The sequence below is a fragment of the Pseudomonas sp. SIMBA_067 genome, from assembly GCF_046534675.1.
GTDB classification, from domain to species: Bacteria; Pseudomonadota; Gammaproteobacteria; order Pseudomonadales; family Pseudomonadaceae; genus Aquipseudomonas; species Aquipseudomonas putida.
The window spans coordinates 57,672-113,787 of record NZ_JAWRYH010000012.1 but is presented as its reverse complement, the minus strand read 5'-3'; the positions used below and the strand labels follow the sequence as shown (position 1 = coordinate 113,787).

Here is a 56,116-nt window from a genome sequence, read left to right as displayed (position 1 = left end):
AAGTATTCCTCACCACCGCCCTGCCCCGCACCATGGGCGCTGACGATGGCCAACATGCCGAGGAACGCCACGCTAAGCCATGTAAGCTTGGCCAGTGTGATCTTTTCGCCCAGAAACAGCGCTGCCAGCCCCACCAGCATGAACGGCTGCACGTTGTACACCGCTGTCCCGATGGCGATCGACGCACGGGAATACGAGGCAAACAGCAGCAGCCAGTTGCCGACAATGGCCACGCCGCTGGCGATCGCCAACAGGAACGCCGTACGGCTGATGACTCCGGCCCGCAAAAAGCCGAAAGCGGCGCAAATCACCAGCAGGGTTACGGCGCCGAAAACGCAGCGCCAGAACACCACCTCGAGCACCGGCTGCCCCGACACCAGCACGAACCAGCCGATGGTCCCGGAAATCAGCATGGCGGCGACCATTTCCAGCGAGCCACGGCGCAATGAACTGTCCATCTCACACCTCCCATTGACGATGACAACAGTATGCAAAGGTTACAGCCTTGCCTTCCAGCGGATTACCAAGGCAGATTTGCAGCCTTGCCTTTACTATCAAGGCAAATAACGCGAATTACCTGACGAGGTGACCATGACCGATGCCATCGACCAACTGCTGATCAACGCACTGATGGAAGACTCGCGCCGCTCGCTCAAAGCCTTGGCGCAAGTCAGCGGGCTGTCCGCGCCCAGCGTCAGCGAGCGCCTGCGCCGACTGGAAGAGCGTGGGGTGCTGCGCGGTTACACCGTCGAGGTCGACCCGCGCGCCTTTGGTTACCAGTTACAGGCCATCGTGCGCATCCGCCCACTGCCGGGCCAGCTGCAGGAGGTAGAACGGCAGATCATTGCCATCCCCGAGTTCACCGAGTGCGACAAGGTCACCGGGGAGGACTGTTTCATTGCCCGGTTGCATGTGCGCTCGATGGAGCAACTGGACACCCTGCTCGACCGCATCAATGTGCTGGCCGAGACCAACACCGCCATCATCAAGAAAAGCCCGGTGAAGCGGCGATTGCCGCCAATGGAATGAATTCGCCTGTTCCGGCCTCTTCGCGGGTAAACCCGCTCCCACAGGCACTGCACCAGATTTGGGCTTGTGATGAACCCTGTGGGGGCGGGTTTACCCGCGAAGAGGCCAGCGCAGGAAAACCTGACTATTTTTTGTACACATAAATGTCACCATAAGTGCCATTTTTGTGTGCACTTTCATCAGAAACGCCCCATTGCGTTACACACTCCCCGCAACTAATTTTGACCATTCGATCAACTAAATAGTCGACAGAAAATTTAAACCTGTTCATTCGGTCAATTTATACCTCACTTATTTCATTAACTTATCTTTCAACAGGATAAGTTCGAAATGTCCATCTGGTAAAACTTGCTTTCCCTTGGCATGGAACTCGCTTTTGTGTGTTCGTGTTTTGTATACAACTTAAACAAAACATAAATACACAAGAACCCGCCGCGCCGGTCCAAAGCCGGCCGCCGCGCCCAGAACCCTGTGATGCCAAGCTGCACCGACGAGATGGCGAGCCCGTGCGCATGCCCGCTCATCGCAGTCAAAGTGCATCAGGAGCCCGCCGGAATGAGTAGCAGCCTCGACCTTGCCCCTGAACTATCCGTCGCCAGCACCCACCCCGCTTCCAGCCTCGTCGGCGATGCGCCAGAACTGGCCCTGAGCCCGCGCCTGCACAACCGCGACCTTGCCCCGACACGCACCGCAGGGCGGCGCTGGGGTGGCTATAGCATCTTCGCGTTGTGGACAAACGATGTGCACAATATTGCCAACTACTCGTTCGCCATGGGCTTGTTCGCCCTTGGCCTGGGTGGCTGGCAGATTTTGCTGTCGCTGGCCATTGGCGCGGCGCTGGTGTACTTCTTCATGAACCTGTCCGGCTACATGGGGCAGAAAACCGGGGTGCCGTTCCCGGTCATCAGCCGCATTGCCTTCGGCATCCATGGCGCACAGATACCGGCGCTGATCCGCGCAGTCATTGCCATCGCCTGGTTCGGCATCCAGACCTACCTGGCCTCAGTGGTGCTGCGCGTGCTGCTTACCGCCGTGTGGCCGCAAATGGCGGCCTACGACCACGACAGCATCCTCGGCCTGTCGAGCCTGGGCTGGGTGTGCTTCGTGTCAATCTGGCTGGTACAGCTGGTGATCCTGGCCTACGGCATGGAGATGGTGCGCCGCTACGAGGCCTTCGCCGGCCCGGTGATCCTGCTGACCGTGGCCGCCCTGGCAGTGTTCATGTACTTCAAGGCCGACGCGCGCATCGCCTGGTCGGTCGCCGAGCCACTGACCGGCATCGATATGTGGCGCAACATCTTCGCCGGCGGGGCATTGTGGCTGGCCATCTACGGCACCCTGGTGCTGAATTTCTGTGATTTCGCCCGCTCCTCGCCGTGCCGCAAGACCATCCGCGTCGGCAACTTCTGGGGCCTGCCGGTGAACATCCTGGTGTTTGCCGTGATCACCGTGGTGCTGTGCGGCGCGCAGTTCCAGATCAACGGCCAGATCATCGACAGCCCGACCCAGATCGTCGCCGCCATCCCCAGCACGTTGTTCCTGGTACTGGGCTGCGTAGCCTTCCTGATTGTCACCGTGGCGGTGAACATCATGGCCAACTTCGTCGCCCCGGCCTTTGTGCTCAGCAACCTGGCGCCACGCCACCTGAACTTCCGTCGCGCGGGGCTGATCAGCGCCACCCTGGCGGTGCTGATCCTGCCGTGGAACCTGTACAACAGCCCGCTGGTGATCGTGTACTTCCTGTCCGGCCTGGGCGCCCTGCTCGGCCCGCTGTACGGGGTGATCATGTCCGACTACTGGTTGCTGCGCAAAGGCTGCATCAACGTGCCAGAGCTATACACCGAGCACCCGACCGGTGCCTACCACTACAGCAAGGGCATCAACCTGCGCGCCGTGGCCGCCTTCGTGCCTGCTGCGTTGCTGGCCATCGTGCTGGCCCTGGTACCCAATTTCCACAGTGTGGCCCCGTTCTCCTGGCTGATCGGTGCCGGCATCGCCGCCGTCCTGTACCTGCTGATCGCACCACGCAACCGCCACTACCACGACGTCAGCGGCGAATGCATCGCCGTCGACCACAGCAGCCATTAATCAGGGAGGACTGCCCATGCGTATTCTGATCGCCAACGTCAACACCACCGATGCCATCACCGAAGCCATTGCCCAGCAAGCCCGGGCCGTAGCAGCGCCCGGTACCGAAATCGTCGGCCTTACCCCTTGGTTCGGTGCCGAGTCGGTGGAAGGCAACTTCGAAAGCTACCTGGCCGCCATCGCCGTGATGGACCGGGTGCTGGCCTACGAGGGCCCCTACGACGCCGTGATCCAGGCCGGTTATGGCGAACACGGCCGCGAGGGCCTGCAGGAATTGCTGAACGTGCCCGTGGTGGACATTACCGATGCAGCCGCCAGCACCGCGATGTACCTGGGCCATGCCTATTCCGTGGTGACCACGCTGGACCGCACCGTGCCACTGATCGAAGACCGTCTGAAGCTGTCTGGCCTTTATGACCGCTGTGCGTCGGTGCGGGCCAGCGGGCTGGCGGTGCTGGAGCTGGAAGCTGACCCACAACGTGCTGTGGAGGCGATTGTCGAGCAGGCCGAACGCGCCGTGCGTGACGACAAGGCAGAGGTGATCTGCCTGGGTTGCGGTGGGATGGCCGGGCTGGACGAGCAGATCCGCCAGCGCACCGGCGTGCCGGTGGTGGATGGCGTGAGCGCGGCGGTGACCATCGCCGAATCGCTGGTGCGCATGGGCTTGAGCACCTCCAAGGTGCGCACCTATGCCACGCCGCGGGTGAAGAAAGTGGTGGGTTGGCCGATGCGCCTGGGCCGCTGATCCTTCATTGGCCTGTACTGGCCTCTTCGCGGGCTTGCCCGCGAAGAGGCCAGTGCTATCAACCCATCATTTCGACCAGGCGCTGCGCACTGCCACAGGCCAGGGTAAACCCCAATGCCCCATGCCCCAGGTTCAGCCACAGGTTGCGATACACCGTCCCCCCTATGATCGGCACCCCGGTCGGTGTCGCCGGGCGCATGCCCGCCCACTCCACCGCCTGGCCATAATCCGCAGCCATGGGCAATGTCTCCAGCGCCAACCGCCTCATGCTCTGCAACCTGCGCTTTTCCACCGACTCGTCGAAGCCGACAATGTCCACCATCGCCGCCACCCGTAGCTGCTGCCCCAGGCGGGCATAGACGATCTTGCGTTCATAGTCGGTAAGGCTCACCTCCGGCGGCCGATGCCCGGCGCTGATGGGTGCCGTCAGGCTGTAGCCCTTAAGCGGATACACCGGTATCTGCACCCCCGGCAATGCCAAGCCTGGGCCACGATGCCCGGTACACAGCACCAACTGTTCCACCACCCGTTGTTCGTTGCCCAGTTGCAGCGCTACGACCTGGTCCTGGCGCCGTACCAGCTGCGTCACTGGCCGACCAAGCAGGAAACGGCATTGCCCCGAAGCGCGCAACAGTGCCTCCAGGCGCTGGCAGAACAAGTGACAGTCGCCAACCTCTTCATCCGCTGTGAACACGCCACCCACAAACGGTGCGCCCTCCAGCGCAGGGTCCAGCGCGCGCAACTCGGAGGCCGCCAGCACCCGCTGGCTGGCCGGGTCGGTCAATTGCGCCCGGCCATGGGCAAAGGCCCGTTCGCTGCGAAAGGCCACCAGCTTGCCATTGCGCCGCCAGGCAAAATCACCAAAGTTCTGGCTGTCGCGCCACTGCGCCAGAACGGCTTGGCTGCGCAGAGCCAGCTCCAGCAGTTGCCCGGCATTTCGGCGATTGACGCTGCGCCGGCATGCCAAGGTGAATGCCAGCAGCCAGCGCCACTGCGCCGGGTCCAGACGCAAGCGCAGGCGCAGCGGCGACTCGCCCTGCAATAGCCAACCCAGTGCCTGCCAGGGCACCCCGGCATCAGCCAGCGGTGCCACATAGCGATAGGACAATTGCCCGCCATTGGCGAAGCTGGTGGCCGACGCCAGGCTGTCACGGGCCTCGATCAAATCAACCGACCACCCTTCACGAACAAGCGCGTAGGCCGTTGCCAGGCCAACCACCCCGCCACCGATTACCGTTACCCGCTGCTTCATCACCCTTCCCTGTTCCGGCTTCCTGGCCAAACAGTACCAGCGGATCAGGTCGGGCAGCTATGCGCACCGTCATTCAGGCCCTGGCGTACGTTGCGGCTGAGCAGGCTGGCCTTGCCGTCGTGCCAGGTCAGGGTCAGTACATAGAGGGTGTCGAAGTCATCGCCGCTCCAGTCCTGGGTGATCACCTGCTCTTCACCCAAGGCCTTGCCGGCCACCGTGTTGATCAGTTCAGGCAGGTAGCCGTGGGACCAAGCGGTATAGACGGTCGCATTGCGGTATTTGTCGCTCAGCAACTCATCGGCCAGTTCCTCGGTGTCGTTGGCGCCGTAGTCGATATTCACCGGCAAGCCGAGGCGGATGGCGCTGGGGGTGATGGTCATCAGCGGGCGAATGTAGCTGTAGCTCTCGTCCTTGCTGCCTTCTTCGACTTGCCGCGAAGGGTTGGCGGCAAACACGTAGTCGGCATTGCCGAAGCGCTCCGGCAGCAAGGTTGCCAGGTCCAGTGCGCGGTTGAGGCCCTGGCAGTTCAATTGGCCAAGCCCCTCACCCGGTTTCTCGGCATGGCGCAAGAACACCAGGGTCTGGGTGCCATCCACCGGTTCAGCCCGGCTTTCGACAGCCTCCAGCGCCAGCGGCACGGCGACGGCCGTGAGTACCAGGCTCAGCAGCAAATGGCGACGACGGCGGAAGAATGTTGGCAACTTCATCAAGGCAGGCTCGTGTGGCAGAGAAAATCGGGTTGACCCGCCACATCGCCCTGTCAGCTGCAGGGCGCCCTTGTAGTGAATGCCATCCTTGGCAACGAGTGAGGGTCAGAGTGCCCTGAACCCGTTTGGTTCCTCCCTGGAGGTGGATGCCGTTCCCTGGGCAAGGCCTAGGTTAGGGGATGGGTGTTGCTGAATTATGTCCAGTCTCGACTAATCACTCTGAGGAGTAGCCGTCACAGTGCTCCTGCAGCTTCGCTCGCAGGAACAGAGTCGATGATGGTGACATCAAACACCTGTTCGATGAGAGCCAAGTCTTCATCTTTGGGCTCCCGATCATGCTTTGTTTTGAAAGCCTGGATGAATTCGATTTTCTGCCGCTTGTATAACGAATAGGCAATGATACCGAGCGTATCTTGCTCATTTTCTACAAGCACAGAGTAGATGTGGTTGTAGCAGCCGTCCGCCATAAGGCTTTCACCCCTTGCGCAGGCGGAAGTACGCGGCTGTAAAGGCTGCCTTCAGTTCCGAACGGGTCTTCCGCGGGTTAGTGATCACGCTGGCCAGTTCACGCGGTAGCGAAATTTCCATACGTGCACCTGATGCAACTAGCAAAGCGTTAGCTTCGCGTACCACCCTCGAGGAAAAATGCGACTTCATGGAATTGCTCCCCTCTCGCTTGTTGAGTGGGCAAGCTTAACTGGCTGTGAATCGCCCCTCAATCAGACACACGCCGACAGCGCGTGTAGTCCTTTTCCTCAATCATCCCGCGTCAGCACTTCCAGCAATTCGATCTCAAAGGTCAGGTCCGAGCCAGGCGGTATCGCCCCCACACTGCGCTCGCCATAGCCCAGGTGTGCAGGAACCTGCAGTTTGCGCTTGCCGCCAACGCGCATGCCCATCAGGCCCTGGTCCCACCCCTTGATCACTCGACCGGTACCAATCACGCACTGGAACGGCTTGCCGCGTGACCAGGATGAATCGAACTCGCTGCCATCGGCCAGCCAGCCGGTGTACTGGGTGGTGATCAGGGCGCCTTTGACGGCGGCTTTGCCTTCACCCTCGACCAGGTCGATTATCTGCAGTTCTTGGCTCACGGGCACACTCCAACGCTGGAAACAAAGCCGCCCTTTTCTCAGGAATGCACCGGTTTGGCAAGCAGGATCGACGGCACACGATTAGCTGTTCTGCTCAAACACCTCTTGGCCGGTCAGCTCTTTGGTGTGGTTGGCAAAACAGTACCAGGCGGGCTTCTGCTCGACAAAAATCTGCAGATCGAAATCCCATTCCTGATCCCCATCCAGCAGGCCGACCGGCACTGCATGGAAGTCGTTGGCCTTCAGCCGGTAATACAGGTGCGTGCCGCATTGGCCGCAAAACCCTCGCTGGGCCCAGTCGGACGAGTCATAGACACTGGGGGCACGCCCTTCGATCACCGGTGGCTGGCTGCAATGCACCACCAGCAACGGCCCGCCGGTCCACTTGCGGCACATGCTGCAATGGCATGCGCTGATATGAGTGTTGTCGACGGTGACCTTGAGCGTGGTGGCGCCGCACAGGCAGGTACCTTGTTTTTCCATGGCCATGGCTGGTTCCTTTAGCGAGGGTTGGGCCAGCAATTATAGATGCCAGCTGCAACGCGCCTACAAAGGATCGCGTGAAGCTTCAGATGTACACAGTTCCGCGCAGGTACAACGCCGCTCGCCCGCTGATGATCACCCGGCCATTGCCCGGTACTTCACACAGCAGCTGCCCTTTGCGTGCCCCGCCCTGCTCGCAGCTCAGCACCTGCTTGCCCAGGCGGTCAGCCCACACTGGCGCCAGCGAGGTGTGTGCCGAGCCGGTGACCGGGTCTTCATTCACGCCAACCCGTGGGCCGAACCAGCGGGTGACGAAATCAAAGCCACGCCCTGCCGCCGTCACGGCAATACCACGCACGTCGAAGGCCGACAGCGCTACAAAGTCCGGCTTCAGCGTATCGAGCAACAGGGCGTCATCAATCACTACTACATAGTCATCGCTGCGGTACACCGCCTGTGCCTGGGTCAGGCCTAGCGCTTGCAGCAGGCCCACCGGGGTTTCCACGACGGCCGGCTGCTTGGCCGGGAAATCCATGGCCAGCAGCCCGTCAGTGCCACGGCTGACACGCAATTCACCACTGCGGGTGTTGAAGCGCAGTACCTGCGCCTGCTCACCCAGCTGCTCGAACAGCACATAAGCCGACGCCAGGGTGGCGTGGCCGCACAGGTCGACTTCTACGGTCGGGGTGAACCAGCGCAGGTCGAAGGTTTCGCCGTTGCGCACGAAATAGGCGGTTTCCGACAGGTTGTTTTCTTCGGCAATGCGCTGCAGCACATCGTCCGGCAGCCAGGCTTGGAGCGGGATCACCGCCGCCGGGTTGCCACCGAACGGTTCAGCGGAAAAGGCATCGACCTGGAAGATTTCGAGTTGCATGCACACACTCCTTGTTGCCCGGGATTTGCCAGGCAGATGTCTGAAAGGGTTACCGGCTCACCGGGGTCAGTACTGGTTCACCGGCAAAGAATGCCTGCAGGTTGTGCAGCACCAGGGTCACGGTATCGCGCGCGGCCTCCGGCGACTGGCCGGCCACGTGGGGTGTGAGCACCGTGTTGGCCATAGCCTTGAGAGCATCCGGCACCGCCGGTTCGTCATCGAATACGTCCAGGGCGGCGCCGGCCAGCTTGCCTTGCTCCAGGGCGGCCACCAGGGCGTCGGTGTCGACCACGCTAGCCCGGGCAATATTCACCAGATAGCCCTTACCGCCCAGCGCCTCTAGTACCTGGGCATCGACCAGATGCTGGGTATTGGCGCCACCGGGAGTGGCCACGACCATGATGTCGACAGCTTCGGCCAGGTGGAGCGGGCTGTCGTACCAGGTGTAAGGCACATCTTCGCGCGGCGTGCGGCTGTGGTAGCTGACGGGCATGTCGAAGCCCAGGTTGGCGCGCTTGGCAATGGCTTGCCCCACCGCCCCCAGGCCAAGAATGCCCAGGCGCTTGCCACTCACCGACGGGCTGATTACCCGGTTCCACTCGCCGCGGCGGGTGCTGGCGTCAGCACGGGGAATGTCGCGCAGCAGCGCCAGCAACAGCGCCAGGGTGTGGTCGGCGACCGCGCTGGCATTGGCACCCGCGCCGTTGGTAACGGTGATGCCGCGGGCGGCGGCGGCAGCCAGGTCGACTTGTTCGTAACCGGCACCGATCACGCAGATGATCTGCAACTTGGGCAATGCGTCGATTTCTGCGGCAGTCAGCCCCAGCGGGCCACGAGTGAGCACGGCATCGATTTCACTGGCGTGACGCTGGATGGCGTCGGCGCGCAGTTGCGGCGAGGGGGCGCGGATCAGGCGGTAACCGGCCTGCTCCAGCATGGGCAGGTAATCGTCGACGGTTTCTACCAGTACCAAGACTGTCTTGCGCATGCCACCTCCCAATGTTGAAGGGGCATTATGCGGAATCACCGTGCAGTACAGTCAATCGGTAATTGCGCGGAAAATTGTACTGTATTGGTGGAGTGGGAAATGAGATAGCGTAACGGCCGGGAGTCCGGCGTTAGAGATGCGGTGCATGGGAGATCGAGCGCCGCCCGCGCGGCGCTCGATCTCGAACACCCAAATAACTCAAGACGGACCCGAAAGCCCCCTACTGGGCGAACGCTCGCCCTAACCCACCGGGCACACCACTGCTGTCAGTATCTTGCCAAGGCCCATTCGGGCTCAGCGACCAGCTCCAGCCATTATCAAACCGATAGTAGGTACGCTGCCGGTAGAACGTGTTGGGCTGCTTCTCCAATACATATACACCCAGCTTGGGGTCCCAATGGCTCGCCCCGCCAGGTGGTGGCGCAAAGCTGGCCGAGGTGCGCGGCATCGGCTTGGGTATCGCCGCCGGTTTGCTCGGCTGGGTGGACGGCTGCCCACCCGGCAACGGCTTGACCACCGGCCCTTGCGGCGGCACGCGCTCGATCGGGGGTGCCGGCTGTTCATACGGCTGGTGCACCGTACACGCAGACAAACCCAGGGCCAGGGTAATCAGGGTCAGGCGGACGGTGCTATGCATGGCTTTGCTCTCTTACGGGTCTGGGCTGTCGATGGTCAGGTGCTGGGTAGCCTGGGTGGCACTGGGCAACGGCGCGCCCTGGCCAATCCACTCGCCGCGGGTAGGCTGGCCAGCGCGGGAAACACGTGCAACCAGTTGGACTTCGGCAAATTGCGACAGTTTCATCTGCGGCATCATCGCGTCAGCATCGGACAACTCCACTTCGATCGGCAACTGCGCTACCGTCACCCGCTTGGCTGCCAACGGCATGGGCGGGCCATTGCTGGCGCGAGCGAAGATGAACACCGTATCGTCCGGTTTTACCTTGTCCTTCAATGCCGCCGCCAGTTCCACCCGTACTTTCAGCCGCGCAGCCACCGGCGCGGGCTCTGCAGCCTGCCCTGCCGGGCCACCCAGGCGTTCGGCAGCGCGGTCGATGCCGCCTTGCAGGGCCGCACGCGAGGCATCGCCTTCCGGCAGTTGCGCCAGCAGGCGCTTCCAGTAGTCGATGGCTTCCTGGTAACGCTCGCCTTCGAAGGCAGCAATACCGCGCAGGCCCAGGCTGGTCACTTCGTTGGGGTCGGCCTTCAGCGCTTCATCCGTCAGTGCCTGCAACTGCGGGTTCCACTGCTTGTCGGCGGCAAAGTACAGGGCCTGGGCCCACTGGCCGAGCAGCTCGGGCTGGCGGCCAGCCAAGGCGACCGAACGCTCGAAGGTACGCGCAGCATCGGCCGGGCGCTGCTCGGCCATGTAGGCACGGCCCAGGAAGTACAGGGCCTCTGCCGACTCCGGCTGGGCCTGGACCACACGCTCCAGGCGCGTGGTCATTTCTTCCATCGACTTGGGCGCCTCGGCGAATTCCTGGGTCAGCGCCACTTTGTCTGCGGCGCCAAAATGGAGGTACAGCCCCAGCGCCATCAGCGGTACCAGCACTGCAGCCAGCAGCGGCAGGGCTTTGCCCAGATGGCCTTGGCGCGGGGCTTCGGCGCCTTCGGTATCGGCCAGCAGCTCACGGGCAGCCTCGTCACGGCCCTTGGTCAACTGCGCCGCATCGAGCACACCGGCAGCCTGCTGGGCAGCCAGTTCGGCGACGCGCTCCTGGTACAGGGCCACGTTCAGGGCGGTACGGTCTTCTTCCTGCTGGCGGCCACGGCCACGCAGGATCGGGATCAGCAAAAAGCTGAGGGCGGCGAGCAGCAGCAGGCCCGCGCTAAGCCAGAATTCAGTCATGGGTCTGTTCTTTTTCCAGCAGTTTGGCGAGTCGCTCGCGTTCTTCGACGGAAAGCTCATTGTTGCCCGGCAAAGCCGTACCACGGCGTCGGCGCACGATCACCGCCAGCACCGCAAAACCACCGACCAACAGGATGCCCGGGCCGAACCACAACAGCCAGGTACGCCCGCTGAGTGCCGGTTTGTAGCGCACAAAGTCACCATAGCGGTCGACCATGAAGTCGACGATCTGCTGGTTGCTCTTGCCTTCGCCAAGCATGCGGAAGATCTCGCGGCGCAGGTCGGCAGCAATCGGCGCGTTTGAGTCGGCAATGTCCTGGTTCTGGCACTTGGGGCAACGCAGTTCCTTGGTCAACTGCTGGTAGCGTTCGCGCTCGGCGTCGTCGCGGAACTGGTACGTGTCGATGGCCGCCTTGGCCACGCCGGCCAGGCTCATGCCCAGCACGGCAGCTGCCAGCCAGCGCCTCATGGCCTGGCCTCGTCGACCAGGCCCTGGTACAGCGGCGCCAGCTGCTCACGCCAGACAGTTGCATCGACAATGCCCACGTGCTTGTAGCGGATGATGCCCTTGGCGTCGATCAGGAAGGTTTCCGGCGCGCCGTACACCCCAAGGTCCAGGCCCAGGCTGCCCTGCTCGTCACGGATGTCCAGCTGGTACGGGTTGTGGAACTCGGCCAGCCATTTCTGCGCGGCGGCGTTGTCGTCCTTGTAGTTGACCCCGTGGATCACCACGCCCTGCTGCGCCAGCTGGTTCAGGTACGGGTGCTCGACCTTGCACGACGGGCACCAGGTGGCCCACACGTTGACCAGTGCGGGGCGACCCTGCAAGTCGGCCTGGGTCAGGGTGCGGTCGCCCTGGGTCGAAGCCAGGGAAAACACCGGGAACGGTTTGCCGATCATTGCCGACGGCAGCTCGTCGGGCTTGAGAAACAGCCCCTTGTAGAGAAACACCGCCACCAGCAGGAACACTGCCAGGGGGACTACCATGATCCAACGCTTCATGCAGCTGCTCCAGACACGCCCAGGGCATCACGCACCCGGGTCTTGACCTTGACGCGGTAGCGCCGGTCGAGTGCCGCCAGCAACCCGCCCAGGCCGGTCAGCAGACCGCCCAGCCAGATCCAGCGGACATAGGGCTTGATGTGCACACGCACCGCCCAGGCGCCGTTTTCCAGCGGCTCGCCCAGGGCAACGTAAAGGTCGCGGGTAAAGCCGGCATCGATGCCAGCTTCGGTCATCATCGACTGCTGCACGGTGTACAGGCGCTTTTCCGGGTGCAGGGTAGTCACTTCACGGCCATCACGGCTGACCACGACGGTACCTTTGTCGGAGATGAAGTTCGGCCCCTCGAAGTGCTTGGCGCCCTGGAACAGGAAGTGATACCCACCCAGCTCCACGCTTTCGCCCGGGGCCATGCGCAGGTCGCGTTCGGCGCTGTTGTTGCTCGACAGCACCACGCCCAGCGCACACACCGCCAGGCCCAGGTGTGCCAGTTGCATGCCCCAGTAGCTGCGTCCCAGGCCAGGCAGGCCCCTCAGCAGGCCTTTGTGACGGGTCTTGTCGAGGATGTCGCGCAGCCCGCCGAGTACCACCCAGGCCGCCAGGGCGAAGGCGGTCAGGGTCGGCCAGTCGAAGTCGTCAACGATAAAACCGGCAACCGGGGCAAGGATGGCACTGCCGATCAGCACAGGGGTGATCATGCTGATCAGCCATTTGCCCGGGGTGTCCTTCCAGCGCACCAGCACGCCCACGCTCATTACCACCATGAGCAGCGCCATCAGCGGCAGGAACAAGGCATCGAAATACGGCGGACCCACCGACAGCTTGGCCCCGGTCAGGGCATCAAGCACCAGCGGGTACAGCGTGCCGAGCAGAATCATCGACGCGGCCACCACCAGAACCAGGTTGTTGGCCAGCAGCAGCGTCTCGCGGGACCACAGGGCGAAGCCGACCTGGCTCTTGACCACCGGTGCGCGCAGGGCGAAGAGGGTGAGCGAACCACCGACCACGAACAACAGGAAGAACAGGATGAAAATGCCCCGCGACGGGTCGGCGGCAAACGCGTGCACCGAGGTCAGCACGCCAGAGCGCACCAGGAAGGTACCCAGCAGGCTCAGCGAGAATGCGGCAATAGCCAGCAGCACGGTCCAGCTTTTGAACACCCCACGTTTTTCGGTCACCGCCAGCGAGTGGATCAGCGCCGTGCCCACCAGCCAGGGCATGAACGAGGCGTTTTCCACCGGGTCCCAGAACCACCAGCCACCCCAGCCCAGCTCATAGTAGGCCCACCACGAGCCCAGGGTGATGCCAACCCCCAGGAAGGCCCAGGCGACGATGGTCCAAGGCCGCGACCAGCGCGCCCAGGCAGCGTCCAGGCGGCCACCGAGCAAGGCGGCAATGGCGAAGGCAAAGGCCACCGAGAAGCCCACGTAGCCCATGTACAGCATCGGCGGGTGAACGATCAGGCCGAAGTCCTGCAGCAGCGGGTTGAGGTCGCGGCCGTCGGTGGGCACTTGCGGCAGCAGGCGCTGAAACGGGTTGGAGGTGATGATCAGGAAGCTCAGGAAGCCGACGCTGATCATGCCCATCACCGCCAGCACGCGAGCCAGCATCACCTGCGGCAACTGACGCGAGAACACCGACACGGCAAAGGTCCAGCCGCCCAGGATAAACGCCCACAGCAGCAACGAACCTTCGTGGGCGCCCCATACGGCGCTGAACTTGTAGTACCACGGCAAGGCGCTGTTGGAGTTGCTGGCCACATAGGCGACGGAGAAGTTGTCGGTCATGAAGGCATGGGTCAAACAGGCGAAGGCAAAGGCCAGGAAGGCGAATTGCCCCCACGCCGCCGGGCGCGCCAGGCTCATCCACAGGCTGTCGCCACGCCAGGCGCCGAGCAGCGGCACACTGGCCTGCACGGCGGCAAAGCAGATGGCCAGAATCATCGCCAGCTGGCCGAGTTCAGGGATTACCAGTGCCGCATTCATGGCTTGGCCTCCGTACCGGTGGCGGCCTGGCCGCTTTCCTTCAGGGCCTTGCTGACCTCGGGCGGCATGTACTTCTCATCGTGCTTGGCCAGTACTTCATCGGCCACCACCACGCCTTCGGCGTTGACCTTGCCCAAGGCGACGATGCCCTGCCCTTCGCGGAACAGGTCGGGCAGGATGCCGCGGTAGGTGATTGGCACCGACTTGTTGAAGTCGGTGACCACAAAGCGCACGTCCAGCGAGTCGGACGAGCGCTGCACCGAGCCCTTCTCGACCATGCCGCCAGCACGGATGCGGGTGTCCAGCGGCGCTTCGCCGTTGGCGATCTGGGTCGGTGTGTAGAACAGGTTGATGTTCTGCTGCAATGCGCTCAAGGCAAAGCCGACGGCAACCCCGACGCCGGCCAGCAGGCCGACGATGAGCAACAGGCGTTTCTTGCGCTGCGGATTCACTGGTTGTTCTCCCGGCGCAAACGGCGCGCCTCTTCTTGCAGGTAGCGACGGCGGGCCAACAGCGGCGCAGCGACATTCAGCGCCAGCACCGCCAGGCAGATGCCATAGGCCGACCACACGTACAGGCCATGGTGGCCCATGGCGAGAAAATCACCGAAGGTGGCAAAGCTCATTGTGCGCTCCTCCGCCCCAGGCTGTTCAACACTTCGTCCCTGACCCAACTGGCGCGCGCCTCGCGCTTGAGCACTTCAAGGCGCATGCGAAGCAACAGCACAGCACCGAAGAAACAGTAGAAACCCAACGCCGTGCACAGCAGCGGCAACCACATTTCTGCGGGCATCGCCGGTTTTTCGGTCAGGGTGAAGGTCGCGCCCTGATGCAGGGTGTTCCACCACTCCACCGAGTACTTGATGATCGGGATGTTGACCACGCCGACAATCGCCAGCACCGCACAGGCCTTGGACGCACTGTCACGATTACTGATTGCCTGGCCCAGCGCAATAATGCCGAAGTACAGGAACAGCAGGATGAGCATGGACGTAAGGCGGGCGTCCCACACCCACCAACTGCCCCAGGTCGGCTTGCCCCAGATGGCGCCGGTAACCAGCGCCACGGCGGTCATCCAGGCGCCGATGGGCGCGGCACATTGCAGGGCGACGTCGGCCAGTTTCATCTTCCACACCAGCCCCACTACCCCGGCGACCGCCAGCAGCACGTAGCAGGACTGCGCCAGCATCGCCGCCGGCACATGAATGTAGATGATGCGGAAGCTGTTGCCTTGCTGGTAGTCCTGAGGGGCGAACGCCAGGCCCCAGGTGATACCGACCAGCAACAGGAGCACGGCAGCGCCGGCCAGCCATGGCAGCATACGGCCGCTGATGGCATAGAACCATTTCGGGGAGCCCAGCTTGTGGAACCACGTCCAGCTTATTTTCATCAGGGTACATCCAGGGTATTTGCCGGGCTTGAAAGCCCGGGACTCGTTATTCGCCGACGCTGATCTTCAGGCCGGCCGCTATCGCAAAGGGTGCCAGGGTAACGGCCAGGGCCGTCAGGCTGGCGAGCCAGAGCAGGTGGCCGGTTGCGGGCATATTTTGCAACGCCGCTTGCAACGCGCCACTGCCCAGGATCAATACAGGGATATACAACGGCAGAATCAGCAACGCCAGTAACAAACCACCGCGCTTCAGACCGACTGTCAGCGCCGCACCTACCGCGCCCAGCAGGCTCAGTACCGGTGTGCCCAGCAGCAGGGAGCCGAGCAGCACCGGCAGGCAATGGCTCGGCAGCCCCAGCATCAGCGCCAGTAGCGGCGCCAACAATACCAGCGCCAGCCCGGAAAAGATCCAGTGCGCCAGCACCTTGGCCAGCACCAGCAGCGCCAGCGGGTGCGGCGACAGCACCCACTGTTCCAGCGAGCCATCCTCGAAATCGCTGCGGAACAAGCCGTCCAGCGACAGCAGCACTGCCAGCAGCGCCGCTACCCAGACCAGGCCCGGCGACAAGGTTTGCAACAATTGGCTTTCGGGGCCGACTGCCAGCGGGAACATGGCCACGACGATGGCGAAGAACACCAGCGGGTTGGCCAGCTCGGCAGGACGACGGAACAGCAGGCGCGCTTCGCGACGCAACAACAGGATGAATACGCTCATGCCGCCCATTGCCCCAGGTTCAGTTCACGGTAACCGGAGGGCTTGCGTTCCAGCGTATGGTGGGTGGTCAGCACCACCGTGCCACCCTGCTCGCAGTGGGCCGCCAGGTGCGCTTCGAGCTGCGCTACGCCTTGCTTGTCCAGGGCAGTGAACGGCTCGTCGAGAATCCACAGCGGCGGGCTGGCCAGGTGCAGCCGGGCCAGGGCCACGCGGCGCTGCTGACCGGCCGACAGGGTATGGCAGGGTACGTCTTCGAAACCGCGCAAACCGACAGCCTCCAGCGCCGCCCAGATCGCCTCGCGGCTGGCCGGCTGGTGCAGGGCGCACAGCCAGGTGAGGTTTTCCTCGGCGGTGAGCAGGTCCTTGATGCCCGCGGCGTGACCGATCCACAGCAGAATGCTGGCCAGGGCATGGCGCTGCTCGGCCAGGGGCTTGCCGCCCAGCAATATCTGCCCGGCGGTGGGTTGCATCAACCCGGCCAGCAGCCGCAGCAAACTGGTCTTGCCGCTGCCGTTGGGGCCGCTGATCTGCAGCATGTCGCCGGCGCCCAGCTCGAAATCGAGCTGCTCGAACAGCAGGCGCCAGTCGCGCTCGCAGGCCAGGCCCGCAGCTTGGAGGTGAAGGGTCACGGTTTCGCCTTATCTTTGTAGGGCTTCGGGCCGGCGTCGCCTGTTTCGCGGGCTTGCCCGCGAAGCAGGCGACGCCGCTCCAGAACCCTTGTGTCTCAAGTCGCCCCGCGCGCTGCCGTTATACTGGCAACCACGGGCGGTCGGCATTATTACACGCGCCACCGCGCTGCCAAGAGGCCGGGTCCGACAGGTTGTATACAATCATGACTGAAATCAATAGTCTCGGCGCACAAACCGCGATCAACAGCCAAGCCATGAAGGCGGGCATGACCGGCGAACTGCTGCGCCTGATCCAGGCGCAGCCCGGCCTGCTGGCACCCGGCGAGACCGCACAGGCCGAGGTCGTGTCGTTGCGCCAGACGGGCCAGGACTTCCAGCTGGTGCTGCGGTTGATACAGGCCAACGGCGTACAGACCCAACTGCAAGCCAGCGCCAGCCAGCCCTTGCCCCAAGGCAGCCAGGTCACTGTCAGCCAGACCGAGAGCAACCGCCTGGCAATCATGCTGCAGCAGGCCAACGCCAGCCAGATCACCACCCTCACTCGCCTGGATACCAGCAAAGTGCCCGTCGGCACGCTGCTGCAAGGCAAGGTCCTGACCAACCAGGCATTGGCCCAGGCGCCTGGGCAACCGGCGAGCTACCGGGCGCTGGTCAGCCTGCTCAACACTGCCCAGGCCGGCTCCACCCTTAGCATCGACAGCCCGCGCCCGCTGGCCATTGGCAGCCTGCTCAGCGCACTGGTGCAGGGCGACCAGTCGCTGCGCTTTGTCCCGCTTAGCGGCAGGCAGGACCAGCTCAGCATTGCCCAGCAACTGCTGACCCAGCAAAACCGCCAGGCCTCGCTGCCCGGCCTGCTCAACGCCCTGCAACAGCTCACCCGCGACCCGGGCGTCGATGGCGACCTGCGTGCCAGCGCCGAGCGCCTGCTGGCCGGCCTGCCAGACGCCCGCCAGCTGGGCGACGCCAAGGCCGTGGCCCAGGCCCTGAACAACAGCGGCACTTTCCTTGAAGCGAAACTGCTGGGCGGCTTTCCTGCCAGCGTGGCCACAGACCTGAAGGCCCACCTGCTGCGCCTGATCACTCAGGCCCCGGCCAACGCACCCGGCACGCCCAACCTCGCGCCCGCCAGCCTGGCCGTGACCATGCCGGCGCTGGCCCGCAGCGCGCTGGGCATGCTCGAACGGGTCAGCCCCAAGCCGCAGCCAGGGGCGTTCCCCCTGCCCTCGCGCCTGCTCAAGGCCATGGAAGACGAAGGCGACCTGCAACAACTGCTGCGCCTGGCCGCTGCGGCCATCTCGCGCCTGCAAAGCCATGCCATGAGCAGCCTGCAACAAACCGGCACGCTGGAAAACGGCAATCTGCAGACCACCTGGCAAACTGAAGTGCCGATCCGCCACGGCCAGGAGTTCATCCCATTGCAGGTCAAACTGCAGCGTGAAGAAACCCCGCAACAGCAGGCAGACCGCCAACCCGAAGCACAGGACCCTCTGCAAGCCCTGTGGCGCATCGAACTGGCCTTCGACCTTTCACCTCTCGGCCCACTGCAAGTACAGGCGCAGTTCAGCCAAGGCCGCCTGAGCGGGCACCTGTGGGCAGAGCGCGAACAAACCGCAAAGCTGATCGACAGCCAGCTCGGTGCATTGCGCCAGCGCCTGCTGGAGCGGGGTCTGGAGGTTGGCGACCTGGAATGCCACCCGGGCATCCCCCCTCAAGGCCCGCGCACACGGGTTGAGCAACGCTGGGTAGACGAAAACGCATGACACAGAAACCACTCCGCCAGGCCATTGCCCTGACCTACGACGGCCAGCAGGCCCCAACCCTCACCGCCAAAGGTGACGATGCGCTGGCCGAGGCCATCCTGGCCCTGGCCCGCGAGCATGACGTGCCGATCTACGAAAACGCCGAACTGGTGCGCCTGCTGGCACGCCTGGAACTGGGCGAGCAGATCCCGGAGGCACTGTACCTGACCATTGCCGAGATCATTGCCTTCGCCTGGCAACTGCGGGGCAAGGTGCCCGCCGGTTTCAGCGACGAAGCCGAGGCGCCGCGCGACATCACTCCGGTCACCGCACTGCTGCCGCCGGCAAACCACCGGTAGTTATCTACCACCGCCGTCGGCGTCAGCCGTTCAGCCTTGCCATTCCTGTCAATGAGCAAGGTGAACACCATGTCCACAAGCCGCATCAACGCCGCCGCCGTGCAGTACGTTCGCGACCACCTGAGCCATATCCCCCGCCCTGACCGCGAAGCCAGCCGTGCGATCCACCAATGGCTGACGCAGCAGGGCCATGACCTTGACCCCGACCAGACCGACGTAGTCACCCTGCACTACCGTGGCAATCAGGCAGTCATCGTCCAGCGCCTTTCACTTACCCAAGCGACGCTTTCAGACTGGCAGGGTGAAACAGCCAAGAACCTGATCGGCCAGTTGCTCCCTGGCCACTGGGCAGGCACGTTGCCAGATGGCCCGCTGACTATCGTCGAGCGCCTGCCCGAACCTGGGGTGTTTGACAACAGCGCCCGTTTCTCGGTGTTCAACGGCCTGTTCCCACGCACGACCCCGGCCCGCTACGACAGCAGTACACACCTGGCGGTCGACGTCGAGGCCATGCAGCAATTCATCTGGGACCTGGACTTTCACACCCGCTTCGTCGGCATGCTCGACAATTACTGGCAACAGGCTGAACAAACCCACCGGCAGTCAATGCAGATCAGCTTCATGGCCGCCTGCAACAAGCAGGTCCAGGAAGGCTCGTTGAGCGATGCAGGCCGCCAGATGGCCTGGCAAGTGGCGGGGCTGATGGCAAAAGCACCCGGTTTGCAGGCAAGGCCTTTGAACGTTTACGGCTACGCAGCCACCGACCTGATCTGCATCACAGACGAGGCACAGCCAAAAGTACTGCTGTACCTGCCAGGCAATGCATCTCCCTTGCATGAGTTCGACGGTATGGCTGCCATGCAAGACTGGTTCGCCGAACAGTGCCGCGACGACGAAAAACGCCTGCGCCTGCGCCAGTACTTCAAACTGGCCGACACCCCCGATGGCCTGGACTTCAGTGGGCTGGATACCGCGCTGGCGGGCCTTGGCGCCTACCCCGGTTTTCACCACCGATCGCCCAACCGCGCAGGCTTCACCGTCGACGGCCCCTGGCCCCCCCGCGAGTACATCAACTACAAGGCCGGCCACTACAGCCCGTTGCTCGCAGGTGATCTGTTCACAGCCCTCACCCAACGCCAGCGCGAGCGCAGCTATGCCGATGCCGATTTCATCATCACCAGCGATGCGCAGGTGACCAAGGCTCGCTGGCGCGGCTACCTGGTGGCGTCGATCAACCTGCTGGCACCACTGGCGCTGGTGGTTCCCGAGCTGATCCCGCTGCTGGCAGCCGGCGGTGTCGCGCAATTTGGCCTGGGGCTCGATCAGGCGATCAACGGCAAGACCCTTGCAGACAAGGACGCTGGTGTGAGCAACATCGCCTTCGGCCTGCTTAATGCCGCCCCACTGGCCTTGCTCCCTGCAGACGACCTGCGAATGCTGTTCCCAGGCAAAAGCTCGCGCTTCGTCCTGCCCACGCGTCTTAACGATCAATGGGGCTACCCCCTGAGCCCCAACAGCCCTCCCCGGCTACCTGAAGAAATACTGGCAGACTTTTTCGTGCCAGCCGAGCCACCTGTGGAAGCCACGCGGATTGCCAGGGGACCCTTGAATCGGGCAACGGGTACCAACCCGCTGCTGGCGCTCAAGGACGGCAACGAAGTCCAGGTACTGTATGACACTGAAAACGATGCCTTCATCCTCCAGGAGGATGCCAACGAAGTCCTGCCGAATTACTATCAGGTACACGCGGGCACGCGCGATCTGTATCAGGTCAACCCGGCCACGCGTGGCGCCAGCGATGCAATGCGCATGTACACGCTACGTAATCTGGACGTCGACCTGCAACTGCCGCTCAGTGTGCCTGTGGTCAACAGCTCGGAAGTAACCCCACTGCCCAAGAAAATCCTCAGCATCTGGGTCGGCGGGAAGAGCATCCCCGATGAGCTGGTGGAGAACATCGCGAGCAATGCCAAACGCCTTGAGGGTACAGGCTTTACCTATGAGTTCTACCTGTCGAAGTCCAACCCTAAAGCCTTCATGAAAAACCGCGCAAAGTTGACCGCTGCTTCGAACGTTCAGATCAAAACCCTGGAAGAGCAGCCCTTCTACGCGGCCTTCGAGCAAACTGACTACTACCATCAGTACCGCCAGGCACTGGACAGTAACGGGGCAAACTTCGCGTCTGCCTCCGACGTACTGCGCTACCCGTTACTCCATTCGGAGGGCGGAATCTACATGGACGTCGACGACACGCTGCGCAGCTTCGAAGACAACCCCGACAGCTTCGCCATGATCAGCTCGGTAGCCTTGAAAACCACGCCTGATGGCCTGGTCCTCGGCAGCCCGGTGAACAACGAGCTGCTGGGCATGCATTGTGACTACAACAGCAACATGATCGGCAGCCATGCCAACAACCCGACCCTGCGCGCAATTTCTGCAGAGATGGATGCACGCTACCGCAGCAATCTATCGTTCTACGACATCAGGCCACTGGCAGGCACCCACGGTTACGCAGCCTACGCCAAGGAATTGAGCAGGATGACCGGGCCTGGCTTGCTCAACGATGTAGTTGCTCGGCATCTACCCAGGCTGCAGTTCCTGCGGCAACTAAGCAAGCTGGAGTCGATTCCGCAGACCACTTATCGCGCTCTCACGGAAAACCTGGCCTTCCCCATTGCCCAGGCGCGCAACAACGACCAGGCACTGGGTAGCGTGGCAACCATCGGCAACTACCACTCTTGGGGCAAACCCTGAGGTCGGCGTCCTGAGTTACCTGACCCGCAGCGCGATACAGGATCAGCCCCTGCTCCGGTGCGGCCAGGCAGGCCTGTAACCCAGGTCAGCCGCTGCGGTGCAGCTTGCTCATCAGCTCCGCCTCGGCCTGGGTAAGGCCGCAGCTTTCGGTCAGCTCGGCCACGCTGGCGCCCATGCCAACCAGCTTGGCCGCCTGGGAGAAAGTGACGTTGTTGGGATCGCGCTGCTCCAACTGCTGGAGCCTGTCAGGCAGCGGGGCCATCGTCACGCTCAGTTCGTGCAGCGCCTCGCCCATGCGCACGGTACCGTTCTGGTAGTCGTCCAGGCGCTTGGCCAGGTCCTTGATGCGCTGGTCACGCAGCGCATCGCCCTCGGCTTGCTGCGCAGCCAGCTCGCGCTGGCGCTTGCTGTAGTTGAGGAAGAACCACAGGCTCAGCGCCCAGACCAGCGCCAGGAAGATGACAGCAACCTGTAGGATCAACTCAGATATTCTCCAGCTCGGACCACTCTTCCTCGGTCATCATCTTGTCCAGCTCGACCAGGATCAGCAGTTCGCCATTCTTGTTGCACACGCCCTGGATGAACTTGGCCGACTCTTCGTTACCCACGTTCGGTGCGGTTTCGATTTCGGACTGGCGCAGGTAAACCACTTCGGCCACGCTGTCGACCAGAATGCCGACCACTTGCTTGTCGGCTTCGATGATGACGATACGGGTGTTGTCGGTGACCTCGGTCGGCATCAGGCCAAAACGCTGACGGGTGTCGATCACGGTCACCACATTGCCGCGCAGGTTGATGATGCCCAACACGTAGCTTGGAGCGCCCGGTACCGGGGCGATCTCGGTGTAGCGCAGCACTTCCTGTACCTGCATCACGTTGATGCCGTAGGACTCGTTGTCCAGACGGAAGGTAACCCACTGCAGGATCGGATCTTCGGAACCTTGTGCAGACGACTTTTTCATTCCCCTACCCTCAAAATCCGCTGTTTGGCGGTTGTGTTCTGTGTCATTTCTGTTTGGCGTGCATCTGCTTGACCGCGCCGCTGGCGATCAGCTCGGCCAGTGCGGCGACGTCGAGCAGTGCACACATGTGTTCAATCACCGTGCCGGCCAACCACGGGCGCTGGCCGCGCTGGCTACGCCACTTGATCTCGGACGGGTCCAGGCGCAACGAGCGGCTGACCTGATGCACGGCCAGCCCCCATTCGTAGCCTTGCACGGAAATCACGTAATTCAGGCCTTGACGAAAATCGTCGCGGTAGCGGTCGGGCATTACCCAACGCGCGGTGTCCAGCACCTTCAGGTTGCCGGCCTGGCAGGTCAAAATACCCAGGAACCAGTCAGGCTGGCCGAACAGCGGCGTCAGCTCCTGGCCGGCCAGGTTGTAGATCGAGCCCAGGCACACCAACGGCACCGCCAGGGTCAGGCCGGCGACATCGAACAGCAGGCACTCGAACGGCTCCGCCGCCCACACCGGGCGGCCGTCGACGGTCGCCGGGGGCACCGGGAGATTGGGCGCTGGCAGGTGCACGTCGACCAGCGGCACTGCGGGTTCCACGGTTTGTTCTTCGACCAGCACCGGAATGGCGGCCTCGGCGAGCACCTCCTGCTCGACCACCGTCACCACCGGCGCCTCTACTGGCACGACGCTGGGCAGCACCGCCAGCCTGGGTTCGGCAAACGGCCGCGGGGCAAGGCTGGCAGGGGCTTCGGCGGGTACCGGTCGGGCCAGCTGACGGGCATCACGTGCCTGTTCCTCACGCACCGCCTCGGCGAACGCGTCCTGCGCGGCTGGCGGCTCAAACAGGTCTTCGGCCTCGGTGGCTTCCTGCAGCAGGCCATCGAGGTACGACTGCAAGGCCATCTGCGGCCGGGTGCTGGTGTGTCGGGTCTGGGTCATCAGGCCACCTGCACTGCAGTCTTGTAGGTCAGCAGGTGCTTGAGCAGCGCCCGGTAAGCAATCAACCCGCGGCTCTTGCTGTCGAACTGCGAGGGCGTGACGCCCTTGCGGCTGGCATCGCGCAGGCGCGTATCCACCGGAATATAGCCCTGCCAAACCTGTTGGCCGTAGGTGTCACGCAGTAGCTTGAGTGTGCCCAGGGAGGCCTGGGTGCGGCGGTCGAACAGCGTTGGCACGATCTGGTACGGCAGCGCCTGCTTGCGCGAGCGGTTGATCATGGCCAGGGTGCCGACCATGCGTTCCAGGCCCTTCACCGCCAAAAACTCGGTCTGCACCGGAATCACCAACTGCTGGCTGGCCGCCAGGGCATTGACCATCAACACGCCCAGCAAGGGTGGGCTGTCGATCACGGCATAGTCGAAATCCTGCCACAGCTGCGCCAGACTCTTGGCGATCACCAGGCCCAGGCCATTCTGCCCCGGCGACTGACGCTCCAGCACGGCCAGTGCGGTGCTCGACGGCAACAGCGAAATGCGCTCGTCGCTGGTGGGCAGCAGCAACTGCCCGGGCAGGCCGTCTGGCACTGCGCCCTTGTGCAGGAACAGGTCGTAGCAGCTGTGCTCCAGCGCATCGGGGTTGTGCCCGAAATAGCTGGTCATCGAACCGTGCGGATCGAGGTCGACAACGACCACGCGCTTGCCTGCCTCAGCCAGCAGGCCAGCCAGGGCGATGGTGGTGGTGGTCTTGCCGACGCCACCTTTTTGATTGGCTACTGCCCAGACTCTCATCAAGCAAACTCTATCTATTGATTTGGCAGGGACACTGTAGAAACTACTATCCAAGATCCGGCACGATCCCTGGGGGGAGCGGGCTCATCGAAGCGTCGAACCGCCGCGAACACCGGCGCAGCCGGTGTCATCCACCGCGTCGTCTACTTCGCGGGCATGCCCGCTCCCACAGGGGACGGAGTCACTTTCAATACAATGCAGCGACGGGGAATTGACGGATCACTGCCCCGCCACCGTTGCTGGCGTTGCAGGTGCACTTTGTGTGCCAGCCCGGCGCAACGCGGCATCCGGCGTGGCATGGGCACTGCCCGAGCCGGTCAGGCTGCGGCGCACTTCCAGATTACGCGAAATCACCAGTACCACCCGGCGGTTACGTGCGCGGCCTTCGGCGGTGTCATTGCCGGCTACCGGCTGGTACTCGCCGTAACCCACCGAGGCCATGCGCGCCGGGTTGACCCCTTCCATGGCCAGCAGGCGTACGATACTCGCCGCCCGCGCCGACGACAGCTCCCAGTTGGTCGGGTACTGCGCCGTGCGGATCGGCAGGTTGTCGGTAAAGCCTTCGACATGCACCGGGTTGGCGAACGGCTTGAGGATGTTGGCCACCTTTTCGATGATGGCAAATGCCTTGTCGCTGGGCATGGCATCGCCACTGCCGAACAGTAGCGACGAATTCAGCTCGATCTCGATCCACAACTCGTTGCCGCGCACAGTCATCTGGTTGCTGTTGATCAGGTCGCCAAAGGCATCGCGCACATCATCGCTGATGGTTTTCAGCGGGTCGACATTGGTCGCTGCCAGGCCCGCTTCGGTCTGCTCGCTGTCTTTGACCAGCGGCTCTGCCGGACGCACACTCAACGGCTGCTCATCGCCGATGGGGATCGGTTTCATGCTGCGCTCAGGGTCGTTGAACACCCCGAGCAAGGCCTGGGAAATAACCTTGTACTTGCCCTCGTTGATCGAGGAAATCGAGTACATCACCACGAAAAAGGCGAACAGCAAGGTGATGAAGTCGGCGTACGACACCAGCCAGCGTTCGTGGTTTTCGTGTTCCTCGGTATGACGACGGCGACGCATGGGTTACTCCATGAAGCCTTGCAGCTTCAACTCGATCGAGCGCGGGTTTTCACCCTCGGCAATCGACAACAAGCCTTCAAGCAGCATCTCGCGGTAGCGCGACTGGCGCATGACGTTGGCCTTGAGCTTGTTGGCGACCGGCAGCAGGATCAGGTTGGCGCTGGCCACGCCGTAGATGGTGGCAACGAAGGCCACGGCGATGCCGTTGCCCAGCTGCGAGGGGTCGGCCAGGTTGCCCATCACGTGGATCAGGCCCATTACCGCACCAATGATGCCGATGGTCGGCGCATAGCCGCCCATGCTCTCGAACACCTTGGCCGCCTGGATGTCACGGCTTTCCTGGGTCAGGAAGTCGACTTCAAGGATGCTGCGGATGGCTTCTGGCTCGGCGCCGTCCACCAGCAACTGCAGGCCCTTGCGCGCATACGGGTCTGGCTCGGCATCGGCCACGCCTTCCAGGCCCAGCAGGCCTTCCTTGCGCGCGGTCAGGCTCCAGTTCACCACGCGGTCGATGCCACCCGCCAGGTCGACCCGCGGCGGAAACAGGATCCAGCGCAAGATCTGCAAGGCGCGCTTGAAGGAGGACAGCGGCGACTGCAACAAGGCAGCCGCCAGGGTGCCACCCAGCACGATCAGCGCCGCCGGGCCGTTGACCAGAGCGCCGACATGGCCGCCTTCGAGGAAGTTGCCACCGACGATGGCGACAAAGGCGAGAATCAGGCCGATCAGGCTGAGGACGTCCATCAGACGCAGGCCTCCACCAGGTGCTTGCCGATTTCGTCCAGGCTGTACACCGCGTCCGCCAGGTTGGCTTTGACGATAGCCATGGGCATGCCATAGATCACGCAGCTGGCTTCATCCTGGGCCCACACGGTGCTGCCGCCCTGCTTGAGCAGGCGCGCACCTTCGCGGCCATCGGCGCCCATGCCGGTGAGCACCACCGACAGCACCTTGTCACCGTACGACTTGGCTGCCGAGCCGAAGGTGATGTCCACGCACGGCTTGTAGTTCAGGCGCTCGTCACCGGGCAGGATCTTCACCGTGCCACGGCCGTCGATCATCATCTGCTTGCCGCCGGGGGCCAGCAGGGCCAGGCCTGGGCGCAGCATGTCACCGTCCTCGGCTTCCTTCACGTTGATGCGGCACAGCTTGTCCAGGCGCTCGGCAAAGGCCTTGGTGAACGCCGCCGGCATGTGCTGGATCAGCACGATCGGCGCCGGGAAGTTGGCCGGCAGCTGGGTCAATACCCGCTGCAGGGCCACCGGGCCGCCCGTGGAGGTGCCGATGGCCACCAGCTTGTAAGGTTTGCGCTTGGGGGCTGGCGAGTGCGACGCCGCCGGGGCCGCTGCACGGGCAGTCGCCGCAGGGCGGGCCGGCGCCGGGCTTGCGAAGCTGCTGGCCGGCGCAGGGCTGCTGGCGGGCACAGGGGCGGCGACCGGCGCCGGCCTGGCATAGCTGCCGAGGCGGCGGTTGCTGCGCGAAATGGTATGCACCTTCTCGCACAGCATCTGCTTGACCTTGTCGGGGTTGCGCGAGATGTCCTCAAAGTTTTTCGGCAGGTAATCCACCGCGCCAGCATCCAGCGCGTCGAGGGTGACGCGAGCGCCTTCGTGGGTCAGCGAGGAGAACATCAATACCGGCGTCGGGCAGCGCTGCATGATGTGCCGCACCGCGGTGATGCCGTCCATCATGGGCATTTCGTAGTCCATGGTGATGACATCGGGCTTGAGCGCCAGCGCCTGGTCGATTGCTTCCTTGCCATTGGTCGCGGTACCTACTACCTGGATCGTCGGATCCGCAGAGAGGATTTCCGAGACACGGCGGCGGAAGAAACCGGAATCATCCACCACCAGGACCTTGACTGCCATAAACACTCCATTAGGCGGCGCAACCCGCCAGGGTGCGCCACCGAAATCAAATACGCCGCGCGGCGTAACGCTTGAGCATGCTCGGGACGTCGAGAATCAACGCAATGCGACCGTCACCGGTGATGGTGGCCCCGGACATGCCCGGGGTGCCCTGCAGCATCTTGCCCAGCGGCTTGATTACCACTTCTTCCTGGCCAACCAGTTGATCGACGACAAAGCCGATGCGTTGCGTGCCGACCGACAGGATCACCACATGACCCTCGTGCTGCTCTTCGTGCACCTGGCCCTGCACCAGCCAGCGCTTGAGGTAGAACAGCGGCAGCGCCTTGTCGCGCACGATCACCACTTCCTGGCCGTCGACCACGTTGGTGCGCGACAGGTCGAGGTGGAAGATCTCGTTGACGTTGACCAGCGGGAAGGCGAACGCCTGGTTGCCCAGCATCACCATCAGGGTGGGCATGATCGCCAGGGTCAGCGGTACCTTGATGACGATCTTCGAGCCCTGGCCCTTGGCCGAGTAGATGTTGATCGAACCGTTGAGCTGGGAAATCTTGGTTTTCACCACGTCCATGCCCACGCCACGGCCAGACACATCGGAAATCTCGGTCTTGGTCGAGAAGCCCGGGGCGAAGATCAGGTTGTAGCAGTCCGACTCGCTCAGGCGCTCAGCGGCATCCTTGTCCATCAGGCCTTTTTCCACGGCCTTGGCGCGCAGGATGTTCGGGTCCATACCCTTGCCGTCGTCAGAGATCGACAACAGGATGTGGTCACCTTCCTGTTCGGCCGACAGCACCACGCGTCCGGTGCGGGCCTTGCCCGAAGCTTCACGCTCGTCGGGCATCTCGACACCATGGTCGACGGCGTTGCGCACCAGGTGCACCAACGGGTCGGCCAAGGCCTCGACCAGGTTCTTGTCCAGGTCGGTTTCTTCGCCGACCAGCTCCAGGTTGATCTCTTTTTTCAGCTGGCGGGCAAGGTCGCGTACCAGCCGTGGGAAGCGGCCGAACACTTTCTTGATCGGCTGCATGCGGGTTTTCATCACCGCCGTCTGCAGGTCGGCAGTGACCACGTCGAGGTTGGACACGGCCTTGGACATGGCCTCGTCGCCGCTGTTCAGGCCCAGGCGCACCAGGCGGTTACGCACCAGCACCAGTTCGCCGACCATGTTCATGATCTCGTCCAGGCGCGCGGTGTCGACGCGAACGGTGGTTTCCGCTTCGCTGACGGCATGCTTCTCGGCAGCCGGCGCCGGCGCACGGGGGGCCGGCGCAGGCTTGCTGGCGGCCGCAGGCGCCGGCGCAGCAACGGCTGGTTTGGCCACCGGCTGGCTGTCGGCCAAGGCCTGGGCAGGCGCTTGCGCCTTGGCGTCAACCGGGGCCTCGACCGCAGCAACGTCACCACCAAACTTGCCCTTGCCGTGCAACTGGTCCAGCAGGGCCTCGAACTCGTGCTCGCTGATTTCGTCACCAGCGGCGCTGTTGTCAACCGCGACTGGCGCCGGTGCTTTGACGGCAGGCAAGGCATCAGCCTGGAACGTTCCCTTGCCATGCAACTGGTCGAGCAGCGATTCGAATTCTTCGTCGGTAATTTCGTCGCTTACCGCTTCTGCGGGTGCGGCAACCGGCTGTACCGCAGCTTCGACACTGAACTGGCCTTTGCCGTGCAGCTGGTCGAGCAGCGACTCGAACTCGGCGTCGGTGATTTCGTCACCTGCACCACTGACAGCCTCGCCCTGCATCTGCTCATCGACCGCGGCTTGCGCCTTGACCGCATCGAGCGAATCGAGCAGCTGTTCAAACTCGCTGTCGGTGATGTCCTGCTCATCGGCAGGGCCCATGGCCGCAACCGGCGCCTCGGCTACCGGTGCCGCTGGCGCAGGCGCTTCAGCGGCCTCGGCACCACCGGGTTCGGCCAGACGCGACAAGGCCGCCAGCAACTCGGGGGTGGCCGGGGTTACGTCGGCGCGCTCGCGCACCTGGCCAAACATGCTGTTGACCGTATCCAGTGCTTCAAGCACCACGTCCATCAGTTCCGCATCGACCCGGCGCTCACCTTTGCGCAGGATGTCGAACACGTTCTCGGCGATATGGCAGCACTCCACCAGCTCGTTCAGCTGGAGGAAGCCGGCGCCCCCTTTTACAGTGTGGAAACCGCGAAAGATCGCATTGAGCAGGTCGGCATCGTCAGGTCGGCTTTCCAGCTCGACCAGTTGCTCGGACAGTTGCTCAAGAATTTCGCCGGCTTCTACCAGGAAATCCTGGAGGATTTCTTCATCGGCGCCGAAGCTCATCAAACGTGCTCCTTAAAAACCCAGGCTGGACAGCAAATCATCGACATCGTCCTGACCGGACACAACGTCTTCACGCTTATCGGCATGAATCTGCGGACCTTCACCCCGAGTCGGATGTTTTTCTGCATCTTTTTCTGCGCGCAGTTGATCGTGGTCATGCTGGATACCGGCAAAGCGGTCGACCTGGCTGGCCATCAGCACCAGTTTGAGCAGGTTGCTTTCCACCTCGGTCACCAGGCTGGTGACGCGCTTGATCACCTGGCCGGTCAGGTCCTGATAGTCCTGAGCCAGCAGAATGTCGTTGAGATGCCCGGCAACCTTGCGGTTACCTTCAGCGCTGTGCGTCAGGAAACTGTCGACGCGCTTGACCAGGTCACGGAACTCCGGCGCAGCCACTTCGCGGCGCATGAAGCGCTGCCAGTCGGTGCTCAGGGCCTTGGCTTCGCTGGCCAGGTCGTTGAGCACCGGGGTGCTTGCCTCGACCAGGTCCATGGTGCGGTTGGCCGCGCCCTCGGTCAGCTTGACCACGTACGACAGGCGCTCGGTAGCGTCGGTAATCTGCGACACCTCCTCGGCCTGCGGGATGGTCGGGTCGATCTGGAAGCTGACGATAGCGCTGTGCAACTCGCGGGTCAGCTTGCCGACTTCCTGGTACAGGCCGCGATCGCGGGTCTGGTTCAGCTCGTGAATCAGCTGTACCGCCTCGCCAAAACGGCCCCGTTCCAGGCTTTCGACCAACTCCTGGGCATGTTTCTTCAGGGTCGATTCGAACTCCCCCAAAGACGTTTGTGATGAATCCATGGCGCGCCCCCTGACGTGACTCAGCCGTTGACGCGTTCGAAGATCTTCTCGATCTTTTCTTTGAGCACCTGAGCGGTGAACGGCTTGACCACATAGCCATTGACGCCGGCCTGGGCCGCTTCGATGATCTGGTCGCGCTTGGCTTCAGCGGTCACCATCAATACTGGCAAGGTCTTCAGCTGATCGTCGGCACGCACTTTGCGCAGCAGGTCGATGCCGGACATGCCGGGCATGTTCCAGTCGGTCACCAGGAAGTCATAGGCGCCCCTTTGCAGCATCGGCAGCGCCGTAATGCCATCGTCGGCTTCGTCGGTGTTGGTGAAGCCCAGGTCACGCAACAGGTTCTTGATGATCCGCCGCATCGTCGAAAAGTCGTCAACGATGAGGATTTTCATGTTCTTGTCCAATTAGACCTCCAAGCAGTCTCAAACGCGCCCGGTCTACCGGGCACGCACTCATTCAATTCGGTACAACGTGGATAACGCACGTGGAAAACGACTGCAACGACACCGGGCTCAACGTGCCCGCCATTCCCCCAGGCGGCTACGCAGGCGCGCGGCGCACTGGCTGTGCAACTGGCTGACCCGCGACTCGCTGACCCCAAGCACCTCGCCAATTTCCTTGAGGTTCAGCTCTTCGTCGTAGTACAGCGCCAGTACCAGGCGCTCACGCTCCGGCAGGTTGGCAATGGCCTCGGTCAGGGCAGCCTGGAAGCGTTCGTCTTCCAGGCCACGCGCAGGTTCGACATGGCCACTGGCGCCATCCTCATGCAGCCCTTCGTGCTCGCCGTCCTGCAACAGGTCGTCAAAGCTGAACAGGCGGCTGCCCAAGGTATCGTTCAAGATCCCGTAGTAATCATCGAGACTCAATTGGAGTTCGGCAGCAACTTCATGATCTTTAGCGTCCCGGCCTGTTCTGGCTTCAACGGCACGCATCGCGTCACTGACCATGCGGGTATTGCGGTGCACCGAACGCGGTGCCCAGTCGCCCTTGCGCACCTCGTCCAGCATGGCCCCGCGGATGCGGATGCCGGCATAGGTTTCAAAGCTGGCGCCTTTGCTGGCGTCATATTTGTTGGCCACTTCAAGCAGGCCGATCATGCCGGCCTGGATCAGGTCCTCGACCTGCACGTTGGCCGGTAACCGCGCCAACAGGTGGTAGGCAATGCGCTTCACCAGCGGGGCGTAGCGTTCGATCAGCTCGTACTGGGCGTCTTTCGCCGCCCGGCTGTACATCTTGAAGCCGCTGGCGTTCATAGCACGGGTCCCGCGCTGGTGGGTTGCACCAGACGCTCGACAAAGAACTCCAGGTGGCCGCGCGGATTGGCCGGCAGCGGCCAGCTGTCGACCTTCTGGGCGATCGCCTTGAAAGCCAGCGCGCACTTGGAGCGTGGGAAGGCTTCGTAGACGGCGCGCTGCTTCTGCACCGCCTTGCGCACACACTCGTCGTACGGCACGGCGCCCACGTACTGCAGGGCAACGTCGAGGAAGCGGTCGGTGACCTTGGTCAGCTTGGCGAACAGGTTGCGCCCTTCCTGCGGGCTCTGCGCCATGTTGGCCAGCACACGGAAACGATTCATCCCGTAGTCGCGGTTGAGCAGTTTGATCAGGGCGTAGGCATCGGTGATCGAGGTGGGCTCGTCGCAGACTACCAGCAGCACTTCCTGGGCGGCGCGAACGAAGCTGACCACCGACTCGCCAATCCCCGCCGCAGTGTCGATCACCAGCACGTCGAGGTTGTCGCCGATTTCGCTGAACGCCTGGATCAGCCCGGCATGCTGGGCCGGGGCCAGGTGCACCATGCTCTGGGTGCCCGAGGCCGCCGGTACGATGCGCACACCGCCGGGGCCCTGCAGCATCACGTCACGCAGCTCGCAGCGTCCCTCGATGACATCGGCCAGGGTACGTTTGGGGGTAAGGCCCAGCAACACGTCGACGTTGGCCAGGCCCAGGTCGGCGTCCAGCAGCATGACCCTGCGGCCAAGCTCGGCCAGCGCCAGGGACAAGTTCACTGAAACGTTAGTCTTGCCGACGCCACCTTTGCCACCGGTCACGGCGATCACCTGTACGGGATGCATGCTACCCATGTCTGTTCTTTACCTTGTCTCGCTGGGACTCAGGCCACACGTGGGGCAATTCTGCGTACCCCTTGGCATAGCTACTTTGCACACGCTTCATGGTCAACCCGCTCGCCGGGGGTTGTGATAGAGATCAGCGAACATGTCGGCCATGGCCTCCTCGCTGGGCTCGTCCTGCTGCTGCACATTGACCGCACGGGACACCAATTGGTGGCCACGCGGCAGATGCAGGTCGTCAGGAATGCGCGGGCCATCGGTGAGGTAGGCCACGGGCAGTTCATGACTGATGGCAAGGCTCAGCACATCGCCAAGGCTTGCCGTTTCATCCAGTTTGGTCAGGATACAACCGGCCAGGCCACAGCGCTTGTAGCTGTGGTAGGCGGCGGTCAGCACCTGCTTCTGGCTGGTGGTAGCCAGCACCAGGTAATTCTTCGCGGCAATGCCACGCCCGGCCAGGGTTTCCAGCTGCATGCGCAGTGCCGGGTCGCTGGCCTGCAGGCCAGCGGTATCGATCAGCACGACGCGTTTGCGCAGCAGTGGCTCCAGTGCCGCAGCCAGCGACTGGCCCGGGTCGACGTAGGTGACTGGCACGTTGAGGATGCGGCCCAGGGTCTTGAGCTGCTCCTGGGCGCCGATACGAAAACTGTCCATGCTCACCAGTGCCAGGTTCTGCGCGCCGTACTTGAGCACGTAGCGGGCAGCCAGCTTGGCCAGGGTGGTGGTCTTGCCCATGCCGGCCGGGCCGACCATGGCAATCACCCCACCCTCTTCGATCGGTTCGATTTCGGGGATTTCGATCATCCGCGCCAGGTGCGCCAGCAGCATGCGCCAGGCCTGGCGTGGCTCTTCGATCTCGGCGGTGAGGTCGAGCAACTCACGGGCGATAGGCCCGGACAGGCCGATGCGCTGCAGCCGGCGCCAGAGGTTGGCCTGCTGTGGCTTGCTGCCCTGCAACTGGCTCCAGGCCAGCGAACCGAGCTGCACTTCCAGCAGCTCGCGCAGGCCCGACAGCTCGGAGCGCATGGCATCGAACAGGCGCGGGTCGACCGGCGCCGCAGCAGGGGCAGCGGCAGCCTCAGGGGCATCGACGTGCGGCTCGATCAACGGCTCGGCGGCGGTCAGCGACTGCCCGGCAAACAATTGGCGGTTGTTGTCGCTGCTGTCCTGGCGGTGGTCCAGCTCGGCCTGGGCAGTGGCGATGCGCGTATGGGTCTTGCGCAGCTCTTCTTCCAGCTCGGCGTTGGGCACGCGCGGAGCCAGGGCGGACAACTTATAGTCCAGCGCGGCCGTCAGTTCGACACCACCGGCAATGCGGCGGTTGCCAATGATCGCGGCATCGGCGCCCAGCTCGTCACGGACCAGTTTCATGGCCTGACGCATATCGGCGGCGAAAAATCGCTTAACTTGCATTATCCACTACCTCAGCCGTTAGGGCCCACGGTGGCAACGATGGTGACTTGCTTGTTGTCCGGTATTTCCTGATACGCCAGAACATGCAAATTCGGTACAGCCAGGCGACCGAAACGCGACAGCATGGCGCGGATCGGGCCGGCGACCAGCAGGATGGCCGGCTGGCCCTGCATTTCCTGGCGCTGGGCCGCTTCGATCAGCGAACGTTGCAGCTTCTCGGCCATGCTCGGTTCCAGAAGAACACCATCTTCCTGACCCTGCCCGGCCCTTTGCAGACTATTGAGCAAAATCTGTTCCAACCTTGGTTCCAGGGTAATCACTGGCAGCTCCGACTCAACGCCGACAATGCTTTGCACGATGGCGCGACACAATCCGACGCGCACCACCGCCACCAGCGCGGCGGTATCTTGACTCTTGCCGGCGTTGTTGGCGATGGCTTCGGCAATACTGCGAATATCGCGCACCGGCACCTGTTCCGACAACAGCGCTTGCAGCACCTTAAGCAGGCCCGACAAGGAAATGACACCCGGCACCAGCTCTTCTGCAAGTTTAGGCGATGCCTTGGACAGCACCTGCAGCAGTTGCTGAACCTCTTCGTGGCCAATCAGCTCATGGCAGTGCTTCTGCAGGATCTGGTTGAGGTGGGTGGCCACCACGGTGCTTGCGTCGACCACGGTGTAGCCCAGCGACTGCGCCTGGGAACGCTGGCCGACGTCGATCCACACCGCCTCCAGGCCAAACGCCGGGTCGCGCGCGGCAATGCCGTTCAGGGTGCCGAACACTTGCCCGGGGTTGATCGCCAGCTCCCGGTCCGGGTAAATCTCCGCTTCGGCCAGGATTACCCCCATCAGGGTCAGGCGATAGGCGCTGGGCTGCAGGTCGAGGTTGTCACGAATGTGCACGGTGGGCATGAGGAAACCCAGGTCCTGGGACAGCTTCTTGCGCACACCCTTGATCCGCGCCAGCAACTGGCCGCCCTGGTTGCGGTCGACCAGCGGGATCAGCCGGTAACCGACTTCCAGGCCGATCATGTCGATGGGCGTCACGTCGTCCCAGCCCAGCTCCTTGGTATCAAGCGCACGCTGCGGCGAGGGCAACAGGTCTTGCTGGCGCTGCGCCTCTTGTAGCGCCTCCAGCTTCACCTTGTTCTGCTTCTTCCACACCAGGTAGGCGCCGCCGCAGGCCAGCAGGCCAAGGCTGAGGAAGGCCACGTGCGGCATGCCCGGCACCAGCCCCATGACGATCATCAGCCCGCCGGACACCGCCAGGGCCTTGGGCGAATCGAACATCTGCCGGTTGATCAGCTTGCCCATGTCCTCGGAGCCCGAGGCGCGGGTGACCATGATCGCGGCGGCGGTGGACAGCAGCAGTGATGGCAATTGCGCCACCAAACCGTCACCGATGGTCAGCAGGGCGTATACCTTGCCGGCATCGCCGAAGCTCATGCCGTGCTGCAGCATGCCGATCAGCATGCCGCCGATCAGGTTGATGAACAGGATCAGCAGGCCGGCAATGGCATCACCGCGGACGAACTTGCTGGCACCGTCCATCGAGCCGTAGAACTCCGCCTCTTGCGCCACTTCGGCACGGCGGTGCTTGGCCTGGGCCTGGTCGATCAAGCCGGCGTTGAGGTCGGCATCGATGGCCATCTGCTTGCCGGGCATGGCATCGAGGGTGAAACGCGCGCTTACCTCGGAAATACGCCCGGCACCCTTGGTCACCACCACGAAGTTGATGATCATGAGGATGGCAAACACCACGCCACCGACCACGTAGTTGCCGCCGATCACCACCTCGCCGAAGGCCTGGATCACCTTGCCGGCAGCGCCGTGGCCCTCCTGGCCATGCAGCATGACCACACGGGTGGACGCCACGTTCAGGGCCAGGCGCAGCAGCGTGGCCACCAGCAGGATGGTGGGGAAGGCGGCAAAGTCCAACGGGCGCAGGGCGTACACGCAGACCAGCAGCACGACGATCGACAGGGCGATGTTGAAGGTGAAGAACACGTCGAGCAGGAACGGCGGTATCGGCAACATCATCATTGCCAACATCACCAGCAGTAGCAGCGGCACGCCCAGGTTGCCCCGACCGAGACCGGCCAGGTTGTTGCGGGCGTTGCTGATTAACTGAGTGCGATCCACCGCGAGTCCTCTTGATGCAAAACTTTGACGCCCAGGGGGCGCCTGGGCGTGGCTTTGCAAGAAGCCTTCCAACTTTGCACGGGAGAGGATGCTGTTTTTGTAGGAGCAGCCTTGTGCTGCGAAGAGGCCATTGCAAGCGAAGATCAACTTCAGCCTTACCGGCCTCTTCGCAGCCCAAGGCTGCTCCTACAGGCACCGCGCCGCCTTTAAGGATAACAAGAGGTCAACTGTCGCGGCGCAGGTCCGGCGGGATCGGCAGGTCTTCTTTCAACGGCTCTGGCCGCTTGCCCCTGCCAGCGCGGTACTGGCGGATCTGGAACACATAGGCCAGCACCTGCGCCACGGCCAGGTACAAGCCGGCGGGGATCTCCTGCTCTGGCTCGGTGGAGTAGTAGATCGCCCGCGCCAGCGCCGGCGATTCGAGGATCTGGATCTTGTGCTCCACGCCAATCTCCCGAATCTTCAAGGCCATGAAGTCGGTACCCTTGGCCAGCAGCAACGGCGCCGCCCCGCCCTTTTCCGGATCGTACTGCAGGGCCACCGCATAGTGCGTCGGGTTGGTGATGATCACATCGGCCTGCGGCACCGCCGCCATCATGCGCCGCTGCGACATCTCGCGCTGCAGCTGGCGAATGCGTTGCTTGACCTCTGGCTTGCCCTCGCTGTCCTTGTACTCGTCGCGCACTTCCTGCTTGGTCATCTTCATTTTCTTGTGCGTCTGGTACAGCTGGATGGGCACGTCCGCCGCCGCGATCAGCAGCAACCCGGCCGACATCCACAGCGCACTCCAGCCCACCACCTGCAGGCTGTGAATGATCGCCTGCTCCAGCGGTTCGTTGGCAATCGACAGCAATGCCTGGCGGTCGTTGATCAGCACCACCACCGCCACCGCCAGGATCACGAAAAACTTGGCCAACGCCTTGAGCAGCTCGGTCAGGCCATGCATCGAGAACATGCGCTTGAGCCCGGCCAGTGGGTTCATGCGGCTGAATTTTGGCTGCAGCAGGCTGCCAGAGAACAGGAAACCACTGAGGGCAATAGGTGCCACGAAGGAAATCACGAACAGCAGGATCAGCACCGGCTGCACCGCCCATATCGCCATCTTGCCCGAGGCCAGCAGGAAGGCGCCCATGGCCCGCTCGTCGACAATGATGTCGCGGGTCAGGCTGAAGTTGATGCGCATGATGCTCAGCAACGTCTCGGCCATATGACCGCCGAATGCCAGCAGGCCACCCGCGCCAGCCAGGGTCACCGCCACCGTGTTCAGCTCCTTGGAGCGGGCGATCTCACCTTTCTCGCGGGCATCGCGCTTGCGCTTGTCGGTGGGGTCTTCTGTCTTGTCCTGACCGCTCTCGCTTTCTGCCATGCTCAGCGCGCCCTCGCCAGTTCACGCAGCCATTGCAGCGCTTCGCTGGCCAATGCCTGGTAGTGGGACAGCACATCGGCCAGGCCGACCCAGAAAATGAACATACCCATGACCAGGGTCAGCGGAAAACCAATTGAGAAGATGTTCAACTGCGGCGCGGCGCGGGTCATCACGCCGAAGGCAATGTTCACCACCAGCAACGCAGCGATCACCGGCAGGATCAGCAACAGGCCGGCAGAAAATACCCAACCCAGCCGCCCGGCCAGCTCCCAGAACTGGTTGACCACCAGCGCATTGCCCACCGGCAAGGTGGTAAAGCTTTCGGTCAGCACCTCGAACACCACCAGGTGGCCGTTCATCAACAGGAACAGCACGCTCACCAGCATGGTCATGAACTGGCTGATGACCGTGACGTTAACGCCGTTGGCGGGATCGACCATCGAGGCGAAGGCCATGCCCATCTGCACCGCCACGACCTGCCCGGCGATCACGAAAGCCTGGAACAACAACTGCAAGGCCAGGCCGAACAGCGCACCGACAATGATCTGTTCGGCGCACAGCAGCAGGCCGCGCAGGCTCAGCGGGTCGAATTCAGGCAACGGCGGCAGCGCCGGCACGATCACCACGGTAATGGCCACCGCCACGTACAGGCGCACCCGCGCCGGCAGCATGCGCGTGCCAAGGATCGGCATGGTCATCAGCACCGCAGTCACCCTGAACAACGGCAGGATGAAGGTGGCAACCCAAGTGCCGATCTGCGCGTCGGTCAGCTCCAGCATATCCGCGTCAACCGATCAGTTGCGGGATGTTGGTGTAGAGGGTGGTGATGTACTCCATGAACTTCTGCACCAGCCATGGCCCGGCGACGATCAGCGTGATCAGCATCACCAGCAGACGCGGCAGAAAGCTCAGGGTCTGCTCGTTGATCTGGGTGGCGGCCTGGAACATCGCAACCACCAGGCCCACCAACAGGCTCGGTACCACCAGCACGGCGACCATCAGGGTGGTCAGCCACAGGGCATCACGAAACAGGTCGACAGCTACTTCAGGTGTCATCGGCGGCTCTCCTTGACGGCGTCAGACGCCGCCGAAACTGCTGGCCAAGGTACCCATGATCAGCGCCCAGCCATCCACCAGCACGAACAGCATGATCTTGAACGGTAGCGAGATAATCAGCGGCGACAGCATCATCATACCCATGGCCATCAGTACACTCGCCACCACCATGTCGATGATCAGGAACGGGATGAAGATCATGAAACCGATCTGGAACGCGGTTTTCAGCTCGGAGGTGACGAATGCCGGCACCAGGATCGTCAGCGGCACCTGGTCGGGGCCGGCAATGTCGGTGCGCTTTGAAAGGCGCATGAACAGGTCGAGGTCGCTTTGCCGGGTTTGCGCCAGCATGAAGTCCTTGAGCGGAACCTGGGCCTTGTCGATGGCCTGCTGAGCGGTCATCTGCTCCTTGAGGTACGGCTGCAGAGCGTCCGTGTTCACCCGGTCGAACACCGGCGCCATGATGAACATGGTCAGGAACAGTGCCATACCGGTCAGGATCTGGTTGGACGGTGTCTGCTGAAGGCCCAGGGCCTGACGCAGGATCGAGAACACGATGATGATGCGGGTAAAGCTGGTCATCAGGATGACGAACGCCGGGATGAAGCTGAGCGCCGTCATGATCAGCAGAATCTGCAGGCTGACCGAATACTCCTGCTGCCCGTCCGCCCCATTGGACAGGGTAATGGCCGGGATCGACAACGGGTCGGCGGCCAGGGCCAGCGGCGCAGCCAGCAGCAGCGCCACACCCAATAAAGAGCTCAACAACGTACGCAGCGGGCCGCTCATCACAACTTGTCCTTAGGGTCCTTGCCCATCAGCTCCATCAGCCGCTGGGCAAATTCCGGCGTTGCCTGACGTGCGCCAGCCGGCACTTCCACAGGTTCGGCCAGCACATGCAAGGCCTCGATGCTACCGGGGGTGTGGCCAATCAGGATCTGCTCCTTGCCCACCTGCACCAGCAGCAGGCGGTCACGCGGGCCGATGGCACGGCTGCCGACGATCTCGATCACCTGCCCGCCCTTCACCGCCGTGCTCTGCATACGCCGCAGCACCCAGGCCAGGAAGAAAATCAGGCCCACCACCAGCAGCAGGCCGAAGACCATCTGCGCCAACTGGCCGCCAAGGCTGCCAGGCGCCGTCGCCGGGGTCGCCGCGGGCGTGGCCGCGGCCAGGCACGCCTGGCTGGCCAGCAGTGCAGCGAACGCCGCAATGGCGCGCATCGTGCCCTTCACTCAGCGCAGCTTCTTGATACGTTCGCTGGGGCTGATCACGTCGGTCAGGCGAATGCCGAACTTCTCGTTGACCACCACCACTTCGCCATGGGCGATCAGCGTGCCATTGACCAGCACATCGAGCGGCTCGCCAGCCAGGCGGTCCAGCTCGATCACCGAGCCCTGGTTGAGTTGCAGCAGGTTGCGAATGTTGATCTCGGTGCTGCCCACTTCCATGGAGATGTTCACCGGGATGTCCAGGATCACGTCCAGGTTCGGGCCTTCGAGGCTGACGTTTTCGTTCGGCTTCGGCGAGCTGGCGAACTCTTCCATCGGCATGCGGCCACCGCCGCCGTTGCCGGTGTCACCGCCCAGCAGCGCATCGATGTCGGCCTGCCCGGCCGAGCCGGTTTCCTCAAGGGCCGCAGCCCACTCATCGGCCAGCGCCTGGTCCTCTGCGGAGGTGATCTCGTTTTCGTTAGCCATGGTTTCCTCGACAGGCATTCAATTCGTTGTGAGCGACCGGCACGCCGTCAGCGGCGTTCGATCGGGTCGATGATCTGCAGGGCCAGGTTGCCCTTGTGCGAACCCAGCCGCGCCTTGAACGACGGCACACCGTTGGCGCGCAGCACCAGGTGCTCGGGCAGCTCCACCGGGATCACATCACCGGGCTGCATGTGCAGGATGTCGCGCAGTTTCAGCTGGCGGCGAGCGACCGTGGCGGTCAGTGGCACGGCCACATCCAGCACGTCCTCGCGCAGGGCCTTGACCCAGCGCTCGTCCTGGTCGTCCAGGTCGGACTGGAACCCGGCATCGAGCATTTCCCGCACCGGCTCGATCATCGAGTACGGCATGGTCACGTGCAGGTCGCCGCCGCCACCGTCCAGTTCGATGTGGAATGTGGACACCACCACTGCCTCGCTGGGGCCGACGATGTTGGCCATGGCCGGGTTGACCTCGGAGTTCATGTACTCGAAGGTGACCGGCATGATTGCCTGCCAGGCTTCCTTGAGGTCGACGAAACACTGGTCCAGCACCATGCGCACCACGCGCAGCTCGGTAGGGGTGAATTCGCGGCCTTCGATCTTGGCGTGGCGGCCATCGCCACCGAAGAAGTTGTCCACCAGCTTGAACACCAGTTTGGCATCGAGGATGAACAGCGAGGTGCCGCGCAGCGGCTTGATCTTGACCAGGTTGAGGCTGGTCGGCACGTACAGCGAGTGCACGTATTCGCCGAACTTCATCACCTGTACGCCACCCACGGCCACGTCGGCGGAACGGCGCAGCAGGTTGAACATGCTGATACGGGTGTAACGGGCGAAGCGCTCGTTGATCATTTCCAGGGTCGGCATGCGACCCCGTACGATACGGTCCTGACTGGTCAGGTCGTAGCTTTTGATACTGCCAGGCTCGGATGCACTTTCGGTCTGCACCAGCCCGTCGTCGACGCCGTGCAACAGGGCATCGATTTCATCCTGGGACAGCAGGTCCTGTACGGCCATTGCGGACTCCTACTGCAATACGAAATTGGTGAACAGCAACTGGTCGATGACCGGCTTGCCGACTTCCTTCTGCGCCACTTCCTGGACCACTGCGGTAGCCTTCTGGCGCAACATCTCCTGCCCGACCGGGCTGCTGGCCAGGGTGTCGAAACCTTGCCCGGAGAACATCATCACCAGGTTGTTGCGGATCACCGGCATGTGCACCTTCAGGGCATCCAGGTCAGCCTGGTTGCGCGCCTGCATGGTGATGCTCAGCTGCATGTAGCGCTGGCGGCCATTCTGGTTGAAATTCACCACAAATGCCGGGGTCAGCGCCTCGTAGATCGCCGCTGGCTTGACGTTGCCGGCCACAGGCTCGGCGGCCGGGGCCGAATCGCTCTTGTGCATGATGAACCAGGTAGCGCCCACCGAAAGGCCGATCGCCAGCAACAGGCCTACGACGGCCAGCAGGATCAGTTTGAGTTTGCCTTTAGTGGCGGGGTCTTTGACTGTTTCGCTCTTCGCCATGCCAATAATCCGTCGTCCATCGGGGGTTCAAAGGTGGATGGCTTGGCTTGAGCAAGTGTTATGCCAGAATGAGCCTGGACAGCCTGCGCCGGCTTCTTCGCAGCACAAGGCTGCTCCTACAGGGATTGCATTCCCCTGTAGGAGCAGCCTTGTGCTGCGAAGAGGCCGGTACAGGCGAATGAGTTTCAGGCGTAGTAATCAACCGCACTGTCGCCAACAACCACCTGCTGCTCCACAGGCCGGGCGCCTTCGACGGGCTCGCCCCCGCCCTGCTCCGCCTGCCGCGCCGCCACCCCGGACAGGTTGCTGCCCTGCGCCTGCCCCTGCTGCTGTTGCTGCCCGCGCGACTGGTCGGCCACGTTGACGTCTGGCTGGGCCAGCCCCTGCTGGGCGAACAGTTCGCGCAGGCGGTGCACCTGGCTGTCGAGGGCATCACGCACACCAGCGTGACCGCTGATGAAGGTGACCTGGGTCGACTGGTCCGTCGCAACATTGACGCGAATGTCCAGGCGGCCCAGCTCCGCCGGCTCCAGCTGGATATCCGCCGACTTGAGGTTCTGGCTGGACAGGTACATCACCCGGTTGACCAGGCCCTCGGCCCAGGCACCCTGGTTCATCGGCAATGGCTGGTGTAACGGGCTGGCATTGGCCGGCACGGCGTTGGCGGTCTTGACCGTGGCCGCCTGGGTCAGGCTGGCCAGGCGATTGGCGAAATCATCGATGCGGGTGTCGCTGCTGGCGCTCTTGGTGTCTTTCAGGCCATCTTCAAGCAAGGCACCAAAGGCCTTGTCACTCGACTCACCCGCTTCACCCTCGCTATTGTCCACCAGATTCGCCAAGGTATTGACGGCCGCCTGCCCATCCTCGCCTTGGGCCCGGGACGGATCCAGCGCATGTGCCGAGGTGCCACCCTTGGCCTGGGCGCTCTGCTCCAAGGCCAGGCGCAAGGTTGGCAGGTTGGCCAACGGGTCGGCATCGGGGTCGAAGGCTTCTTCGGCAGCGGGTTCTTCGGGCAGCGCAGCAACCTGCGCCGTGGCGGCCTGCAGTACCGGCGCAACGGCCTCGGCCTGGGCCTGGATCAGTTGCGCACCAGGCTGGGCGTCGGTGACCTGGCCGGCCACCAGGCTGGCATCACGCAGCCCGGTATCGGCCTGGGCAGCGTCGTCAGCTGGCAATTTATTGCCGTCATCGGCAACCGCAGTTTTGTCGGCGGGGTCTTTCTTGCCACCCGCTGCCGACTCAGGTTTGTCCTTGGGCTTGGCCGAGGCGACCCTGTCATCCTGCCCGGCGGCCTTGTCACGCCCCTGCCTGGCCATCACCTGGCCAAAGCCGTCGCCCTTGTCACCCAGCGCCTGCAGCGGTTTATCCGCCTGCGCGGTGGCCGAACGCGAGGTGCTGGTAATGGCGTTGGCTTGCAACAAAGGGTTGGGTGCGACAGGCATTGAGCGGTCTCCGCGCCAGGAACAGAAAGATCATCCAGCCAGAGAGAGGCAAGACTCGCGCCAACTCACACATCAGCCTGCAGAAATACGCTGCTGCTCATCGCGGTAGAAGTGCTGCACCTCGACATATTCCAGATCGATGCGGTTGATCAGGTCTTCGATCCCATACAGCGGGCGCTGCCGCGCGCGGTCTTCCAGTTGCTGGCACAGGCAAGCCAAGGCCACGGCGCCCATGTTGCTGCTGCTGCCCCTGAAGCTGTGGGCGGCCGCACCGAGCTCTTCGGCGCTTTTGGCCGCATGCAGCTGGCTCAGGCGCCGTTCAGAGTCGTCGAGAAAGGTTTGCACCAACTGCAGGTAGCCATCCTCCATGACTTCACGCAGGTCACTGAGGACCTTGTGGTCAATATGCATGTCAGTCACTTGTTCACTCCTTGATCAAGCCAGATTATGTCCGAGCCAGCCTGTGGCTCACCATACGAACTCCACATGTGCGCAACGCCCGCCTTCGCTCCAGCGGGCATTGCTGGCCAGCCGCTGAATCAGGTTCAGGCCACGCCCGCTCAGGCCCTGCGCCAGCGACGGCCGCGACAGCACACGCTGCACATCGAACCCGACGCCACTGTCGAGCACCTCGATCATCAGACGCCCGCCCTCGGCGTGCGGTTCAACCCTGAAGTCGATGCGCACGAAACCGTCGCTCAACGCACCCAGCCGCCGGGCGCGCTCCTGATAATAGTCGGCGAACCCCTGCACATCGCGCTTGAGCTGCGAATCCAGGCCCAGCACACCATGCTCCAGTGCATTGGAATACAGCTCGCTGAGCACTGCGTGCAGGCTGCCGGTGCGCGCCCGCAGGCCGTGAATTTCCTGCAACAACTGCACCAGATACGGCACCGGGTTGAAGCTCTTGAGGCTCTCACCACGCACCTCGAACCTCAGCGACCAGTCCAGCGGGCTGGAACGGCCGCTATCAGAGTAGATCATCGGCGCCGGCACCCGCTCCTCCGCGCTGAACATGCGGATATCGCACAGGCTGATGTCATCACGCGGGTGCCCGCCAAATTGCTCCAGCGCCTGCATGACTTCATCGAACAGCTGCGCAGGGTCGCGATTGTCGGCCAGCACCGCACGCAAACGCTCTACGCCGAATAACCGTTCCTGATCATCGGCGGTGTCCAGCACGCCGTCCGACAACAGCAACAAGCGCTCGCCCGGTGCCAACGGCAGCACTTCAGTGCTGTCATCGAAACGCTCTGCAGCCAGGATACCCAGCGGCAGGTGCCGAGAGCTCAGTGATGATAGCATATGGCCATTTACCGACAGGCGATAGCCATCGGGCATGCCCCCATTCCACACCTCGACCGAACCGCGCTGCAAACTGAGGTCGAGCAGCAGTGCACAGCAGAACATGTCCACCGGCAGGATGCGTTTGAGCTTGGCGTTCATCTCGCGCAGGATCTGCGCCATGCCGTAGCCCTTGGCGGTCATGCCGTAGAACACTTCGGCCAGCGGCATCGCCCCTACCGCCGCTGGCAGACCATGGCCGGTGAAATCGCCAAGCAGCACACGCATGTCACCTGCCGGCGTGAACGCGGCCAGCATCAGGTCGCCATTGAACAGCGCATAGGGCGATTGCAGGTAGCGGATGTTAGGGGCAGAAAGGCAGCCGGAGTGGGCCACCTTGTCGAATACCGCCTTGGCCACCCGCTGCTCGTTGAGCAGGTAATGGTGGTGCCGGGTAATCTGGTCACGCTGCTCCAGCACGGTAGCCTGCAGCCGGCGCAGGCGGTCCATGGCGCGGATCTTGGCGCCGAGGATCACCGCACTGTAGGGCTTGGCCATGAAGTCATCGCCCCCGGCCTCCAGGCAGCGCACCAGGCCCTCTTCCTCATTCAGCGACGTCAGGAAAATGATCGGCACCAGCGCCTCGCCGGCCAGAGCCTTGATCTGCCGCGCCGCCTCGAAGCCATCCATCACCGGCATCAGCGCATCCAGCAGCACCAGCTGCGGGCGCCGCTCGATGAACAGCGCCACCGCCTGCTCGCCGTTTTCTGCGGTGAATACCTGATGGCCCTGGCGGCGCACGATCTGCGCCAGCAGCATTCTGTCGGCGGCCCCGTCTTCGGCGACCAGCACGGTCAACGCCTGTTGGGGCGGCATGTCGGCGCTCAACTGATGTCGAACAGTTTTTCGAAATTGGAGATGGCGAGGATCTTGCGCACATCGGAGCTGGCATGCACCACGCGCACATCCGACTCATCGCCGCCCGCATGGTCCCTCAGCAACAGCAGCATGCCGAGCGCGGAACTGTCGAGGTAGGTGGTGTCTTTCAGGTCGACGATTACCGAATCGGGCCGATAGGGCTGGCGTTCGTAGGCGTCACGAAATTCCTGATGTTTGCCGAAATCGAAGCGCCCCTTGATCTTGATCGTCAGCTTTTTCCCTTCCTGCGAAAAATCAGTCTCGACTGCCATGCTAGCGATTCCTTCGATGATGGCGGATGCAACTCCATTAAGGTTTAGCAGGCGATGGCATGGGTGGCAAGCACATGGTTCCAGCAGGCGACGCGACCCCTTGTAGGAGCAGCCTTGTGCTGCGAAGAGACCGGTAACGCCAAAGATTATCTTTGGCTGCAATGGCCTCTTCGCAGCACAAGGCTGCTCCTACAGGGGCACGCGGTAGCCTGATTGATGGTGCAAGACAGGATTAAAAATGGTTTTGGCGGGGCAGGCGCTGCGACAGTTCGTCCAGCAACCGCTGCTCACGCTTGTCTTCGGCGCGCCGGGCTTCGTCCATGTAGCGCTGCACCAGCTTGCGCAAACCCTCTACCCGGGCATAGGCCTGCTGCCAGGTGCCACGGGCGTTGTTGAGGTTGTTCTGGTGCCACACCAGGCTCTGGCGCTGCTGGGTCATGGCCGTTTCCAACTGCCCCAGAAAACGCTGGTAGTTGACCAGCCAGCTACCATTGACCCCCTGCCCGCCGCGGTTGATCCACTGCAGCTGGTAATCCTCACGAAACCGTTCGAGTTCAGCCAGCTTGGCCTGGGACGTGGCCACCTGCTGCTGGAAATGCCCCAGGCGCTGGGCTGCCTTGCGCTCGGCTTCCTCGGCCATGTCCACCACCGGCGCCAGGCGCGCAGCGCGTCCGGGCAGCGCCATGGCCTATCAGCCCGCCGGGGGCGTGAAGATCGCCCCCAGCTGTTCGCGGCTCTGCGCCATGCCCACATTCTCCTGCAGGCCTTGGCGCAGAAACTCCACCAGCTTCGATTGCAAGGCAATGGCCAGGTCGGTTTCCGGGTCGCCGCCGGCCACATAGGCGCCCACGCTGATCAGGTCGCGGCTTTGCGACAGGCGCGACCACAATTGCTTGAACTTCTGCGCCTGGCGCAAGTGGTCGGCATCGACCACCTGGGGCATCACACGGCTGATCGAGGCTTCGATGTCGATGGCCGGGTAATGGCCCTCTTCGGCCAGCCGGCGCGACAGCACGAAGTGGCCGTCGAGCACACCTCGCGCCGAGTCGGCGATCGGGTCCTGCTGGTCATCACCTTCGGACAACACGGTATAGAACGCGGTAATCGAACCACCGCCCGCCTCGCCATTGCCCGCCCGCTCCACCAGCTTGGGCAGCTTGGCGAATACAGACGGCGGGTAACCCCGGGTGGCCGGCGGCTCGCCGATGGCCAGGGCAATTTCACGCTGGGCCTGGGCGAAACGGGTGAGCGAGTCCATCAGCAACAGCACGTTCTTGCCCTTGTCGCGGAAGTACTCAGCGATGCGCGTGCAATACATGGCAGCGCGCAGGCGCATCAGCGGCGCATCGTCGGCAGGCGAAGCCACCACTACCGAACGCTTGAGGCCCTCTTCACCCAGGATGTGCTCGATGAACTCCTTCACCTCACGGCCCCGCTCACCGATCAGGCCAACCACGATGATTTCGGCTTCGGTGAAGCGGGTCATCATGCCCAGCAACACCGACTTACCTACGCCAGTACCGGCAAACAGGCCCAGGCGCTGGCCGCGACCGACGGTCAGCAGACCATTGATGCTGCGAATGCCCACGTCCAGCGGCTTGCTGATGGGGTCACGGTTGAGCGGGTTGATCACAGGGCCGTCCATCGGCACCCAGTCCTCGGCCTTCATCCCGCCCTTGCCATCCAGCGCGCGGCCGGCGCCGTCCAGCACACGGCCGAGCATGCTCATGCCCATGGGCAGCCGGCCGCCGTCATCCAGCGGCACCACCCGGGCGCCGGGGGCGATACCGACAATGCTGCCGACCGGCATGAGAAACACTTTGGGCCCGGCAAAGCCCATGACTTCGGCTTCTACCTGGACCGGGTGGTAGCTGTCGTCGTTGATCACCAGGCAGCGGCTACCCACCGCGGCGCGCAGGCCTTCGGCCTCCAGGGTGAGCCCGACCATGCGCAGCAGGCGGCCTTCGACGATGGGCTGGGACGGCAGCTCGATGGCCTCGGCATAACTGCCCAGGCGTTTGCCGAAGCTGGTGCGCTTAAGGTGCATCAGGGCTTTCCACCGAACGCTCGACGGGGGCGTCCAGGTCTACCGACATGTCTGGCGCCGCCGGGTGCAGGGAATGGTCGTGCAACTGGTCGAACAGCTGCGCCACGGTTTTCTCGATACGCGTTTCCATGGTCGCATCGATGCGGCTATGGGCAGTTTCGATACGGCAGCCCCCCGGTAGCAGTGCGCTGTCTTCCAGCAGCCGCCAGTTTTCCTCGTGACGTTCGCGCAGGGCCTTGGCCAGCTCGAAGTCCTGCGGGTTGAGGTGAATGCGGATATTGTCCGCGCCCATGGGCAGCAGCTTCAATGCTTCGCGCAGCACCTGGGTAATCTGGCTGGAGTCGTTGTGCAATTCGCGGCCGATCACCTGGCGAGTCATGTGCGCCACAAGGTGCACGAGGGTTTTCTCGATCTGGGTGTCTTGCTCGGCGATCGGCTCCATCAGGTTGGCCATCAGTTGCTCAAGGCTGTCGAGCTTGGCCTTCAGGGCCGCTTCGGCCTCTTGGCGCACCTTGAGCTGGGTGCTGTGAAAGCCCTCTCGCTCGCCGGTGGCGAAACCTTCGTTGTAGGCTTCCTGGCGGATGGCCTCGAGCTCTTCCAGGGTGAGCGGCTGGACTTCTTCCAGCGGCACTTCCTCGATTTCTTCCTCGACCGGCTCGGGCTCCGGCTCAGGCTCGGGTAAGGGCTCTGGCTCCGGGTCGAAGCTGGGCAGCGTCCACACATCCACGCCCTCGAGGTCGCGGGCGCGGATCAGGTCGCTGGGGTGATGTTCTTTGCTGGACATGTTTTAAAGTACTCAACAAGCATGTTCGACCCATAAGGGCCTTGTGGGAGCTGGCTTGCCGGCGATCAAGGGCGCAGCCCTTGCCATGCAACGACTCTGCCTGGGCTGGCCTCATCGCCGGCAAGCCAGCTCCCACAATGACCGCACCAGCCCCACCATTTTTTCCTGACCTGATGGATCAGATCATTTCCTCGGCACCCTTGCCGCCGAGCACGATCTCGCCGGCCTCGGCCATGCGGCGGGCGATGGTGAGGATTTCCTTCTGCGCCGTTTCCACGTCGCTGACCCGCACCGGCCCCTTGGCCTCCAGGTCGTCGCGCAGCAGTTCGGAGGCACGTTTGGACATGTTCTTGAAAATCTTGTCCTTGACCCGCTCGTCGGCGCCCTTGAGCGACACCACCAGCACGTCGGACGACACTTCGCGCAGCAGCGCCTGGATGCCACGGTCGTCGACGTCGGCCAGGTTGTTGAAGACGAACATCAGGTCTTCGATCTGCTCCGACAGGTCGCTGTCGACTTCGCGGATCGCATCCATCAGTGCACCTTCCACGGAGCTGTCCAGGAAGTTCATGATGTCTGCAGCGCGCTTGATGCCGCCCAAGGTGGTGCGCGCGGCGTTGGAGTTGCCCGAGAACTGCTTCTCGAGGATCTGGTTCAACTCTTTCAGCGCCGCCGGCTGCACGGTGTTCAGCGACGATACGCGCAAGACGATGTCCAGGCGCACCTTGTGGTCGAAGTTGCTCAGCACTTCGCCGGCCTGGTCAGGGTCGAGGTAAGCGACCACGATTGCCTGGATCTGCGGGTGCTCGTAGCGGATCACGTCGGCTACCGCGCGCGGTTCCATCCATTTCAGGCTGTCCAGGCCACTGGTGTTGCCACCCAACAGGATGCGGTCGACCAGGCCATTGGCCTTGTCCTCGCCCAGGGCCTGGTTGAGCATCTTGCGGATGTAGGCATCGGACCCCACGCCCAGGCTGGTCTGGTCGCCGACAATGTCGACGAACTCGCTCATTACCTGCTCGACCTGGTCACGGTGCACATTACCCATCTGCGCCATGGCCACACCCACACGCTGCACTTCCTTGGGGCCCATGTGGCGCAGCACCTGGGCCGCATCGGTCTCGCCCAGCGAAAGCAGCAGGATTGCCGCCTTGTCGACACGGCTCAGCTTGGCGGTAACGGCTCGGTTATCACTCATCGGCGTTGATCCAGTCTTTGACGACCTGGGCTACACGGCCCGGGTCTTCGGCCACCAGGCCTTTGATTGCGTTGAGCTGTGCCTCGTAACCCTCGCTCGGGCTAGGCAGCAGAATGCTTGTCGGGCCACCCAGGCTGACGCGGTCGTTGGCCAGTTCGCCATCCAACCCCACCATGCCGCCCAGCTCCATGTCGCTATCCGAAGCGGCCTGCTTGCCGCCCCCTGTGATGTTGTTGAGCACCGGCCGCAGCACGCCGAACACCAGTACCAGAATGAACACCACGCCCAGCACTTGCTTGACGATGTCCCAGAACCACGGCTGCTGGTAGAAGGCGATATCGGCAATTTCTTCGTTACGGTCGGCGGCAAATGGCACGTTGATCACCGTCACGCTGTCACCACGGCTGGCGTCGAAGCCGACCGCGTCCTGCACCAGGCGGGTGAAGCGCGCCAGGTCTTCGGCGGCCCAGGGTGCACGGCTGGTGTTGCCGGTGGCCGGGTCGATCTTGACCTGGTCGTCTACCACCACTGCCACCGACAGGCGGGTCATGCGCCCCTGCTGCTGGCGGGTGTGGCTGATGGAGCGGTCCAGCTCGAAGTTCTTGGTGCTTTGCTGGCGTTTGTCCGACGGGTACGGTGCGAGCATCGGCTGGCCGGTGGCCGGGTCCATGATCTGCTGGCCGTTCGCATCCACCAGCGGCTGGCCAGGCTGAATGGCTGCGGCCGGGGTAGCGGCGCCACCGGTGGTTTGCGGTGCCGAAGCGGCGCCTGGCGGCTGGTTGCTCAGCGCGCCAGGCACACCTTGCGGGCCCTGGCTGCTGGCGCGTTGCTCGTCAACCGACTGCTCGCTGCGCAGCGCCGGCTGGTCGGGGTTGAACTGCTCGGCAGTCGACTCGACGGCACTGAAGTCCAGGTCGGCGGACACTTCGGCCTTGTATCGGTCATTGCCCAGGACAGGCTGCAAGATGTTGCGCACGCGCTGGGTAAGCATGCTTTCCATACGGCGGCTGTAGTCGTACTGCTTGCCGGCCTCAGTCAGGGCAGAGTCCTGCAGCTGCTCGGACAGCAAGTTACCTTTCTGGTCGACCACGGTGACCTGGGATTTGTCCAGCTCCGGCACACTGGTCGCCACCAGGTTGACGATGGCCGACACCTGACCGGCTTCCAGGGCACGGCCCGGGTACAGCTCGACCAGTACCGAGGCGCTAGGCTTGCGGTCGTCGCGCACGAACACAGAGCTTTTCGGGATGGCCAGGTGCACGCGTGCGGCCTTGACGTTGTTCAGGCTGGAAACGGTACGCGCCAGCTCGCCTTCCAGGCTGCGGCGGTAGCGAGTGGCTTCCATGAACTGGCTCGTGCCCAGCCCCTGCTCCTTGTCGAGCAGTTCGAAACCGACATTGCCATCGCTGGGCGCCACGCCGGCGGCCGCCAGTTTCAGGCGGGCACGGGAGAGGTCGTCGGCCTTGACCAGCAGAGCACCGGAGTTGGGCTCGACGTTATAGGGGATGTCAGCAGCACCCAGGGTGTCCATGACCTGCTTGGTGTCCATGCCCGACAGGCTGCCGTACAGCGGACGGTAATCGGGTTGTTGCGACCACAGCACCACGGCAAAGCCAATTGCCACGCTGGCCGCCAGGCCGACCATGAGGCCGACTTGGCGCAGCATGGGCATCTGCGCGATGTTTTCCAGGAACGACATACCTGGCAGCGGGCGCTTGGCCGCTGCCGGGCCCGTCTTGGCGGGGGGGTTGTCGACGACTGCTTCAGCCATGGTCTACGTCCGTCCTCAAACCGGCATCTGCATGATGTCCTGGTACGCCTGTACCAGTTTGTTGCGTACCTGGGTCATGGCCTGCATCGACACACTGGCCTTTTGCGAAGCGATCATCACGTCGGTCAGGTCGACGCCGCTCTTGCCGATCTCGAAGGCATTGGCCAGCTGGGTCGATGCCTGCTGGGTCTCATGCACCTTGCCGATGGCCTGGCCAAGCATGTCGGCAAAGGTACTCTGCCCCGGCGCCAGCTCGGGGGCGGCGGCGACCTTGGGCAGCGACATGGCATCGGCCTGCATGGCCCGCATGTCCAGCATCAGACGATTGAATTCAACACCTTGGCTCATGACCCTTCTCTCTCCTGCGGCCGCATTTTTTTGACACTCATGCGGCGAATAGCCTACGTAAAGCAACAAAGGTGCCAGCCTTGGCAATCACCTTTCACTGGCTTATACGGCCCCTGTGGGACGGTATTCACAGCGGGGCGCAGTGTCAGCCGAACAGGCTGGCCTCGACGTCGAACCCGGCATCGCGCATCTGCGCCAGTTTGTAACGCAAGGTGCGCGGGCTGATGCCCAGGCGCTCGGCCGCCTCTTTGCGCCGACCGCGCTCGGCGCGCAGGGTATCGATGATCATCTGGTACTCATGGCGGCGCATGTCATCGCCCAGCCCGCTGGCCTCGGCAGTGGCTTCAAGTGATGGCGACGTGCCCGCCGACAAGGGAATGGCGCCTGCCAGACAAAAATCCGCCGCCTCGATCACCCCACCCTGCTGCAGGATCAGCGCCCGCTGAAGCGCGTTGTCGAGTTCACGCACGTTGCCCGGCCAGGCATAGGCCTGCAGGCAGGCCCGGGCCTGCGGCGACAGGCGTACCGGGGCGTGTTTCATCTTGGCCGCATGGCGCGCCAGCAGGCGCTCGGCCAGTTGCAGGATGTCGCCCGGGCGCTCACGCAACGGGCACCAAGCCAGGGGGAACACTGACAGGCGGTAGAACAGGTCTTCACGGAAGCGCCCGGCCGCTACTTCGCCGGCCAGGTCGCGGTTGGTCGTGGCCAGCACGCGGATATCCAGGCTGATCGGCTTGCGCCCGCCCACCCGTTCCACTTCGCGCTCCTGCAGCACACGCAGCAGCTTGGCCTGCAAGGCCATTGGCATTTCCGAGATTTCGTCGAGCAGCAGGGTACCGCCTTCGGCCTGCTCGAACTTGCCGGCCTGGGCGGCGATGGCACCGGTGAAGGCACCCTTTTCATGGCCGAACAGGGTGGCTTCGAGCATGTTGTCGGGGATGGCCGCGCAGTTGATTGCCACAAAGGGCTGCGCCGCCCTCGGCGACTGCTGGTGAATGTAGCGCGCCAGCACTTCCTTGCCGGTGCCGGACTCACCAGAAATCAGCACGGTCGAGTCACTGCGCGCCACGCGTGCGGCCAACTCCAGCAACTGGCGGCTGGCCGGCTCACAGGCCACCGGGCCCTCGTCAGCGGACACCCGCCCGGCGGCATGCCGCTCGACCAGGCTGAGCAGCGCCTTTGGCTCGAACGGTTTGACCAGATAGTCGGCAGCACCTTGGCGCATTGCTTCGACGGCACGCTCGACGGCGGCGTGCGCCGTCATCAACAGCACCGGCAGCTGAGGTTGCTGGCGGCGCAACTGGCTCAACAACTGATGCCCGTCCATACCGGGCATGTTCACATCGCTGACCACCAGGCTGAAGGCATCATCCACCACCGCCTCCAGCGCTTCTTCGGCACTGCCCACTGCCTGGTAGGCGAAACCGCCGATTTCCAGGGTATCGCCCAGCGCCTGGCGCAATACGCGGTCGTCCTCGACCAGCAGCACCTTGATTGCCATTACACCCCCTCCGCCAATTGCCCGTCGATCAACGGCAGCTCTACCCGCACGCAGGTGCCTCGGCCCACCTTCGAGCGCAGGCTGATAGCGCCCTGATGCGCACGCACCACAGCCTTGACCACCGCCAGGCCGAGGCCGGTGCCAGTGGCCTTGGTGGTGAGAAACGGCTCGCCAAGGCGCGCCAACAACTCGGCGGCGATACCGCTGCCGGCGTCACTGACACACAGATGCAGGGTGCGCTCGCGACGGAACAGGTGCACCTTCAAGCGCGCTGGGCCGTCGCTGGCCTGCAGGGCATTTTCGATCAGGTTGAGCAAGGCGCCGACCAGGGTGTCGCGATTGCACAGCAGCTCACCCAGATGGCTGTCGCACTGCCAGCGCACGGTGTGCCCCTGCACATGCGCCTGAGCCGCCTGCTGCAGGGCCTGGAAAAGGGCTTTTGGGGTAACCCGATCACCCAGCGGCAACTCGCCACGGGCGAACACCAGCATGTCACGCACCTGGTGCTCCAGCTCGTGCAGGCGCTCCTTCAAGGTACCGGCGAAGCGCTGGCGGGTTTCCGGGCTCAGCTGTTGCTCGCTGTCAGCGAGGTGGCTGGCGTAGAGCATGGCGGCCGACAGCGGCGTGCGGATCTGGTGCGCCAGCGAGGCGACCATGCGCCCCAACGACGACAGGCGCTCGTGGCGGGCCAGTTGGTCTTGCAGGCGACGGGTTTCAGTCAGGTCGTTGAGCAGCACCAGCTGGCCGGGTTCGGCATCCAGCGAGCGGGTGGCGATGGACAGCCGGCGGCCGTCGCGCAGCGAGATTTCATGGCCATCGTCCTTGCGTGGTGCAAAGCTGCGGGCGATCACCTGACGCCATAACTCGCCGATCAGCGGTTCGCCGAGCAGTTCGCAGGCAGCCGGGTTGGCTTCACGTACAAGGCCATGGCCATCGATCACGATCACCCCGCCAGGCAGCAGGTCCAGCAGGTTCTGCAGACGGTTGGCCAGGCGTTCCTTTTCGCTCAGTTCCTCGATGCGCTGGGCACTGACCACGGCCAGCTCGCCTTTGAGTTCACTGACCCGGGCTTCGAGCAGGCTGTAGGACTGGCTGAGTTGGCTGGATACCTGATTGAACAGGGCGAAGGCTTGCTCGATACCCTGGTGGCTGTCCTGCTCGATCGGGGTCTGCCCCTGATGATCGGGGGCTCGGGTTACGTGGGCGGCCTGGGGCATCGTGCTCTCTCGCGTGGCTGACCGTCATAAAAACGGTGTGTTGCCAGCGGTGTAGCAATAGCCGTGCCGGAGATGGGGATTTGTGTTGCCTGTGCCGGCCTCTTCGCGGGCTTGCCCGCTCCCACAGGGCCAGCATAGGAGTCAAGCCCTGCGCTGTACCTGTGGGTGCGGGCAAGCCCGCGAAGAGGCCGATCCAGGCCTACGACAATGTATCAGTCCGGCAGCCAGGCCTTGCGCCAGTTGCTCAGGTTGTCGCCTTCGAGCATCCAGCCGCCCAGCACTGCATTGCGCAGTGCATCGCCCGCCTTCGCCGTGGCATCCAGATCAGAGATGTGCATGCGAATGGCATCTACCCAGCCTCGGAAACGGTTCTTCACCAGTGTGACCGGCAAATCGCTGTAGCCCTGGTAGCAACGCAGGTCGCTGGCGATCACCGGGAAACCACAGGCGCCGTACTCCAGCAAACGCAGGTTGCTCTTGCACTCGTTGAACAGGTTCTGCTCGACCGGCGCCAGGGCCAGGTCCAGGTTCATCCTGGCCAGCGTCGCGGGGTATTGCTCAATCGAGACACTCGGGTGGAACTCATGAACATAAGGCCGCAGCTTGTCCGGGCACATGCCGAAGAACACCCATTCCACCTCGTTGGCCAATTCCTTGACCACGTCCGCGATCACTTCCAGGTCGCCCGTGTGGCTCGCCCCACCCGCCCAGCCGACACGCGGCTTGCGCGACTGCCGGCGCAGGGCCTTGAGGCCGCTCCAGTAGCGGGTATCCAGCGTGTTGGGTACCACGCGGATATCGCCATGTACGCCGGCGAAGGCCTCGGCCAGCGGCTGCGTGGAGACGACAAAGCGGTCCACATAGGAAAGACTGCGACGTATGGACCGCAGAATGTCCTTGGGCATGTGCGCCCTGTGCACGCTCTTGAGCGGCAGGTTGGGCAGGTAGTCGTCCAGCTCGAAGACCTTGAAAGCCCGCGAAAACGCGTGCATCCGGCGTATATGCTCAATCTGCTCATCGCCAACCTGGCGCTGCAGGATGATGCTGTCGGGCTGATAACGCTCAAGTTCGGCAGGCGCCAGATAATTCCACGCCACCACCCCCTCGGCCAGCCCCTCGCGGTTGAGCGTATCCAGCGGCTGGATGACCCGGTAGTTGCCACACCCTCCTCTGTCCGCCGCATGGGCGAGGATCGTCGGCAGCGGTTTCCAGGACGACAACGGTCGCCAGCTCAGACCGGAGGGCGCCAGGCCGAGGCCATTGCTGGAAGACAGCGAGAAGTTCGGGTTGTGGAGCGGGTCGCGTGCCAGTACAGGCAGCCAGCGGTCATACAAGGCATCTTCTTCTGCGGCGGTGGCCGGCGTTACAGCATCCTCACTTAGCAGCAACTGAACACGCGGCGTCCACACGTTCAGGTAGCCGCCACGGTGCAGGCGCAGGCACAGATCAACATCCGTCCAGCGCTGCAACTCGGGGGACTCGTCGAAACCGCCCGCCTCCAGGAACAGGCTTTTGTTCACCAGCAGGCACTTGCCGCTCACGGCGACATAGTTCTGGTCCACTTGCAGGCGCTGCAGATAGCCGGACGCGTCCATCGGCTGACCGGCAAAAGCTTCGCCAACAGGGCCATTCAGGCCGAGCACGAAACCGGCATGGCTGA

At 63.3% G+C, this 56,116-nt stretch carries 59 protein-coding genes (2 of these 59 only partly in view); 6 read left to right on the top strand and 53 right to left on the bottom strand.

What is annotated here, in order from left to right; all coding sequences use genetic code 11:
* Positions 1-458, bottom strand: partial view of a DMT family transporter gene (locus tag SB765_RS23180; protein ID WP_410931999.1) — the 5' portion only. Its footprint begins 439 nt before the window's first position; only the first 458 of its 897 coding nucleotides appear in the window; the start codon lies at positions 456-458; the stop codon falls past the left edge of the window.
* Positions 459-591: 133 nt separating this feature from the next.
* On the opposite strand from SB765_RS23180, the gene SB765_RS23175 reads away from it, so the two are divergent.
* The 3 genes from SB765_RS23175 to SB765_RS23165 all read left to right on the top strand — a co-directional run bounded on the left by SB765_RS23175 (position 592) and on the right by SB765_RS23165 (position 3,862).
* Positions 592-1,029 (top strand): Lrp/AsnC family transcriptional regulator, encoded by a 438-nt coding sequence (locus tag SB765_RS23175; protein WP_019473363.1) that lies wholly within the window; start codon positions 592-594, stop codon positions 1,027-1,029.
* A 555-nt stretch (positions 1,030-1,584) separates the two neighbouring features.
* On the top strand, positions 1,585-3,117 hold the full coding sequence (locus tag SB765_RS23170; protein ID WP_410931998.1) for an NCS1 family nucleobase:cation symporter-1: 1,533 nt from the start codon (positions 1,585-1,587) through the stop codon (positions 3,115-3,117).
* Positions 3,118-3,133: 16 nt separating this feature from the next.
* A complete protein-coding gene (locus SB765_RS23165; protein ID WP_410909971.1) occupies positions 3,134-3,862 on the top strand; it encodes an aspartate/glutamate racemase family protein in 729 nt (242 codons plus the stop codon).
* A gap of 58 nt (positions 3,863-3,920) precedes the next feature.
* Here SB765_RS23165 and SB765_RS23160 read toward each other — a convergent pair whose 3' ends face one another.
* The 17 genes from SB765_RS23160 to ccmA form a co-directional block, all read right to left on the bottom strand.
* Positions 3,921-5,114, bottom strand: a complete 1,194-nt coding sequence (locus tag SB765_RS23160; protein ID WP_410931997.1) for a D-amino acid dehydrogenase — start codon at positions 5,112-5,114, stop codon at positions 3,921-3,923.
* 44 nt (positions 5,115-5,158) lie between these two features.
* Positions 5,159-5,821, bottom strand: coding sequence for a histidine phosphatase family protein (locus tag SB765_RS23155; RefSeq protein WP_341796402.1), 663 nt, complete (start codon positions 5,819-5,821; stop codon positions 5,159-5,161).
* A 233-nt stretch (positions 5,822-6,054) separates the two neighbouring features.
* On the bottom strand, positions 6,055-6,288 hold the full coding sequence (locus tag SB765_RS23150; protein WP_341796403.1) for a hypothetical protein: 234 nt from the start codon (positions 6,286-6,288) through the stop codon (positions 6,055-6,057).
* Between the two features lie 288 nt (positions 6,289-6,576).
* Positions 6,577-6,915, bottom strand: a complete 339-nt coding sequence (locus tag SB765_RS23145) for an FKBP-type peptidyl-prolyl cis-trans isomerase (RefSeq protein ID WP_016488389.1) — start codon at positions 6,913-6,915, stop codon at positions 6,577-6,579.
* 81 nt (positions 6,916-6,996) lie between these two features.
* Positions 6,997-7,404, bottom strand: a complete 408-nt coding sequence (locus SB765_RS23140) for a GFA family protein (protein WP_016498587.1) — start codon at positions 7,402-7,404, stop codon at positions 6,997-6,999.
* Positions 7,405-7,483: 79 nt separating this feature from the next.
* Positions 7,484-8,272, bottom strand: coding sequence for a PhzF family phenazine biosynthesis protein (locus SB765_RS23135; RefSeq protein WP_410909969.1), 789 nt, complete (start codon positions 8,270-8,272; stop codon positions 7,484-7,486).
* Positions 8,273-8,321: 49 nt separating this feature from the next.
* Positions 8,322-9,260 carry a 2-hydroxyacid dehydrogenase gene (locus SB765_RS23130; RefSeq protein ID WP_410909968.1) on the bottom strand — a complete coding sequence of 313 codons (939 nt, stop codon included), beginning with the start codon at positions 9,258-9,260 and terminating at the stop codon, positions 8,322-8,324.
* Between the two features lie 220 nt (positions 9,261-9,480).
* Positions 9,481-9,897: a hypothetical protein gene (locus tag SB765_RS23125; protein ID WP_016488394.1), complete on the bottom strand. Its 417-nt coding sequence runs from the start codon at positions 9,895-9,897 to the stop codon at positions 9,481-9,483.
* 12 nt (positions 9,898-9,909) lie between these two features.
* Entirely contained in the window at positions 9,910-11,106 is a 1,197-nt protein-coding gene (gene ccmI / locus SB765_RS23120; protein ID WP_341796406.1) for a c-type cytochrome biogenesis protein CcmI, read from the bottom strand.
* A complete protein-coding gene (locus tag SB765_RS23115; protein WP_016498583.1) occupies positions 11,099-11,575 on the bottom strand; it encodes a cytochrome c-type biogenesis protein in 477 nt (158 codons plus the stop codon). The genes ccmI and SB765_RS23115 overlap by 8 nt, the downstream gene beginning before the upstream one ends.
* On the bottom strand, positions 11,572-12,108 hold the full coding sequence (locus SB765_RS23110; protein WP_016498582.1) for a DsbE family thiol:disulfide interchange protein: 537 nt from the start codon (positions 12,106-12,108) through the stop codon (positions 11,572-11,574). The genes SB765_RS23115 and SB765_RS23110 overlap by 4 nt, the downstream gene beginning before the upstream one ends.
* On the bottom strand, positions 12,105-14,093 hold the full coding sequence (locus SB765_RS23105; protein WP_341796409.1) for a heme lyase CcmF/NrfE family subunit: 1,989 nt from the start codon (positions 14,091-14,093) through the stop codon (positions 12,105-12,107). Before SB765_RS23105 ends, SB765_RS23110 begins: the two co-directional genes overlap by 4 nt.
* A complete protein-coding gene (ccmE, locus tag SB765_RS23100; RefSeq protein WP_341796410.1) occupies positions 14,090-14,545 on the bottom strand; it encodes a cytochrome c maturation protein CcmE in 456 nt (151 codons plus the stop codon). Before ccmE ends, SB765_RS23105 begins: the two co-directional genes overlap by 4 nt.
* Positions 14,542-14,718, bottom strand: coding sequence for a heme exporter protein CcmD (ccmD, locus tag SB765_RS23095; protein ID WP_012273475.1), 177 nt, complete (start codon positions 14,716-14,718; stop codon positions 14,542-14,544). The genes ccmE and ccmD overlap by 4 nt, the downstream gene beginning before the upstream one ends.
* Entirely contained in the window at positions 14,715-15,482 is a 768-nt protein-coding gene (locus SB765_RS23090; RefSeq protein WP_016498579.1) for a heme ABC transporter permease, read from the bottom strand. Before SB765_RS23090 ends, ccmD begins: the two co-directional genes overlap by 4 nt.
* A 46-nt stretch (positions 15,483-15,528) precedes the next feature.
* Positions 15,529-16,197, bottom strand: coding sequence for a heme exporter protein CcmB (gene ccmB, locus SB765_RS23085; protein WP_012051653.1), 669 nt, complete (start codon positions 16,195-16,197; stop codon positions 15,529-15,531).
* Complete coding sequence (gene ccmA, locus SB765_RS23080) at positions 16,194-16,826, bottom strand: cytochrome c biogenesis heme-transporting ATPase CcmA (protein ID WP_043197171.1); 633 nt, start codon at positions 16,824-16,826, stop codon at positions 16,194-16,196. The genes ccmB and ccmA overlap by 4 nt, the downstream gene beginning before the upstream one ends.
* Before the next feature lie 203 nt (positions 16,827-17,029).
* Here ccmA and SB765_RS23075 point away from each other — a divergent pair, with 203 nt between their 5' ends.
* The 3 genes from SB765_RS23075 (at position 17,030) to SB765_RS23065 (ending at position 21,678) form a co-directional block, all read left to right on the top strand.
* Entirely contained in the window at positions 17,030-18,586 is a 1,557-nt protein-coding gene (locus SB765_RS23075) for a flagellar hook-length control protein FliK (RefSeq protein ID WP_410931996.1), read from the top strand.
* The gene (locus tag SB765_RS23070; protein WP_341796413.1) at positions 18,583-18,924 is read left to right on the top strand and encodes an EscU/YscU/HrcU family type III secretion system export apparatus switch protein; all 342 of its coding nucleotides are present in this window, start codon (positions 18,583-18,585) and stop codon (positions 18,922-18,924) included. The genes SB765_RS23075 and SB765_RS23070 overlap by 4 nt, the downstream gene beginning before the upstream one ends.
* A gap of 69 nt (positions 18,925-18,993) precedes the next feature.
* Positions 18,994-21,678 carry a dermonecrotic toxin domain-containing protein gene (locus SB765_RS23065; RefSeq protein ID WP_410931995.1) on the top strand — a complete coding sequence of 895 codons (2,685 nt, stop codon included), beginning with the start codon at positions 18,994-18,996 and terminating at the stop codon, positions 21,676-21,678.
* A gap of 85 nt (positions 21,679-21,763) precedes the next feature.
* Here the strand turns inward: SB765_RS23065 and SB765_RS23060 are convergent, their stop codons facing one another.
* The 35 genes from SB765_RS23060 to SB765_RS22890 all read right to left on the bottom strand — a co-directional run.
* Positions 21,764-22,159: a DUF2802 domain-containing protein gene (locus SB765_RS23060; protein ID WP_016498573.1), complete on the bottom strand. Its 396-nt coding sequence runs from the start codon at positions 22,157-22,159 to the stop codon at positions 21,764-21,766.
* A 1-nt stretch (position 22,160) separates the two neighbouring features.
* A complete protein-coding gene (locus tag SB765_RS23055; RefSeq protein WP_003254393.1) occupies positions 22,161-22,640 on the bottom strand; it encodes a chemotaxis protein CheW in 480 nt (159 codons plus the stop codon).
* A gap of 43 nt (positions 22,641-22,683) precedes the next feature.
* Entirely contained in the window at positions 22,684-23,577 is an 894-nt protein-coding gene (locus tag SB765_RS23050) for a CheW domain-containing protein (RefSeq protein ID WP_341796415.1), read from the bottom strand.
* On the bottom strand, positions 23,577-24,365 hold the full coding sequence (locus SB765_RS23045) for a ParA family protein (protein WP_016488407.1): 789 nt from the start codon (positions 24,363-24,365) through the stop codon (positions 23,577-23,579). The genes SB765_RS23050 and SB765_RS23045 overlap by 1 nt, the downstream gene beginning before the upstream one ends.
* 219 nt (positions 24,366-24,584) lie before the next feature.
* A complete protein-coding gene (motD, locus tag SB765_RS23040; RefSeq protein WP_063423084.1) occupies positions 24,585-25,442 on the bottom strand; it encodes a flagellar motor protein MotD in 858 nt (285 codons plus the stop codon).
* 3 nt (positions 25,443-25,445) lie between these two features.
* Positions 25,446-26,186 (bottom strand): flagellar motor protein, encoded by a 741-nt coding sequence (locus tag SB765_RS23035; protein ID WP_043197155.1) that lies wholly within the window; start codon positions 26,184-26,186, stop codon positions 25,446-25,448.
* Complete coding sequence (locus SB765_RS23030; protein WP_063423083.1) at positions 26,186-27,310, bottom strand: chemotaxis response regulator protein-glutamate methylesterase; 1,125 nt, start codon at positions 27,308-27,310, stop codon at positions 26,186-26,188. Before SB765_RS23030 ends, SB765_RS23035 begins: the two co-directional genes overlap by 1 nt.
* Positions 27,311-27,356: 46 nt before the next feature.
* Positions 27,357-29,600: a chemotaxis protein CheA gene (locus SB765_RS23025; RefSeq protein WP_410931994.1), complete on the bottom strand. Its 2,244-nt coding sequence runs from the start codon at positions 29,598-29,600 to the stop codon at positions 27,357-27,359.
* Positions 29,601-29,612: 12 nt separating this feature from the next.
* Positions 29,613-30,401 (bottom strand): protein phosphatase CheZ, encoded by a 789-nt coding sequence (locus SB765_RS23020; protein ID WP_016498567.1) that lies wholly within the window; start codon positions 30,399-30,401, stop codon positions 29,613-29,615.
* A 20-nt stretch (positions 30,402-30,421) separates the two neighbouring features.
* Positions 30,422-30,796 (bottom strand): chemotaxis response regulator CheY, encoded by a 375-nt coding sequence (locus tag SB765_RS23015; protein ID WP_162489843.1) that lies wholly within the window; start codon positions 30,794-30,796, stop codon positions 30,422-30,424.
* 120 nt (positions 30,797-30,916) lie between these two features.
* Complete coding sequence (gene fliA / locus SB765_RS23010; RefSeq protein ID WP_019472908.1) at positions 30,917-31,657, bottom strand: RNA polymerase sigma factor FliA; 741 nt, start codon at positions 31,655-31,657, stop codon at positions 30,917-30,919.
* A complete protein-coding gene (gene fleN, locus SB765_RS23005) occupies positions 31,654-32,487 on the bottom strand; it encodes a flagellar synthesis regulator FleN (RefSeq protein WP_012273492.1) in 834 nt (277 codons plus the stop codon). Before fleN ends, fliA begins: the two co-directional genes overlap by 4 nt.
* Positions 32,488-32,580: 93 nt before the next feature.
* Complete coding sequence (flhF, locus tag SB765_RS23000; RefSeq protein WP_059394800.1) at positions 32,581-33,888, bottom strand: flagellar biosynthesis protein FlhF; 1,308 nt, start codon at positions 33,886-33,888, stop codon at positions 32,581-32,583.
* Between the two features lie 11 nt (positions 33,889-33,899).
* Entirely contained in the window at positions 33,900-36,029 is a 2,130-nt protein-coding gene (flhA, locus tag SB765_RS22995) for a flagellar biosynthesis protein FlhA (protein ID WP_063423081.1), read from the bottom strand.
* 223 nt (positions 36,030-36,252) lie between these two features.
* A complete protein-coding gene (gene flhB / locus SB765_RS22990) occupies positions 36,253-37,395 on the bottom strand; it encodes a flagellar biosynthesis protein FlhB (RefSeq protein WP_016498562.1) in 1,143 nt (380 codons plus the stop codon).
* Between the two features lie 2 nt (positions 37,396-37,397).
* Positions 37,398-38,174, bottom strand: a complete 777-nt coding sequence (gene fliR / locus SB765_RS22985) for a flagellar biosynthetic protein FliR (RefSeq protein ID WP_016498561.1) — start codon at positions 38,172-38,174, stop codon at positions 37,398-37,400.
* 7 nt (positions 38,175-38,181) lie between these two features.
* Positions 38,182-38,451, bottom strand: coding sequence for a flagellar biosynthesis protein FliQ (gene fliQ, locus SB765_RS22980; RefSeq protein ID WP_012273497.1), 270 nt, complete (start codon positions 38,449-38,451; stop codon positions 38,182-38,184).
* A 21-nt stretch (positions 38,452-38,472) separates the two neighbouring features.
* On the bottom strand, positions 38,473-39,240 hold the full coding sequence (gene fliP / locus SB765_RS22975; RefSeq protein ID WP_410931993.1) for a flagellar type III secretion system pore protein FliP: 768 nt from the start codon (positions 39,238-39,240) through the stop codon (positions 38,473-38,475).
* Complete coding sequence (gene fliO / locus SB765_RS22970; RefSeq protein WP_264360260.1) at positions 39,240-39,674, bottom strand: flagellar biosynthetic protein FliO; 435 nt, start codon at positions 39,672-39,674, stop codon at positions 39,240-39,242. The genes fliP and fliO overlap by 1 nt, the downstream gene beginning before the upstream one ends.
* Before the next feature lie 12 nt (positions 39,675-39,686).
* Positions 39,687-40,151, bottom strand: coding sequence for a flagellar motor switch protein FliN (fliN, locus tag SB765_RS22965; protein ID WP_341796419.1), 465 nt, complete (start codon positions 40,149-40,151; stop codon positions 39,687-39,689).
* Positions 40,152-40,198: 47 nt separating this feature from the next.
* On the bottom strand, positions 40,199-41,167 hold the full coding sequence (fliM, locus tag SB765_RS22960) for a flagellar motor switch protein FliM (RefSeq protein ID WP_013973595.1): 969 nt from the start codon (positions 41,165-41,167) through the stop codon (positions 40,199-40,201).
* Between the two features lie 9 nt (positions 41,168-41,176).
* Positions 41,177-41,674: a flagellar basal body-associated protein FliL gene (gene fliL, locus SB765_RS22955; RefSeq protein ID WP_341796420.1), complete on the bottom strand. Its 498-nt coding sequence runs from the start codon at positions 41,672-41,674 to the stop codon at positions 41,177-41,179.
* Positions 41,675-41,859: 185 nt separating this feature from the next.
* Entirely contained in the window at positions 41,860-43,116 is a 1,257-nt protein-coding gene (locus SB765_RS22950) for a flagellar hook-length control protein FliK (protein WP_410931992.1), read from the bottom strand.
* Between the two features lie 72 nt (positions 43,117-43,188).
* Positions 43,189-43,536: an Hpt domain-containing protein gene (locus tag SB765_RS22945; protein ID WP_341796422.1), complete on the bottom strand. Its 348-nt coding sequence runs from the start codon at positions 43,534-43,536 to the stop codon at positions 43,189-43,191.
* A 48-nt stretch (positions 43,537-43,584) separates the two neighbouring features.
* Complete coding sequence (locus tag SB765_RS22940) at positions 43,585-45,276, bottom strand: SpoIIE family protein phosphatase (RefSeq protein WP_410909962.1); 1,692 nt, start codon at positions 45,274-45,276, stop codon at positions 43,585-43,587.
* A gap of 8 nt (positions 45,277-45,284) precedes the next feature.
* Positions 45,285-45,590, bottom strand: a complete 306-nt coding sequence (locus SB765_RS22935) for an STAS domain-containing protein (protein WP_016488428.1) — start codon at positions 45,588-45,590, stop codon at positions 45,285-45,287.
* Positions 45,591-45,822: 232 nt separating this feature from the next.
* The gene (gene fliJ / locus SB765_RS22930; RefSeq protein WP_016498552.1) at positions 45,823-46,275 is read right to left on the bottom strand and encodes a flagellar export protein FliJ; all 453 of its coding nucleotides are present in this window, start codon (positions 46,273-46,275) and stop codon (positions 45,823-45,825) included.
* Between the two features lie 6 nt (positions 46,276-46,281).
* Positions 46,282-47,637: a flagellar protein export ATPase FliI gene (gene fliI, locus SB765_RS22925; protein ID WP_059394792.1), complete on the bottom strand. Its 1,356-nt coding sequence runs from the start codon at positions 47,635-47,637 to the stop codon at positions 46,282-46,284.
* Positions 47,627-48,421 carry a flagellar assembly protein FliH gene (gene fliH / locus SB765_RS22920; protein WP_410931991.1) on the bottom strand — a complete coding sequence of 265 codons (795 nt, stop codon included), beginning with the start codon at positions 48,419-48,421 and terminating at the stop codon, positions 47,627-47,629. The genes fliI and fliH overlap by 11 nt, the downstream gene beginning before the upstream one ends.
* 178 nt (positions 48,422-48,599) lie before the next feature.
* The gene (gene fliG / locus SB765_RS22915) at positions 48,600-49,619 is read right to left on the bottom strand and encodes a flagellar motor switch protein FliG (protein WP_016488432.1); all 1,020 of its coding nucleotides are present in this window, start codon (positions 49,617-49,619) and stop codon (positions 48,600-48,602) included.
* A complete protein-coding gene (gene fliF / locus SB765_RS22910) occupies positions 49,612-51,390 on the bottom strand; it encodes a flagellar basal-body MS-ring/collar protein FliF (RefSeq protein ID WP_016498549.1) in 1,779 nt (592 codons plus the stop codon). The genes fliG and fliF overlap by 8 nt, the downstream gene beginning before the upstream one ends.
* 15 nt (positions 51,391-51,405) lie before the next feature.
* Positions 51,406-51,738, bottom strand: coding sequence for a flagellar hook-basal body complex protein FliE (gene fliE, locus SB765_RS22905; RefSeq protein WP_341796426.1), 333 nt, complete (start codon positions 51,736-51,738; stop codon positions 51,406-51,408).
* Between the two features lie 145 nt (positions 51,739-51,883).
* The gene (locus SB765_RS22900) at positions 51,884-53,239 is read right to left on the bottom strand and encodes a sigma-54-dependent transcriptional regulator (protein ID WP_341796427.1); all 1,356 of its coding nucleotides are present in this window, start codon (positions 53,237-53,239) and stop codon (positions 51,884-51,886) included.
* Complete coding sequence (locus SB765_RS22895) at positions 53,239-54,456, bottom strand: sensor histidine kinase (protein ID WP_341796428.1); 1,218 nt, start codon at positions 54,454-54,456, stop codon at positions 53,239-53,241. The genes SB765_RS22900 and SB765_RS22895 overlap by 1 nt, the downstream gene beginning before the upstream one ends.
* A gap of 212 nt (positions 54,457-54,668) precedes the next feature.
* Positions 54,669-56,116, bottom strand: partial view of a glycosyltransferase gene (locus tag SB765_RS22890; protein WP_410931990.1) — the end only. 3,415 nt of this gene lie beyond the right edge of the window; 1,448 of the gene's 4,863 nt are visible here — the last part of the coding sequence; the start codon falls outside the window, past its right edge — the gene reads right to left on this strand; its stop codon occupies positions 54,669-54,671.

Excerpts from the sequence above, each read along its gene's own strand:
- fliF (WP_016498549.1), bottom strand. The coding sequence starts at position 51,390 with ATGGCTGAAGCAGTCGTCGACAACCCCCCCGCCAAGACGGGCCCGGCA.
- fleN (WP_012273492.1), bottom strand. The coding sequence starts at position 32,487 with ATGGGTAGCATGCATCCCGTACAGGTGATCGCCGTGACCGGTGGCAAA.
- SB765_RS23105 (WP_341796409.1), bottom strand. The coding sequence starts at position 14,093 with ATGAATGCGGCACTGGTAATCCCTGAACTCGGCCAGCTGGCGATGATT.
- SB765_RS22900 (WP_341796427.1), bottom strand. The coding sequence starts at position 53,239 with ATGGCAATCAAGGTGCTGCTGGTCGAGGACGACCGCGTATTGCGCCAG.
- ccmB (WP_012051653.1), bottom strand. The coding sequence starts at position 16,197 with ATGAGCGTATTCATCCTGTTGTTGCGTCGCGAAGCGCGCCTGCTGTTC.
- fliM (WP_013973595.1), bottom strand. The coding sequence starts at position 41,167 with ATGGCCGTACAGGACCTGCTGTCCCAGGATGAAATCGATGCCCTGTTG.
- SB765_RS23075 (WP_410931996.1), top strand. The coding sequence starts at position 17,030 with ATGACTGAAATCAATAGTCTCGGCGCACAAACCGCGATCAACAGCCAA.
- SB765_RS23090 (WP_016498579.1), bottom strand. The coding sequence starts at position 15,482 with ATGAAAATAAGCTGGACGTGGTTCCACAAGCTGGGCTCCCCGAAATGG.
- SB765_RS23030 (WP_063423083.1), bottom strand. The coding sequence starts at position 27,310 with ATGGCAGTCAAGGTCCTGGTGGTGGATGATTCCGGTTTCTTCCGCCGC.
- SB765_RS23025 (WP_410931994.1), bottom strand. The coding sequence starts at position 29,600 with ATGAGCTTCGGCGCCGATGAAGAAATCCTCCAGGATTTCCTGGTAGAA.
- SB765_RS23015 (WP_162489843.1), bottom strand. The coding sequence starts at position 30,796 with ATGAAAATCCTCATCGTTGACGACTTTTCGACGATGCGGCGGATCATC.
- fliN (WP_341796419.1), bottom strand. The coding sequence starts at position 40,151 with ATGGCTAACGAAAACGAGATCACCTCCGCAGAGGACCAGGCGCTGGCC.
- SB765_RS23160 (WP_410931997.1), bottom strand. The coding sequence starts at position 5,114 with ATGAAGCAGCGGGTAACGGTAATCGGTGGCGGGGTGGTTGGCCTGGCA.
- ccmI (WP_341796406.1), bottom strand. The coding sequence starts at position 11,106 with ATGACTGAATTCTGGCTTAGCGCGGGCCTGCTGCTGCTCGCCGCCCTC.
- SB765_RS23135 (WP_410909969.1), bottom strand. The coding sequence starts at position 8,272 with ATGCAACTCGAAATCTTCCAGGTCGATGCCTTTTCCGCTGAACCGTTC.
- SB765_RS23045 (WP_016488407.1), bottom strand. The coding sequence starts at position 24,365 with ATGAGAGTCTGGGCAGTAGCCAATCAAAAAGGTGGCGTCGGCAAGACC.
- motD (WP_063423084.1), bottom strand. The coding sequence starts at position 25,442 with ATGCGTCGCCGTCGTCATACCGAGGAACACGAAAACCACGAACGCTGG.
- fliL (WP_341796420.1), bottom strand. The coding sequence starts at position 41,674 with ATGGCGAAGAGCGAAACAGTCAAAGACCCCGCCACTAAAGGCAAACTC.
- SB765_RS23140 (WP_016498587.1), bottom strand. The coding sequence starts at position 7,404 with ATGGCCATGGAAAAACAAGGTACCTGCCTGTGCGGCGCCACCACGCTC.
- fliQ (WP_012273497.1), bottom strand. The coding sequence starts at position 38,451 with ATGACACCTGAAGTAGCTGTCGACCTGTTTCGTGATGCCCTGTGGCTG.
- SB765_RS23130 (WP_410909968.1), bottom strand. The coding sequence starts at position 9,260 with ATGCGCAAGACAGTCTTGGTACTGGTAGAAACCGTCGACGATTACCTG.
- SB765_RS22935 (WP_016488428.1), bottom strand. The coding sequence starts at position 45,590 with ATGGCAGTCGAGACTGATTTTTCGCAGGAAGGGAAAAAGCTGACGATC.
- fliG (WP_016488432.1), bottom strand. The coding sequence starts at position 49,619 with ATGAGTGATAACCGAGCCGTTACCGCCAAGCTGAGCCGTGTCGACAAG.
- fliJ (WP_016498552.1), bottom strand. The coding sequence starts at position 46,275 with ATGGCGCTGCCCGGACGCGCTGCGCGCCTGGCGCCGGTGGTGGACATG.
- fliI (WP_059394792.1), bottom strand. The coding sequence starts at position 47,637 with ATGCACCTTAAGCGCACCAGCTTCGGCAAACGCCTGGGCAGTTATGCC.
- fliO (WP_264360260.1), bottom strand. The coding sequence starts at position 39,674 with ATGCGCGCCATTGCGGCGTTCGCTGCACTGCTGGCCAGCCAGGCGTGC.
- SB765_RS23175 (WP_019473363.1), top strand. The coding sequence starts at position 592 with ATGACCGATGCCATCGACCAACTGCTGATCAACGCACTGATGGAAGAC.
- flhF (WP_059394800.1), bottom strand. The coding sequence starts at position 33,888 with ATGCAAGTTAAGCGATTTTTCGCCGCCGATATGCGTCAGGCCATGAAA.
- SB765_RS23070 (WP_341796413.1), top strand. The coding sequence starts at position 18,583 with ATGACACAGAAACCACTCCGCCAGGCCATTGCCCTGACCTACGACGGC.
- SB765_RS23055 (WP_003254393.1), bottom strand. The coding sequence starts at position 22,640 with ATGAAAAAGTCGTCTGCACAAGGTTCCGAAGATCCGATCCTGCAGTGG.
- flhB (WP_016498562.1), bottom strand. The coding sequence starts at position 37,395 with ATGGCAGAAAGCGAGAGCGGTCAGGACAAGACAGAAGACCCCACCGAC.
- SB765_RS22950 (WP_410931992.1), bottom strand. The coding sequence starts at position 43,116 with ATGCCTGTCGCACCCAACCCTTTGTTGCAAGCCAACGCCATTACCAGC.
- SB765_RS23110 (WP_016498582.1), bottom strand. The coding sequence starts at position 12,108 with ATGAAGCGTTGGATCATGGTAGTCCCCCTGGCAGTGTTCCTGCTGGTG.
- fliE (WP_341796426.1), bottom strand. The coding sequence starts at position 51,738 with ATGAGCCAAGGTGTTGAATTCAATCGTCTGATGCTGGACATGCGGGCC.
- ccmD (WP_012273475.1), bottom strand. The coding sequence starts at position 14,718 with ATGAGCTTTGCCACCTTCGGTGATTTTCTCGCCATGGGCCACCATGGC.
- fliP (WP_410931993.1), bottom strand. The coding sequence starts at position 39,240 with ATGAGCGGCCCGCTGCGTACGTTGTTGAGCTCTTTATTGGGTGTGGCG.
- SB765_RS22940 (WP_410909962.1), bottom strand. The coding sequence starts at position 45,276 with ATGCCGCCCCAACAGGCGTTGACCGTGCTGGTCGCCGAAGACGGGGCC.
- SB765_RS23115 (WP_016498583.1), bottom strand. The coding sequence starts at position 11,575 with ATGAGGCGCTGGCTGGCAGCTGCCGTGCTGGGCATGAGCCTGGCCGGC.
- SB765_RS23155 (WP_341796402.1), bottom strand. The coding sequence starts at position 5,821 with ATGAAGTTGCCAACATTCTTCCGCCGTCGTCGCCATTTGCTGCTGAGC.
- SB765_RS23050 (WP_341796415.1), bottom strand. The coding sequence starts at position 23,577 with ATGACCCAGACCCGACACACCAGCACCCGGCCGCAGATGGCCTTGCAG.
- SB765_RS23165 (WP_410909971.1), top strand. The coding sequence starts at position 3,134 with ATGCGTATTCTGATCGCCAACGTCAACACCACCGATGCCATCACCGAA.
- SB765_RS23065 (WP_410931995.1), top strand. The coding sequence starts at position 18,994 with ATGTCCACAAGCCGCATCAACGCCGCCGCCGTGCAGTACGTTCGCGAC.
- fliR (WP_016498561.1), bottom strand. The coding sequence starts at position 38,174 with ATGCTGGAGCTGACCGACGCGCAGATCGGCACTTGGGTTGCCACCTTC.
- SB765_RS23170 (WP_410931998.1), top strand. The coding sequence starts at position 1,585 with ATGAGTAGCAGCCTCGACCTTGCCCCTGAACTATCCGTCGCCAGCACC.
- SB765_RS23020 (WP_016498567.1), bottom strand. The coding sequence starts at position 30,401 with ATGGATTCATCACAAACGTCTTTGGGGGAGTTCGAATCGACCCTGAAG.
- SB765_RS22895 (WP_341796428.1), bottom strand. The coding sequence starts at position 54,456 with ATGCCCCAGGCCGCCCACGTAACCCGAGCCCCCGATCATCAGGGGCAG.
- SB765_RS23125 (WP_016488394.1), bottom strand. The coding sequence starts at position 9,897 with ATGCATAGCACCGTCCGCCTGACCCTGATTACCCTGGCCCTGGGTTTG.
- fliA (WP_019472908.1), bottom strand. The coding sequence starts at position 31,657 with ATGAACGCCAGCGGCTTCAAGATGTACAGCCGGGCGGCGAAAGACGCC.
- SB765_RS23035 (WP_043197155.1), bottom strand. The coding sequence starts at position 26,186 with ATGGACGTCCTCAGCCTGATCGGCCTGATTCTCGCCTTTGTCGCCATC.
- SB765_RS23150 (WP_341796403.1), bottom strand. The coding sequence starts at position 6,288 with ATGGCGGACGGCTGCTACAACCACATCTACTCTGTGCTTGTAGAAAAT.
- fliH (WP_410931991.1), bottom strand. The coding sequence starts at position 48,421 with ATGTCCAGCAAAGAACATCACCCCAGCGACCTGATCCGCGCCCGCGAC.